Consider the following 57671-nt stretch of genomic DNA (forward strand, 5'->3'; position numbering starts at 1 on the left):
TAACTATGACACTAAAAAACAGATATTGAAGGCGTTTATTTTTACCAGTATCGCCATTTTGATCAGCCAATGTATTTCTCATGTGTATTATCACCCACGGCCTTTTGTCATGGAGGTCGGACGCACTCTCATTTACCATGCACCCAATGGCTCTTTTCCAAGTGACCATATGCTGATTTTTAGCAGTATCGCCTTTTCTTATCTATTCTCTGCGCAGCGTAAACTGGGAATTTTTCTCTTGGTCATGGCTTGGCTGGTTGCATGGTCACGTGTCTATCTTGGTGTACATTTTCCTTTAGATATGCTCGGCGCTTTTCTATTGGCTTTTGCCTTAAACTTCTTTGGATTAAAGCTTTGGAATCTCTATAAAGAGAAAATCATGCAATGGGCACTCACCCTTCACTTTTACTTATTTAAGCCCCTCATTCAAAAAGGCTATATCAAATAACTTTTGCTTTAAAACAAAAAATCCCGCTCGAAAGCGGGATTTTTTTTAATGCATTTAAATCAGTAGATCGCCATGTGGTTGCGATGAATCATCTCAAGTGAACGTGCTTCACCTAGAACTTGGTGAACTTTATCTGACGCCAAGCCCTTTACCAGCTCCGCAGAGCGCGAACTAAAGTTGACACGCCCGACCGCAACACGGCCACCTTGGATATCAACACATTCAACCACGTCACCGCGTTCAAAATGCCCTTCCACAGCTTTCACACCAACTGGAAGTAAACTACGATGATTATCTTTAATGGCTTTGACAGCACCATCATCCAACACTAAACGACCCGCAGTTTGTAAGTGAGCCGCCAACCACTGTTGATGAGCGGTAATGCGGTCATTATCTGTAATAAACAATGTCCCGAGCATTTCACCATCCATCAAACGCGCAAGCACATTGTCGCTTTCACCACTGGCAATCAGCGTTGGACAGCCAGACTTTGCAGCTAAGCGTGCAGCACGGACTTTGGTCAACATACCACCACGACCAAACTTGCCGCCACCGCCAGCCATATCAAACAAACTCTCATCTAGAGCACGCACAGTATGGAACAGTTTAGCGTCTGGATTTGAACGTGGATCTGAGTCGAACATACCTTGCTGATCAGTCAAAATAATTAACAAATCTGCATGGACTTGACCTGCAACCATCGCAGCAAGCGTGTCATTGTCACCAAAGCGAATTTCATCGGTCGAAACCGTGTCATTCTCGTTGATTACAGGAATGACATGCCATTCAATCAAGTTCTGTAAAGCGTCACACGAGTTCAAATAACGACGACGGTCTGCCAAATCATCATGGGTTAATAACACTTGCGCGGTCTGAATATGATGTTTTTCAAGCACACTTGACCACGTATGAATAAGGCCCATCTGACCAATGGCAGCACACGCCTGAAGACTGGGTAGATCGGTGGGTCGGCTGTCTAGCTTCATACGAACCATACCTTCAGCCACAGCTCCTGACGACACCAGAATAATCTCATGTCCTGCATTGTGTAGATCTGCAATTTGTTTCGCCCAATGCGAAATTGCATCTATATCTAGACCTTGCCCATTTGCTGTGAGTAAAGATGATCCGATTTTAACAACGATTCGTTTACAAGCTTCGAGCTTACGTTGCCCATCTACCACTTCTATCATCTTGTCCTCAGTTACTCATTACGAGCTTAACGTACGTAAAACACTTCCATTTCGCCGTCATCTTCATCATCGTCTTCATCATCATCAGCCAACAGGCCTGCAAGACGTTGTTGGCGACGCATTTCACGATATGCTTCTTTAGCGGCAATAGTTTGTTCGCGTGTTTCAGCTTCAAGCTGCTCACGGAATGCTTTCACTTCTGCTGCATAGTCAGGATCTTCAAGCTCACGTTCACGTTGTTGCTCAATTTGATCCATCAGGTAATAAACAACTGGTTTTGTCCCTTCAGACATCAAACCTGAAGTTTTAAATACAGGGCCATCCCACTGCATTTCATCTAAGATATGCTGACACCATTCATCACGCGTATCGTCTGCAAGTTGGTCAACTTTGTTTAACACTAGAACGATAGGTAACTTTGAAAGTGTCGGAGAGAATTTCTCTAACTCACCCAAGATCGCTTTTGCATTGTATGCAGGATCAGAACCATCAATCGGCTGAACATCTACAATGTGAAGCAAAATACGCGTACGCGCCAAGTGCTTTAAGAAACGAATACCAAGACCCGCACCTTCAGAAGCCCCTTCGATCAAGCCAGGAATATCCGCCATTACAAATGAACGGTGACTGTCTGCATCAACCACACCAAGGTTTGGAACCATCGTAGTAAATGGATAGTCTGCAACCTTAGGTTTTGCTGCTGATACGGCACGAATAAACGTCGATTTACCTGCGTTTGGCATACCCAGTAAGCCAACATCGGCCAGTACTTTTAGCTCTAAGCGAATTTCACGGAATTCACCTTTAAAACCATGGGTACACTTACGTGGCGAACGGTTCGTCGATGATTTGAAGTGAGTATTCCCCAAACCACCATCACCACCCGCTGCAACAAGCACACGTTGACCACTTTCAACCAAGTCGCCAATAATGTCACCTGAGTCAGTGTCAACAATGGTTGTACCTACAGGAACCTTTAATACTGTGTCTTCACCACCACGGCCTGCGCAGTTCGCGCCACGACCATTTTTAGCTCGCTCCGCACGGAAGCGGCGAGTATAACGGAAGTCTACAAGGGTACTGGTATTATCATCAGCTTCGATAAATACGCTACCACCACGACCACCATCACCACCGTCTGGACCACCAAAAGGTACGAATTTTTCACGGCGAAAACTGGCTACGCCATTGCCACCGTCGCCAGCCTCTACGGTAATGACTGCTTCATCAACAAAGCGCATGCTGCCAATCCTCTAAATACTTTAAAACCGCATATTCTGCCATATTTTACAAAATTTCTCGAATAGAATTATTCAGCGAAACATGAAATTTAGTCACAAAAATACCAAAATCTAATTTTTTGACACTTTTCACCTGATTTTCTTCATTTTTTAATTTAAATGTGCTGACCATTTAGTCGTTAGGCCACTCTTCGATTCACTTTATTCAATCCTACTCAACTTTTACTTTCAAAAAGGATTTTCACATCAAAATAGCGCACTAAAAGAATAGCTTGTTTGATAACAAGACTTTTCACAGCCTGAAATTTGAATCAGCTCTAATCCACTTCCGCACTCCTGAGGGATTCACTATTAAAGTGTAATTAAGAATTCACGCAACCAATCCACATTACTTGTCATCTTTTATTTTAAAGCTGCTACTCGCTCCTTGCTTTCTAGAATTTCAGGCAAACTTTTTTCAATCCAACCAATCAAATACATGGTTTTCTCAGCGGCTTGAGAACCCAAGATCGTCAATTGGTACTCTACTTTGGGCGGCACCACGGGATAGACCGTCCGTAGAATAAAGCCATCATGCTCAAGCGTTTTGAGCGTCTGAGAAAGCATTTTCTCACTCACTCCTTCTATACGCTGCTTGAGCTCACTAAAACGATGTACGCCATCACTTAAACAGCGCAACACCAGTACCGACCATTTACTCGTAAGATGCTCCAAAATTTCACGAGATGGACACTCCGTGGATAAAACTTGACCTAACAATTTGCTTGTCGCATAGGTGTGCATCATTTCTCTCCATTTGGTTTATTACTTACTTTTTGGTACGTACTTACATTTAGTAAGTTAACAGATTAAGATACAACCATCAAGTATAGAAAACAACCAACATAGGTGAATTATGAAAATTGCAATCACAGGCGCAACAGGACAACTTGGCAACCTCGTTATAGAGCAACTTTTGCAGCTGACCGCTGCCCAGAATATTGTTGCGCTGGTTCGTAACATTGATAGAGCTGAACATTTCAAAGTCCAAGGTATTGAGCTGCGTGAGTTTGATTATGACCGCCCTGAAACACTAGCTCCTGCTTTATTAGGAATAGATAAGTTATTACTCATTTCAGCCAATGAAATTGGTCGCCGTACACCTCAACACAAAGCAGTGATTGATGCTGCGAAAGTGGCCGGCGTACCTTATCTTGCTTATACTAGCTTACTTCGTGCAGATAAGTCCCCACTCGGCTTAGCCCAAGAACACCGTGAAACCGAAAAACTAATTCAAGACAGTGGAATCACTTATACCTTCTTAAGAAATAACTGGTATAGCGAAAACTACCTTGCAGGTGTTGCTCACACCATTGAAATTGGGACGCTTTTTGGCGCAGCTCAAGATGGCCAAATTAGCTCAGCATCGCGTATAGATTATGCTGAAGCTGCAGCCAAAGTTTTAACTTCAACAGGTCATGAGAATAAAACCTATGAATTGGCAGGTTCTGAAAGTTTTACTAAAGCTGATTTGGCTCAATTCATCAGTCAGGCAACTCATAAGCCAGTTATCTATCAAAATTTGTCTGCCGATGACCTGCGTCAAGGCTTAATTCAAGCCAACCTCCCATCACACTTGATTGATGTGATTGTGGATGCCGATGTGCAGACCGCCAAAGGCGCGATGTACAGCAACAGTAAAGACCTAGAACAATTGATTGGACATAAGACCACCAGTATTCAAGATTCGATTAAAGCCGCACTTTAAGCCAATCATTTAATCTTCACATTCAAACACCACCAGTGATTGGTGGTGTTTTTTATGGATGAATGTTCTTCACAGGTAGTGTCATATTCATCTCCAAATTCGCAGTCGTACTCCGTTCCGTGTTATACATGGTCGCATTGAAGCTTGCTATTTTTCGCATAGTCATTGGGTCATTCAAATTTAACTGTGGTGCAAACTGATGTAACACATGCAGACGCACTTGCTCATCAAACTCAAAATAGACCAAGCCATTAAACATAATTTTGATTGGGATCTGATAGTCTTGCTTTAAATGAAATGGTACAGCCAGCTTAATCGGAATATCTAAAGTGAGTGGGAACTTAGGCAATAGTTTATTTTGATAAATTAGGTCTGTAGTTGTCTCCAACGGCATATTTTGATCAATGAGCACCTCTGTTTGATAATCAATAGATACTGAAACGGGTACTTCTACTTCAAACTCTAAATTTGCCAAATATTTCCCTGTCAAAGGCAGGTTGATTTTCTGATCGATTTTCAGTTGCGTATCTAAAGTCCCAACGGATTGGGTTTCTAAATAATTACCCACTTGGATTTTGGTCGGTAAGGAGTCTGATAGTTGAATTTGGGCTTCACTCGCTGACACTTGCATATTAGCTTGAATATTCAGGTACAACCAAAACAGCACAGCCACCAAAATTACAATGCACACAAAACTCAGTATAAGCCGCTTTGCAGACTGGAATATCCGCATACTCCCCCCCTATGGCTTCACGTGTTCTTGAGGTTGAGGTTTTTCACGCAGTAATTGCAAGCTATTGAGTGGAATTTTCAACTCCCCCTGCTTAATTTCAATTGGCAATGTATTCTGTACATCCACCGACGCTTTCAATGCCGTTTTAATGGGAACCTTTAAATGCCCCTGTATTGGAATATTGGTCTTAACCACTGTATTTACTGGAATATGTAGATTTTCTTTCAGTACGGTTTTCACAGGTGCATCAAATTTGAGGTGTACTTGCTGTTCAAGTGGCACATCGATATGAATCGGCACATCCAACTGAATAGGAATATTGCCTTTTAAAGGCAAAGTCACATCTCGCCCCATGACTTTCACCTGTACCTTGGTATCTACAGGCATGTTCTGATTAATTTTCAAGGTTTCACGCACTGGAATGGTGGTTTTAATCGGAACCTGATTATCAAAATACACTCGTGGAGTCAGCGTTTGGGTCAGTGGAATATTCAGGTTTTCACGGATCGGAATTTCTGCATTGACGCGCCCTGTGATATCAACATCTAAGGCATCATGAATTTTAACCTCAGCTTGTAAAGGCTCTTGCAGATCAATACTGACTTTTTGATTTTCTAAGGGAATATAAATATTAAAGTGTTTAAACATCCAAATAGCGATAAGCACACCGCATACAGATGCCAACACAATGAATGCCAATCCACTTAGCACATGCTTCACTTGCAAATTCAAATTCCTTTTGTTTTATTTTCTTTTATCTGACAAATATCATCCGGTTGTCAGCTTAGAAAGTCATTGGGGGCGGTATACCAACCAGACTCTATAATTTTTATCACCCTATTCTACACAGTATTCTAATTATTCTAAGTAAATTAGTAGGGATTAAACATTGGCAACTCTTACCACTCAAGCCAATACTTATGTCACCCCAACGCACCTGATTGGCCTCATCCACAACAACAGCGCAAAAAAAAGAGCCTCAATTGAGGCTCTTTTTAGTCGCTATTACAAATTATGCATTTGTTTCAGCTGGAATTTTTGGATAGCTTACGCCGCCCATTTGCTCTGCAATACGTAAAACTTGGCAGCTATAACCAACTTCATTATCGTACCAAACATATGCAGTTAAACGGTTGCCCGAAGTGATTGTTGCTTGCGCATCAAATACACCTGCTGTACGCGAACCGATAAAGTCAGATGATACAACTTCAGTCGAGTTGGTATAACCGATCTGACCTTGAAGGCTAGAGCTGATTGAAATTTTACGAATGTATTCGTTCACTTCATCACGATCAACTTCTTTATCTAAAGTTAAGTTCAAAATCGCAAGTGAAACGTTTGGTGTTGGAACACGTACAGAGTTACCTGTTAATTTACCTTGAAGTGCTGGAAGTGCTTTAGCAACCGCTTTAGCCGCACCTGTTTCAGTAATCACCATGTTCAACGTTGCAGCACGACCACGACGGTCTGCTTTATGGTAGTTGTCGATTAAGTTTTGGTCGTTTGTGAACGAGTGAACTGTTTCAACGTGACCATTCAACACTGTGTATTTGTCATGTAAAACTTTAAGTGTTGGTGTAATTGCGTTGGTTGTACAGCTTGCAGCAGAGATAATGGTATCTTCATCAAGAATGTCTGCTTGGTTCACACCAAACACTACGTTCTTCATGTCGCCTTTACCTGGTGCAGTCAAGATCACACGTGCAGCGCCTGGGCACTTAAGGTGTTGAGCAAGACCTTCAGCATCACGCCATTTACCCGTGTTGTCGATCACTAACGCATTGCTAATACCATAATCGGTATAATCAACTTCAGTTGGGTTCGACGCATAAATCACTTTAATGAATTGACCGTTTGCAATGATTGCTTCGTTTTCTTCATCAACAGAAATCGTACCAGAGAATGGACCATGGATTGAGTCACGGCGTAATAAAGACGCACGTTTTTCCAAATCACCATCAGATGACTTACGAACCACAATCGCTTTTAGGTTCAAACCACGGCCAAGACCAGACTGACCAATCATTAAACGTGCAAGAATACGACCGATACGACCAAAACCGTAAAGAACAACGTCACGGCCTTCTACTGAAGTCGCACGACCTTCTACAGATTTAACAGCTGCTGCAACAAATGCATCAACATCGCCACCTTGCTCTTTAAACGCAACGGCTAATTTGCCTAGATCAATTTCAGCAGTACCGATATTTTCAATTTTAGCTAACGCTTCAAGAATTGGGAACGTGTGTACAACTGAAAGTTCAACGTCCATCATACGAGTGAAACGGTGCGCTTTTAAAATTTGGATAACTGAACGGTTAACTAAAGAACGTCCAAACACTGAAACCACAATATTTTTTTCACGGTAAAGCTGACCGATCAAAGCGATCATTTGTTCCGCGATTTCTTCACGGTTTTTCCAGCGACCTTGGTGTTCTGCGTGTAGGGCGATGATAGTCTCTTTGCTCACAGATACGTCCTCTAATTAATTTAATCTAAGCATAAATTTTAAAACCCAACAATTGTAAAGGATTTAGCGCCAAGTTTGAATCGAAAGCTGTAAATGCATGATGTTTTTTGTCGTATATTCATTATTAATTTAAGAAATGATTGCATTTAGTCTTATGATTTTGCAGTATAAAAATTAAAAAAATATTTTTTTAGATAAAAAATAAACAGTTACGCAAATGATGTTTTATCAAACAGTCAATTATTCTTAAAGGGCAAAAAACAAATCAGAAACATGCTTATCGCCCAAATTCTAGTGCAATGACAGCTCCAAACATCATCAAATTAGTCTGAATGTTGCTGTTTTTCAAAATGCTCAATATTTCGTTCGAGCTGTTTTTTATTTTGTTGCTGTTTATATAAATGCAACACGCCTTCAATAATAAGCAATAAGACTGCAAACCAAATTGGAATATAAGTAAACCACTCACCTGCCTCTATACGCTCTCCCATGGCAACTGATGCTCCTGCCAGTAAAACTGGCTCCAAATAACTCAGCAAACCAAAAATCACAAAAGGTAAATAACGACTCGCGAGTATATAACTTCCAAGCCCCATCGCACTTAAGAAACCCAGTCCAATGACCGCCAAAATCAGATGTGGAAACTGTTGTATCAAAGCCAAACTATCGCTATGCACAAAGCCCAAATAGAATGCGACAGGTAAAATCAAAAACAGATCCCACCAGAAGCCACCCAAATGATCCGTTTTACAAACACGGCGCAGGAAGAAATACAAAGGATAAGCCAAAGCGATATAAACCGTTTCCCATGCCATGCTACCAATACGCCAAATTTCATGTCCTACCCCAAGCATAGCAAGGGCTACCGCAGCCATTTGCCAGCGGGATAGTTTTTCCTTGTAAAGGATGCAACCAACCAACACCATGACCAAAGGCAGTAAAAAATAGCCGAGCGACACCTGTAGGCCGCGACCATTCATGGGCCCCCATAAAAATAGCCACAACTGCGTGGTACATAAAACCGAACTAAACAATAACCAAGCAAACATCCAAGGTTGTTTAAAGATACGCTTAAACAACTCCGAAATGAGTTTTAAATCACCACTCCACCACATGAATGCGGTTAAAAAGGGTAAGGTCGAAAGCATACGCCAAGCAAAAGTTTGTTCACTATCCAAAGGCTTTAAAAAAAAGGTATAAAAATACAAAACCCCAAAAGTGACGGATGCTAAAACCGATAGTGCAACACCTTTATACATCCTTCACTCCACATTGATTTACGCGATTTTTACCAGGCTCCGATTATAAAGCGTTCGACTGTATAAAGCTTTATTATTCAAGTTTTAAAATACGTATATGAAACTAAAAAAGCCATGCTTCAGCATGGCTTTCAAGGCTTAATAGATTTTATTTTTGCAATTGTTTGGTATGAATCAAATCATTCAAGTCATAACCCACTGACTTTGCATATTCTAAGTATTCATTAATGACTTTTTGGTCTGGTTGTGGCGAGCGAGAAAGCACCCACATATACTTACGGCGTGGCTCACCCACTAAAACCGTTTCATAGTCATCATCAATTTTTAAAATCCAATAATCCCCCCGTGCCATGGGTAACCAACGCACCACTTCAGGTAAAAAACTCACTTTCAACTTACTGTTAAAAGGTGGGTTTTGTACAAATGCTTCACCTATGGACTGCATCAACTTACCATCTTGGGCATAACATCGGTTATCTACCGTCACATTGCCATTTTCATTCAGGGTATAAGTAGCCGAGACATTACTTCCACATTTATTTTGGAAGTACATGGGCTTACGTGCAATTTCGTACCAAACACCCAAATAACGGTCTAATTCAACCTTATCCACCACAGCTAAGGGTTTGCTCTGGGCATAAGCCATGGTTGCCATGCCTAACCCGACTAAAACAGCACCACCTACAGCAATTTTGGCAAGCGTAAAACCCGCCTTTGGAAGATTTGCAGACATAAACTGTACCTTTAATATTTCAGAATTTATGATCTAAAAATAAACATCTCTTTAAAAAATAATGCTTTCTGCCCAAATTACTGTAGCGTTATGTAAATGCAACTTAGGTTAGAAGTTGTGCTTTTAAGCGCAAAATTTCATCTCGCAGACGTGCAGCTTGCTCAAACTGTAGCTCTTTAGAAGCTTTTAACATTTCTTTTTCCAACTTGCTTAAATGCTTGGCAAGAAGTTTCGGATCGGACAGCAAGTGCTGCTGATCTGCACTTAAGGTTTGGTGTTGATCTGTGATACCACTTTCAACTTGATCATCTGTCAGCACTTCGCCTGTATCAATATCCTTTTTATTTTGTCTGATAGTGCTACGCGGAATAATGCCATGCAGCTCATTAAAGGCCATTTGTTTTTCACGACGACGGGCTGTTTCATCAATGGCTTTTTGCATCGAATCGGTAATCCGATCACCATATAAAATCGCTTTGCCTTTTACATTACGCGCTGCACGACCAATGGTTTGAATCAAAGAACGCTCAGAACGCAAGAAACCCTCTTTGTCCGCATCTAAAATAGCCACTAAAGACACTTCAGGCATGTCCAAGCCTTCACGTAGTAAGTTGATCCCGACGAGGACATCGTAGACACCCGAACGTAAGTCATGAATAATTTTCACCCGTTCAACGGTATCAATATCTGAGTGCAGATAGGCAACCTTGACGCCATACTCTTTCAAATACGAGCTTAAATCTTCTGCCATACGTTTGGTTAAGGTGGTTACCAAAACACGCTCATCTAGATCTTTACGGATATTGATCTCAGACAACACATCATCAACTTGAGTCAATACCGGACGTACTTCAATTTCGGGGTCAATCAACCCTGTAGGACGAACCACCTGCTCAGCTATTTGCTCGGCTTTTTCAATCTCGTATTTGGCTGGTGTAGCACTGACATAAATCGTTGCTGGCGTAATCCGCTCCCATTCTTCAAACTGCATTGGGCGGTTATCTAGCGCACTAGGAAGACGGAAACCATAATTCACCAAGTTTTCTTTACGCGAACGGTCACCTTTATACATCGCGCCAATTTGCGGCACAGTCACGTGTGACTCATCAATAATTAGTAAGGCATCGTCAGGAACATAATCAAATAAGGTTGGCGGCGCTTCGCCCGCAGGACGACCGGATAAATGACGTGAATAGTTTTCAATACCGTTGGTATAGCCCAACTGCTGCATCATTTCTAAATCATAACGGGTACGTTGTTCAATTCGCTGTGCTTCAAGCAATTTGTCATGTGCACGAAAGAAACCTAAGCGTTCTTTTAACTCTTCACGAATCGTGCCGATGGCGCGCTCTAAATTATCTTTCGGTGTTACATAGTGACTTTTTGGGTAAATAGTTATGCGCGGAACTTTACGTACCAGTTTGCCTGTCAGTGGATCGAACCAACGAATCGAATCGACTTCATCATCAAACAACTCGATTCGAATCGCATGCTGGTCTGATTCCGCAGGGAAAATATCAATAATTTCCCCACGAATACGATAGGTACCGCGTAAAAACTCAAGCTCATTACGGCTATATTGCATTTCCACCAAACGACGAATGATATCATCACGTGCAATACGATCGCCCTGTACAATATGCAGCAGCATGCTCATATAGGCATTGGGGTCACCCAAACCATAAATAGCAGAAACTGAAGCAACAATAATTGCATCGCGACGTTCTAAGAGCGAACGTGTTGCAGATAAACGCATTTGGTCAATGTGGTCATTGATCGCTGAATCTTTTTCAATAAATGTGTCTGAAGATGGCACATAGGCTTCGGGTTGGTAATAGTCATAATAACTGACAAAATATTCGACGGCATTGTTCGGAAAGAAAGATTTGAACTCACCATAAAGCTGTGCGGCTAAGGTTTTATTATGTGCCATGACAATGGTCGGACGTTGCGTCCGCGCAATCACGTTGGCCATGGTATAGGTTTTACCTGAACCCGTAACCCCAAGTAACAACTGGTCGTGATAGCCCTTTTCTATTCCAGCAACAAGCTTTTCGATGGCTTGCGGCTGATCACCTGCGGGTTGGTAATTGGTGACTAAATCAAAAGGTTGTTTCTCACTCACAGACATATCCCAAGATTTGCTTCTTCAACCGACTATTTTAACAGATTCAATCCCGAGCAATTCTTGCTTTTAGATTTTTAATGTAATTTACTGAAAATATTACAAAGATTTTTCACTTGACCCCCCCGTATTTCAAGGGCAACATGAAGTGAAGAAGAGCGAAAAATCAGAGCCTATGACATACCAATATCATGACGAAAGCATCGTCAAAAACCTAGATGAACATACCGTATTTGTGTTTGGTAGTAACATGGCAGGTCAACATGCGGATGGTGCTGCCCGAACTGCACTTGAACACTTTGGCGCAATAAAAGGCGTCGGACGTGGTTGGTCAGGGCAAAGTTATGCCATTCCCACCATGAACGAACACTTACAGCAAATGCCGCTCTCGCAAATTCAACACTATATTGATGACTTTAAAATCTATACCAAAAATCACCCTAAAATGACTTACTTTCTAACCTCTATCGGCTGTGGTATTGCAGGTTATAAAGTTGAAGAAATTGCTCCTATGTTTAAAGGCATTTCTCATAATGTTATTTTCCCCGCATCATTTCGCCCATTTGTGGAAAGAACACTACCACGTCTAAATAAAAAGTTTTTGCATACCATTTTTAATGATGCCGTGATTTTCAGCACTCAAAATGATGACATGCTGATTCAGCATTTGGCCTTAACCGATAATGAAAAAAGTTTAGCCAAAATTATTCTCAACACACGCATGTATCCAACCGACAGTAATGGTCGCGATCGTGTTTTTGAAATTGAAGATATTTTACATGCGCTGTCAGGGAAAATATTTGATTTTGAGACCAACGCGGAGGGGCGCATGCTTTTTGGTGGTGCCATTTTAGCGCTGTTGGAACTTTATAATATCAATGAACTAGACTTCATTGAAGTTTGGCAAGGCAGCCGAGAAATCGCACCGCCAAAACCCGAACATCGTGCGCGGAAAGCCTCTCGTTGAAACCCATCTTTCAAACCCCAAAAGCCAACTCTATGAGTTGGCTTTTTAGTTAAAAATAATAGAGTTGTTGAAATCTTCCCTACCCCCCAATCGCCAACTACTACAAAAAATGTGACGGTATTGTTCCTGCTTTTCCCTTTTTAACTTTTAAAGGTTCACTTACACTCTGAATCATAATCATACTTTTCAAAAACTTAAATAAATCATGAAAACAAATAGACAACTTGAAGCCTTAAAATCCAAAAGAAACAAGCATGCACTTTTCAGTATGGCTATTGCCGTTGTCATGCTGATTGCATTTTATCAACTGCCTCAATTTCAGGATTTTAGTTTTATAAATCTATCCCCAGTCTACTTTATCTTCATTGTATGCTTATCCTTCCTCAAAAAGACAAAGAACGAACAACCGAAAAAGAACAACCTCCTCTTAAATATTTTATTCATGACGGCACCCTTCTTCATCATTAATGTTTTTGCACTTTCCAGTCTCAGCAAATTTACTGACTATTCGGCTGTACGTATTGCAAAACATATACCTAACCCACAACACATCGAGGGCCAAATTCGGTTAAATAGCTACACTGTGGGCTCTGGGCGTAATAAATCACACTATGAAGATATTGTATTAAATGAAGCTTCTCAGCAGCAACCACTAAGACTGGTTTGTAATTTCATGGATCGCTTTAAAAGCTGCCCGCTATTAGAAGACCTTCAACAACAAAAGGTTAGTATCCGTTATTACACAGACAACCGTCAGTTTATCTACCCAGAAGTTTTAGTGTTATCGGTCACAGCAGACAACACAACCATCAGCAGCCAAGACTTCATGCAGATCTATCAACAACAACGAAAGAATTTTTTGATTTATTTATTCTTCATGGTATTGATTCCAAACCTATTGGTAATCAATTTATTTTGGCGCGACCATCAATATCAACAATCACAAACTTTTCGCTATCGACCTCAAAGCATTTAGCGCTTATCGCTATCAGCATAAACGCTCTTTAAGCTCCAAAACCATTGGAGCTTATGCACTTTCTATGCGCAATCAATATGCATTTTTTGACTAAATCCCCCATAAACTCACATAAATTTTAAAAATAACTTTTTTTATCACATTATTTTAAAAAGTTTTTTTAGCGCTTATACTGCTTTAAATTCCAACATAAAAACGAGATATAAATGCAATTATTGGACTCTCCTATTTTTGAATTATCTCCCATTGCCATGTGGTTAGAAGACTTTAGTGAAGTACAAAAACAATTTGATCTTTGGCGGAGTGAAGGTGTTGAAGATATTGCGTCTTTTCTGTTGGAAGACAAATCACGTATTTTAAGTTGTGCGCATAAAATTAAAGTCCTGCATGTCAACCCGCAAACCTTAAAACAATTTGAAGCCGAAAGTTTTGAAGATTTAACTGCGAACCTTGCGCAAATTTTTAAAGCAGATATGTCAAGCACTCATTTAAATGAGCTGGTCGCGCTTTGGAATGGTGAGACCTTATTTGAAAACACTGCCGTAAACTATACGCTTACAGGTCATCGCCTTGACATTCGCCTGCGCGGGACAGTACTTCCTGGTCATGAACACGATCTTTCATTGGTTCTGATCAGCACGGAAGACATCACGCCTTATGCCAATGCACAACGCTTAGAAGAAAAAAGTCGTTTAATTGCTGAAGCACGTTTTCAATACTCGCCTACTTCGCTTTGGGTTGAGGACTTTAGCCGAGTCAAAGCACGTTTAGATCATTTACGTCGTTTGGGGATCAGTGACTTTAAAACTTTCCTTGATGTCCACAATGACTTTATTAATGAATGTCTCAGAGACATCATGGTTACCGATGTCAACCAAGCTACACTCGATTTGTTTGCTGCACGTGACAAAGACCATTTACTTAAAAATTTGCATAAAGTCTTTCAGAACGCAACCCAACAGACCTTTCGACATCAGCTGCTCGAACTGTGGGATGGCAATATTCAACATAACTGCGAAGCAGTCAATTATGCACTCGATGGAAGTATTCGCCATGTGTTGTTGCATTTTGCCGTGTTTCCAGGCTTCGAAGACGATTGGGGTATGGTACAACTGGCGCTCACTGATATTACTGCGCGCAAAAAAGCCGAAAATTATCTTGAGTATTTGGCCAAGCATGATGTCTTAACCAAACTTTATAACCGCTCTTTCTACAGCACCGAAATCAACAGACTTGAGCGCAACAACCTACGTCCTGTGTCTTGTATTTTCCTAGATATGAATGGCTTAAAAGCTATCAATGATAACCTTGGTCATGATCAAGGCGATAGCTTATTACGCCGTATGGGTAATACCCTGAATCAGTTAATTGAAAATACCCAATACTCTGCTTCAAGGATCGGTGGTGATGAATTCGTGGTGCTATTACCTGCCGCCGATGAAGCCGCATTGAACCATTGTATTGAAAGTTTGCATGAGCTTTTAATGGTAGATAACCAATTTAATAATCATCAACCGATTAGTGTGTCGATTGGCACTGCTACCAGCCAGCCAAATGAGCGGGTTGAAGATATACTTAAACGTGCCGACACTGCGATGTATGAACACAAAAAAACCTACTATGCACAAAATGATCGACGGGTTAGCAATTACAACCCAGCGAATGATCAATAAAAAAGCGCCCTAACCAGGGCGCTTTTTTATTTCAATGGCGAATTAACGTTTACCCATTGAACGACGGGTGCCACGTGGTGGCATCCAAGTACGATCTGCATATTGTTCAGGTTTTGGACGAACCTGATTATGTGCAACATCGTCAGCACTTTGTTCTGCATTTGGCATTGGGAATGGGAGATTCACCAAAGGTTTTTTTGAAGTAGGCTGTTGCTTACTCATGACCATCACTCTCATCAAATTGCGCTTATTTTAAAGTTTTTTTCATAAAGATGCGAGAAACTTCCTAATTCTGTACATTTTTGAAATCATTAGGGTGTGTTGACACTTTTAGCTTAAAAAAATAGCGAAGTAGTAAAATCAAATCGCCAAACCCAATTTTACTATTCGCTATGCCTCGTACCATGCTGACAGATCAACACTGGCAAAAGTTGAAAGTTATTCTGCGTAATTTATCCATTCACCACAACTCAAATTTACGCAATTTTATTGAAGCTATTCTCTATAGAATTAGAACAGGCTGTCCGTGGCGAGATATTCCTTGTTGTTTTGGTCATTCAAACTCTATTTTCAAACGTTTTAATCGTTGGTCAAGCAGCGGTAAGTTACTTAGATTATTCAAATTACTAGCCTCATGCCCCGATATGGAGTGGATTTTTATTGATGGCTCTCATGTACGTGCTCATCAACATTCTGCCGGTATAGCGAATCAATCTATTTCTAAAAGTGTAGGAGGAAACTCCTCAAAAATACATTTGATTGTTGATGCACATGGCAATCCTATTGATTTCATGATTACCGATGGAACCACACATGATGTTAAAGTTGCACCTGATTTAATATCAACATTAGATTTAAAAGAGACAAAAGTGGTATGTGCAGATAAAGGCTATGATTCAGAACCACTGCGTGAACAGATCAGGAAAACAAGGACTAAAGCGAATATACCAAAAAAAACAAATAGCCAATCGAACAATGACCATATGGACTGGTGTTTATATAAAATCAGGCATTTAGTTGAAAATATGTTTTGTAGATTAAAGCAATTTAGAGGAATAGCTACTCGATATGACAAGCTCAAAAGAAATTATCAAAGTTCTGTTGCTTTAGCCTGTATATTTTTATGGCTACCTTTATAGGGTTAATTATGAACAGTAAATGTCAACAGACCCTAATTCAAAATTGAATTTTTTTATGTTTTTTGCAGAAAATCTGTGTTTTTAAACGCCTTGCTTGAGTTTTTTAAGCTAATATAGTGTGCTTTTTATTTTTTAAACCCTATAAGAAGGAATACTGCCGTGGACGTACGTCTCTCTGATCGTGTGAATGCCATCAAACCGTCCCCAACTCTTGCTGTTACCAACAAAGCTGCTGAATTAAAAGCGGCTGGCAAGAACGTTATTGGCTTGGGCGCAGGTGAACCTGACTTCGACACCCCACAACACATCAAAGATGCAGCAATTGCAGCGATTAACAACGGTTTCACAAAGTACACCGCTGTAGATGGTACGCCTGGCCTTAAAAAAGCGATTATTGCAAAATTCAAGCGTGACAATAACCTTGATTATGCTGCAAACCAAATTTTGGTTTCTTGTGGCGGCAAGCAGTCATTCTTTAACTTAGCATTAGCTTTGTTAAACAAAGGTGATGAAGTAATCATCCCTGCACCATTTTGGGTAAGCTACCCAGACATGGTGATTATCGCTGAAGGTGTTCCTGTTATTGTAAAATGTGGTGAAGAACAACGTTTCAAAATCACACCTGCTCAACTTGAAGCAGCGATCACAGACAAAACTCGTTTAGTGGTTTTAAACAGTCCATCAAACCCAACAGGTATGATCTACACTAAAGCTGAATTAGAAGCTTTGGCTGATGTTCTTCGTAAATACCCAGAAGTTTATATCGCTTCTGACGATATGTACGAACCAATCCGTTGGGATGACGAATTCTACAATATCGCAACAGTTGCACCAGACCTTTATGACCGCACAATCGTGTTAAACGGTGTGTCTAAAGCATATGCAATGACTGGCTGGCGTATTGGCTATGCAGCGGGCCCTGCTAAGCTTATTGGCGCAATGAAAAAAATCCAATCTCAATCAACTTCAAACCCAACTTCTATTTCACAAGTTGCTGCTGAAGCTGCGTTGAATGGCCCTCAAGACGTTCTTGAGCCTATGATTGAAGCATTCAAACGCCGTCATGACTTAGTTGTTAGTGGTTTGAACGACATCAACGGTATTTCTTGCTTACCTGCTGATGGCGCATTCTATGCATATGCAAACATCCGTCCATTAATTCGTGCGAAAGGCTTAAAATCTTGCACAGAATTCTCTGAATGGTTATTGGAAGAAACTGGCGTTGCCGTAGTTCCTGGTGATGCATTCGGCTTAGGCGGTTTTATGCGTATTTCTTATGCAACTGCTGATGACGTACTTGTAGATGCGCTTGCACGTATCAAGAAAGCGGCTGACTCAATCGAAGGCGTAGACGCTGCGATTGCTTCAATTGCTGCTGAAAAATGATTTAACCTTTAAAGTTAGATTAGAGAAACCCGCGAACTTCGCGGGTTTTTTATTTTTAAACAAAATCTGAAAAATTTGCTCTTAAGCCCGTTTAAATAATTTTAGAGCCGTGTAGTACCAGCAGAATCTATTGTATCTACGTCTTTCTTGCGAGATGACGCCGAGATCACCAAGGCAATGCCTGCCAGAATAATCGTCGCAGAAATAATGATTCGGAAACTCAACGCTTCCCCAATAAACAATGCCCCACCCAGAATCGCCAAACATGGCACAGACAATTGCACGCTACTGGCCGTGACCCGATCAATTTTCTTCACTATTGCATACCAAAGTACATATGCTCCACTCGATGCCAAACCACCAGATAAGAGCGCCAACAGCATACCTTTTGGCTGGATAAAACTCTGTGTGTAAAAAAATAAATAGACCAAGACAACAAAAGGAATCGCCACTACAAAATTTGCCAAGCTACTGGCCAGTGGGTTATGCATCTTTTTACCTACAATGCTATACATCGCCCAACCTATGCCTGAAAGTACCATCAATGCAGCATAACCCAAAGGAGGTGCCGAAGACGCTGGTAGCAATAAAATCAAAAGACCTAAAATAGCGATCACCAGCCCCAACCCGCGTCGTAAATTGATTTTTTCACCATGACACAGGCCATAACCAACCATACTTAATTGAACTGTCCCAAACAGTAGTAATGCACCTACACCCGCGTCGATATGCAAATAGGCCAGTGAAAAAGCCACAATATATAAGGCAAGAAAAAAACCGTTTTTTACACTCCACTCTATTTTGGCCTTATGAGTAGAGAGCATATACAGTAGAAATAACACCATTGTACCGCTACAGACCCGAAGTAAGCTAAAACTCATCGGATCAATCTGCTGCTCAGCCAACGCTAAACGACATAGCACCGAATTGGCTGCAAAGGCCAACATTGCAATGGAAATTTTAAGCAGCATGTTTGAGCATCCTTATTCAACAGCCTGCTGATATATCGAATATATCTTATTAAATCTAGAGAGTTTTTCTCATACAATTTATCAATAATCTCGATGTGCAACTCAGATGATTCAGCCTGAATATCTTATTTTTTAGCATCATCTGGTGAAAATAAAGCAATCACATCCGCTTCAGTGAGCTGCTCTGTAGAATACTTGAATTGGTAAAAATCAGGCTTATTATCAATATAAATTTCTGTTGTAAGTTTTAAATCTTTTGGCTGTTCTTCCATCGCAAACACATTGATATTACAATAGCTGCCGTCCTGAGTTCGCCAAAAAAGTGACGTGCCACATTCGCTACAAAAACCACGCTCCCCCCAATCCGATGACTTGAATAATTTTAAATATTCTTGATTGTCAAACTTTAAACTATTGGGTTCGACATCAATACTCATGAGTACCCCGCTCGACTGCTGGCGGCACATCGAACAATGACAAGCATGCACATCATGATTTTTGAGTGCGGCTTGGAACTTAGTTTTACCGCATAAACAGGACACGTTCATTGTGAGTTCCTTCTTCATGTGAAGACTGTATAAAATTACTAAAACCTTGTTTATCTTATATATAAATAAAAAACAAAGAGTGTATAAATTTTGTGCACCACATTAAAACAATGCTCACGTTTAGGTTACTCAGTTCTATCAACACTCAAATCATCAAAATGAATACGCTTACACTTTTTACATGCAATCCGTTCGCAACATCATCTCAATCCGTGATTACGATTTCGTTGATTTTGTACTGATCAATCCAATGCTCAATATTGACGAAAAGACTGAATTTTGTTTAATTGGACAACAAGTTCCAAAAAGGAACTCATAGATAAATATAGGAATGAACAAGATGAATCCCAAAGAAATGACAGGACTACAACTCTTAGAAGCCATGTGTGCAGGAAAAATTCCACCAGCAAGTATCAGTGAAACTATTCCCATGCAGCCTTTTGAAGTTTCTGAAGGAAAAATTAGCTTTAAAGCAAAAGCGGATCACCGCCATTTAAATCCGCTTGGTGGCGTGCATGGTGGCTTTGCAGCAACAGTACTCGACTCAGTAACAGGTTGCGCTGTACATACTATGCTTGAAGCAGGTGTTGGCTATGGCACCATTGATCTGAATACTAAAATGTGCCGACCGATTCCAAGAGACAAAGAACTGCTTGCCATCGGCAGCGTGATCAACATCAGTAAGAACTTAGGTATTTCTGAAGGTAAAATTGTAGATGAAGACGGTAAACTCTACGCCCATGCCACAGCCACCTGTATGATTATTCGTTCCTAAAAACGAAAGGCACTGATAAATTTCAGTGCCTTTTTTACGCCAAATTAAACTTTACTTCAGCATGACAGATCAAATTGCGGTTTTAAACGTCTTCAGCGTCTGCAATTTTGAGGCATCAGGACGCTCAACTCCTTTATAAATACAATAGTATTTAAATGCGCTGTCTAAACTCACGTCTAAACTTTTACCTTCAGCAGCAGACCAGACTTTTGAACGATTATTACCTGATAAAGCACTGCCTGACAACTGATACAAATACAGATCATGTTCTCGCTGCACAGTCTTTTTAAGAGTACTTGTCGACTGTGCGGAAAGCAACTGACAAGGACTGTTGACCAGCCAACGCTCACTAAACCAAAGTTGTAATAAATCACCCAAATACAAGTCTGTACAACCGACTGGCCAAACATCAATATAGGCTGACTCTACAGAGATATAGTATTGTTCAGGGTTGGAAATAATAGAAAGATACTGATTTTGATAATCAGCTAGGTTTGCAAAAATATCGGAAATAGTAAGCGTATTCATTCGCTTTCTCCTGTTTAGCCATTTTAGTGCTGGCAAGTTGGTTATAAATCCACACTGTTTAAGTTTTCACTTAAACGCTCTGTTGTTAAAGTCAGACTATCAACGACTTTCCCACATTGCAAGCACTTCAATACGATTTTTTTTGAAAATGATTTTTTTGTTCAAATAAAAAGCATCCAATATAAAAATGACAGCAACATGACATTTTAGACTTGACCCACTATGAAATGTCCTTATAATCGCATGCAGATTCTCCAATAGCTCAGTCGGTAGAGCGACGGACTGTTAATCCGCAGGTCCCTGGTTCGAGCCCAGGTTGGAGAGCCAAATTCAAGAAAGCCCACACTATAAGTCGTGGGCTTTCTTCTTTTCTACACATTAAAAGTTTTACCGCTTAAGGTGTAAATCCTCCAGCTAAGTTCAACAGAAAGCCAGAACTAAACTATTCTCGAAAAATAACTTATCTTAAAAACACTAAAAAATGATTCACAAGAAAAATCATGAGCACATTTAAAACACATGTGGATGTTCGTCCAGATCACAGCAACTGAAATGAAAAAATGGAAAGGGCAAAAAAATTGGGAATACCAGCTTAGTTTTAGTGATCCTGCTTATAAAGATATTTCTACTGGATGTAATCATTATGAGTAAAATGACAGATTATTTTTAATTTTTATTCACCCACCACAGCCAATCATTAAAAATATTTTTTAAGAAAATAGATCTTTCCACCCAATTAAATCATGTCTCTGAGACTTTGCGAAATACTCTTTCTGATGTAACCATTTTTCATGATGTGCAATGGTGGAACGTGGAAGATATAAAAAAGTACAAGAAATCATCGTCAAAATTCTAAGCACACCTACTCAAATAACTCATTCCACTGACTCATATTTCGCGATTTTATGGAAAGGAATTACAGCTCTCAATACATCATATCTACCCATCTCTAATTAAAAAGCCCAATCGATAAAGATTGGGCTTTTTAATGAGTTAGAATTATCTACACTGAGAATTTGCAACTTTCGAACAGTCTACAAACTGTGGCATTCACCCACCTTATTTCTAAGTCGCTTGCATAGGCACGCCACTATGGAAACGAAACACATCATCAGGTGTAATAATTAGCTCTTTTTCGACGTTACGGATATGTTCAATACGGGCTTGAATATCTTCTTTCGGATTTTTCAATTTCCCCGTTTGCGCAACATCTAAAGCCAAAGCTAAATAGTCTTCAAAATGGCGTGATTCAGACTTCAGCAGGTAGCGATAGTAACGACCTAATTCATCATCGACCAAAGGTGCTAACGCGTAGAAACGCTCACATGAACGTGCTTCTACAAAGGCACCAATGATTAAAATATCAATTAAAGCCTCAGGCTCATAAGTCCGCACTTCTTTACGTAAACCACCCGCATAACGACCAGCGCTCAGATTGCTCCACTCTAGCCCGCGCTTTTTCATAAATTCAAGCACTTGCTCATAATGCAGCATTTCTTCACGAACCAGTTGTGCAAGCTTGACTTGTAAATCGGTAAAAAAACTATATCGAAACATCAGGTTCATCGCTGTACCTGCAGCTTTCTTCTCACAATTCGCGTGGTCTTGCATCAGCACATCAAGATTAGTTAGTGCTTCAGCCAACCAAGCTTTTGGTGTTTCACAGCCCAAGAAGTCCATGACGGGCTTCATGAGTTCATCATAATTGATATTCGACATATTCAAATCTTAAAAACTTTAAAATTAACGTGCAGCTTTAATCACTGCTTTCATTTCACGCACGGCTTGTTCCAAGCCCACAAAAATTGCATCGGCAATCAGTGAATGACCGATATTTAATTCGTGGATCTGTGGAATTTGCGCAATTGGGGTTACATTTTCAAGGTTGAGTCCATGCCCAGCATTGACTACTAAACCCTTAGATGCCGCATATTCAGCACCTTTGACAATACGTTCAAGCTCATGTTGCTGAGCTTCAGGTGTTTCTGCATCAGCATAAGCGCCTGTATGAATTTCAATGGTTGGTGCACCACAAGCAACCGCTGCATCAATTTGTGCAAAGTCAGCATCAATAAACAAGGACACATCACAACCAATCTCAGACAAGGCTTGAGTTGCCGCTTTAACATCGTCAAAATGTCCAACCACATCCAAACCACCTTCAGTCGTCACTTCTTGGCGTTTTTCAGGAACAAAACATACATGGTGCGGTTTAATTTCTTTGGCAAATGCAATCATTTCATCTGTGACTGCCAACTCCAAATTCATACGTGTTTTAAGCGCTGGACGCATACGACGCACGTCATCATCTTGAATATGACGACGGTCTTCACGTAAATGCAAGGTAATCCCTTCCGCCCCTGCTTGCTCACAGATCAGTGCTGCATTGACTGGATCAGGATAAGACGTTCCACGCGCTTGTCGTAAAGTTGCCACGTGGTCAATATTTACACCAAGTAATGCAGCCATATTCATTTCCTAATTACGATTGAGTTTGAGTGTTCTGAATCCACAACTGACGACTTTTTAAGGGGCGATCGCCCAACAATGAACTGATCATTTGTCGATACAACTTGGTCAGTAATTGTAACTGCTCCAAACCAAAATCCCTACCCTTTTCATATTGGCACATGCTTAAAATTTGCTGTCCATTTAAGGTCGATCGCGAGGCTTGTGCAGTAGGAATAAAGCCTTCATTCAGCTGGAATATATAGTTGAGTGATGCCTGAATTTCAAGTTGATTGGCATCGGTCGAAAAATCTAAGGCATAGCCTAAATCTTCCAGCAGTTCGTGCTCAAACTGTCTTAGAATTTGTTTTAAAAATTGATTAGGATCGGCTTGCTGTGCCAGTTGTTGTAATTGCGTTAGCGTATGCGCATATTGAGCAAAACTTTGCTCCATTTGTACTTCGAGCGGACACAGCCTGAGCAGGATCTCATTGAGATAAAAACCTGAAAAAAAAGCATCCCCGAAGAAAAAAATCGGCTGATTGACAATTTCAAGTTTTGTAAAATTTTTGAGTTCAGATTTACCCGAAGCTTGTAAACAAATCGGCTGATATTGTGGCGGCGGGGTTTGCCTTAGAATACCATCAACTCGCCCATGCTCTTGGGTAAATAAATGCACAATATGACTACGTTCACGGTATTTTCTATGGTGAATTAAATAACCATGCAGTACTTCATTGCGCATGAGAAATTAACTAATCTTTTTTATCTTTATCATTCTGTTCACTGTCTTCATCATCCCCATCTGGGATAACAGCACCAACCACAGCTGCGGTTCCTTTCACCACGCCTTTTGTGGTTTTATAAGCAATCTTTACAGGAACGGTGACGATCTTGTGTATACAACCTTGCAAAAACAACATACAAGCCATTACTGCGAACACTTTGACCATAACACCATCCCTATAAAAATTTGTTTTCTTAAAACTTAGATATCGCTATAACCTAAGCTTTTCAATGCACGTTCATCATCAGACCAACCGCCTTTCACTTTAACCCAAAGTGTCAACATGATCTTTTGTTCAAACATTTTTTCCATATCGATACGGGCATCCATACCGATTTTCTTAAGCTTAGCGCCTTTTTCACCAATCACAATTGCTTTCTGGCCTGGGCGGTCTACAAAAATCGTTGCATCAATATATGTACATGCTGGTTTAGGACGACCTGTTTTTTCATTCACCGTTGCTTCTTCAGTCTTAAACGACTCAATTTGCACGGTTAAATCATAAGGTAGCTCTTCACCCAACTGACGCATAATCTTTTCACGGATAATTTCTGATGCCAAGAAACGTTCAGAACGATCTGTCAATTGATCCAATGAATACATCGGTGGCTGGAAAGGTAAATATTTTTCAATGGTATCGCGCAGATGGTCTAAGTTTGCACCACGTAGTGCAGAAACAGGAACAATCTCAGCAAAATTCATTAATTTTGCACGCTCTTGAATCAAGGGTAATGCATGGTTTTTATTTTCAAGTATATCAATTTTATTGATCACTAGAATCACTGGCATCTCTGCATTTTTGAGTTTTTCCAAAACGAGCTCATCGTTTTGAGTCCACTTGTCTGCATCCAGAACAAACAATACCAAGTTGACATCACGCAATGCAGAAGACGCAGCACGGTTCATCATTTTGTTGATGGCGCGTACTTCTTTTTTATGCATCCCTGGCGTATCCACAAATACTGCTTGAGATTTTGCACGTGAATCAATTCCCACAATCTTATGCCGTGTGGTTTGTGGTTTACGTGAAGTAATCGATAATTTTTGACCCAATAAATGGTTCATCAACGTAGACTTGCCTACGTTTGGACGACCTACAATTGCCACAAAGCCGCTACGAAAATCCGTTGGGATTTCTGTGCCTTGTTCGCTAAAAAACTGGCTAATTAAATCATTACTGTCGCTTTGCGACTCGTGATCAGCATCGATGTGATCGGAAGAATTTGACATGGCAGATTACTGCTCCAAAAGTTTTAAAATATCCGCCGCAGCAGCTTGCTCAGCAAAACGACGACTGGTGCCCTCACCATTTACAACAGACAATCCATCCACTTTACATTCCACTTTGAAATGCTGATTGGGTGCATCACCTTGAATATCAACCACATCATAAACTGGGAGAGCTTTTTTTCGTGCCTGAAGATATTCTTGTAAACGAGATTTAGGATCTTTAAGTTGATCGGTTGGCTCGATATGGTCTAAATATGGCTCGTACCATTTTAACACAATCGGCTCCAACACCGTTAAATCACTACAATCCACATAGATTGCACCAATAATCGATTCAACCGTATCCGCAAGGATGGACTCGCGATGATGTCCACCTGATTTTAACTCGCCTGTACTTAAAATGAGTGACTGGCTCAGTTTTAAATCATTTGCAATTTTACCTAAAGCTTCCTGACGAACCAAGGTTGCACGCATACGCGTCAAACGGCCTTCGTTCTCAGTTGGATAAGCTTTATAGAGATAATTTGCAATAATCATCCCTAACAAAGAATCGCCTAGAAACTCTAGGCGCTCATAATTGTATTTGTGGCTCACCGATCGGTGGGTCAGTGCAAGCTGAAGTAATTCAGGTTGTTTAAACTGATAACCGATACGGCTCGCTAAGCGGGCTTCACTTAGCTTGGACTGAGCTTTGATCAAAACTTTTCTCGAACTTTAATACTAAATCTATATTCAGTAAGAAGGGTTTTCTTACCTCATACTCCTTTTTCACCTGCAACCCTTCGGTATTGGTGACTTGCATAATTTCTTTAATCTTCACATCGCGAATACCATTCATATCCAAACGCTTTGAAAGCTGACTCTCAAACTCCGCGGGCTGAATATTTTTCGGGCTGCTTTGAAATACTTCCTCAATTTGGCTATTGATCATCCGATCATCAAAATAAGGAGCCCAAACTGCAATTGCCACTTTCGCCATAAATGCAAACCCCATGATTGCAAATAAAATGGCGATATAAGATGCCCCTTGTTGATTCTTGCGCATTTTTTATTTTCCGAATCGATATTAGTCAATGCTACCGTTACGATTAAATGACGGCAACTTAAAGCCAGGTTCTTTATGCATCCAAATATAAAATGCACGACCCGTTAGGTTCTGTTCAGGAACCATTCCCCAGAAACGACTGTCAGCACTTTGGTCGCGATTATCCCCCATCGCAAAGTACTCACCTTCTTTTACTTTCACTTCCCAATATAAACCATTTTCAGCAGAGTATTTACCATTTTCTACAAAGTTAATATACGGTGCTTGGCGTGCAACATTGACACCCTCTAACTCACGCATGGTAAAGGTATGCTTGCCAATGGTTTCTTTATGATATATCGAAGTAGGCGTATCTAAACGGTCTTTTTCACGGCTAAATTCAACAGGAACTTTAGCAATTTTTTGACCATTAATGGTTAATTGGCCATGATCAAAAACAATGTGATCGCCAGGAATACCAACCACACGTTTGATATAGCTGATCGTCGGTTGCGGTGGATAACGGAAGACAATCACATCACCACGCTCAGGCTCACCCACATCAATCACTTTTTTATTCACAATCGGCAGGCGAACACCATAGTCAAACTTATTGACCAAGATGAAGTCACCAGTTTCTAAAGTCGGGACCATCGAGTCGGAAGGAATATTAAAAGGTTCATAAAAGAATGAACGTAAGCATAGAACAATCGCAAGGACTGGCCAAAAATCATAAGCCCAAGTAATGACAAAATTTTCATTCCCCTTGCCTTTTGTCGCTCGTTGTTTAAATACAAACTTATCGAGCAACCACACCAAAAAGAAAATCAGTGTGACAGGAACAAGTATCAAATTAAAATCAAAATCCATGGGCTTATATTCCTACCTTTTTATCTTTCTACTTTCAACACAGCCAAGAACGCTTCTTGTGGGATTTCTACACTTCCCACTTGCTTCATGCGTTTCTTACCTTCTTTTTGCTTCGATAGCAGTTTCTTCTTACGAGAAACGTCACCACCATAACATTTCGCCAATACGTTTTTACGCATTGCCTTTACGGTTGAACGAGCAATAATTTGTGCGCCAATGGCCGCTTGAATTGCCACATCAAACATTTGACGTGGAATCAAATCTTTCATTTTTTCAACTAATGCAATACCACGGTGACGTGCATCTTGACGGTGACAAATCATTGCCAAGGCATCGACTTTATCGCCATTGATTAGAACATCGACTTTTACCAATGATGAACTTTCAAAACGTACAAAGTTATAATCGAGCGACGCAAAACCGCGTGAACACGACTTCAATTTATCAAAGAAGTCCATCACCACTTCCGCCATTGGAATTTCAAAAGTGATCGAAACTTGGTTCGCCATAAACTTCATGTCTTTTTGAACACCACGGCGTTCCACACATAAAGTCATGACATTACCCAAATACTCTTGTGGTACAAGGATATGGCACTCAGCAATCGGCTCACGTAGGTCTTCGACCGTTGAACCATCTGGCATTTTAGATGGGCTATCGATATAAATCGTTTCACCATTCTTCATCACCGCTTCATAAATCACAGTCGGTGCAGATGAAATGAGGTCTAAATCATACTCGCGCTCTAAACGCTCTTGCACGATTTCCATGTGTAGCATGCCTAAGAAGCCACAACGGAAACCAAAACCTAAAGCATCTGAGCTTTCAGGTTCAAAGAATAACGCCGAGTCATTGATCTGAAGTTTATGCAAAGCTTCACGGAACGGTTCAAATTCACTTGAATCAATTGGGAACAAACCTGCATACACCTGCGGCTTCACTTTTTTAAAGCCTGGCAAGGTTTTGACTTCTGGTGTGTTGGCAAGGGTAATCGTATCACCGACTGGCGCACCAAAAATGTCTTTAATCCCTGCAATTACGAAACCAACTTCACCCGCTTCAAGGATGTCTGTCTCAGTATGTTTAGGATTGAAAATACCCACAGAAGTAATAATGTGCGTTTGGCCTGTTGATTTCATCAACATCTTGTCGCCCTTACGCACACGACCTTCTTTCACGCGCACCAAAGAAACCACACCTAAGTAGTTATCAAACCAAGAGTCGATAATTAAAGCTTGTAATGGCGCATTACGATCACCAGTAGGTGCAGGAATGACATTAACAAGGGTTTCTAAAACGCTATCAATCCCAAGACCTGTTTTTGCCGAACAGGTTGGCGCTTCAGTCGCTTCAATACCAATAATGTCTTCAATTTCTTGAATCACACGTTCAGGTTCAGCCTGTGGTAAATCAATTTTGTTGAGCACTGGTAGAACTTCGAGACCTTGCTCAATTGCGGTATAACAGTTCGCAACCGACTGAGCTTCCACGCCCTGCGCAGCATCTACAACCAACAATGCACCTTCACAGGCAGCCAATGACCGTGACACTTCATATGAAAAATCGACGTGCCCTGGTGTATCAATAAAGTTCAATTGATACTCTTGACCATTTGGATGAGTGTAATACAAAGTAACCGACGCAGCTTTAATGGTAATACCACGCTCACGTTCAAGTTCCATGGAGTCAAGTACTTGTGCTTGCATTTCACGATCTTGCAAACCACCACAGGTTTGAATAAAGCGGTCAGCGAGCGTTGACTTCCCGTGGTCAATGTGAGCAATAATGCTAAAGTTTCGTATATTATTGATATCTACAGACTTTTTTACAACTGCCATAAACTACTCTAAAAATATGTACACAATCATGTACTCAACTGTAAAAGTACAAACGACGTGCAAAAAGAATGTTGCTAAAAACTTCGCACAGTATAAGCAGATAAGTGTTAAAAATATATATTGTGATTGAGAAAAACTATCTTACAGAACAAACAGAATACAACTCATACATTAAAGCTATAGCGTTGCCCTGATTCATAAGGTTGTCAGCATTTTTTATTTTAATTGTACTTATTATAGTCACCCTCTTTAAGTCAAAAAACTATTTATTCTTTTTACGCATATTGTTATTCAATTAAATCCATTACCAAAAAAATTAAACATGTTATAAATTAAACAAAATATGTTGAGTTTATAACATGAAATTATCATTACTTGTATCATCACCTCCTAGTCAAAGTACTGCCGCCAGAATGCGAATTTGGCGTTCATTAAAATCGAATGGTGCAGCTGCACTAAGAGATGGCGTCTATCTCCTACCAGCAATACATGCTGAAAAATTTGATACTGTTATCGATGATCATTTCAATGAAAATGGACATGCTTATATCTTTCACGCTGAAGCTCCTGCACATCTAGATCTGGGACAACTTTTTGATCGGAGTGGAGAGTATGAGGAACTCAGAACTGAAATTTCTCAAATACAAAGTAAGCTTGAAGAAAGTAAGAAAAAAGAATATCTCAAACAAATCCGAAAATTAAGAAAGTCCATCAATTCACTGGTAGAAATAGACTTTTTCCCCAATATTCAACAAAGTAAAACACTGAATGAACTCACCCGATTAGAACATGCTATTGCTCGTTTAGGTGAAGATGATGAACCCAATAATTTTGAACAGCAAATAAAAGTCCTATTCAAGCAAGATTTTCAAAATAAAATCTGGGCAACTAGAAAGCGTCCTTGGGTTGACCGTTTGGCATCAGCATGGATCATTCAAAAATTTGTAGACCCTCAGGCAGAATTTATTTGGTTAGAGCACCCCGATGATTGCCCAAAGGATGCCTTAGGTTTCGATTTTGATCATGCCAAATTTACGCATATCAATAATCTAGTCACTTATGAAGTGTTAATGCATAGCTTTAAATTACAAAACCCTGCTTTAAATAAAATCGCTGAAATTGTTCATTTTTTAGATGTTGGAGGAAATGAGCCTGCTGAAGCATTAGGTATTGAAAAAATCTTACAAGGTCTCAGAAGCACGATCACAAATGATGATCAATTACTCCAGCTTTCAAACCATATTTTTGATGGCTTGTATGCAGACTTTCAAAGGAATTTAGCATGAACAATAAGCCATCTTTGTCAAATGAAATAGAAATTGAATCTATTAGCTTTTGGCAAGCTTTTAAATTTTGGTTAAAACTCGGATTCATCAGCTTTGGAGGCCCTGCTGGGCAAATTGCTGTTATGCATCAAGAGCTGGTTGAAGAAAAAAAATGGATTTCAGAAAAGCGGTTTATGCATGCTCTGAACTATTGCATGTTGTTACCTGGGCCTGAAGCTCAACAACTCGCAACTTATATTGGTTGGTTAATGCATAAAACCAAAGGAGGCATCGTTGCAGGTGTTTTCTTTGTTTTACCCTCTCTATTTATCCTGATCGGGTTGTCTTGGGTTTATGTTAAATATGCAGATGTCCCGATCATTGCGGGCTTGTTTTATGGCATTAAGCCAGCAGTTGCAGCCATTGTATTTCATGCCACTTATCGTATTGGTAGTCGATCATTAAAGAATAAATTTCTATGGGCAATTGCAGTTGTCGCTTTTATTGCAATATTTATTTTTAATGTCCCTTTCCCTTTAATTGTTCTATGTGCAGCTATATCAGGCTATTTTGCAGGTAAAAAGCTTCCAGAGTTATTTCAGGTAAATGCACATCATTCCAGTCAAAAATCTTATGGTCGTGCAATTATTGATGACGACACTCCCACACCTGAACACGCCATTTTTAAATGGTCGCATCTAATCAAAATAGCAGTAATCTCAGCACTTTTATGGATAATTCCGCTCATCTCTTTAACAGCAATTTTTGGATGGAGTCATTCTTATACTCAACTTGCTTGGTTTTTTACTAAAGCTGCTCTTATGACATTCGGGGGAGCTTATGCTGTTCTGCCTTACGTATATCAGGGGGCCGTCGGTTTTTATCACTGGCTGACACCAACTCAAATGATTGATGGACTAGCTCTAGGTGAAAGTACTCCTGGTCCGTTGATCATGGTGGTGGCTTTTGTCGGCTTCTTGGCGGCTTACAATCAATCTCTATTAGGTGTTGAGCATCAATTTATTGCGGGTGCATTAGGTGCAATCATTGTCACTTGGTTTACGTTTATTTTCTCATTTTTCTTCATTTTAGCGGGGGCGCCTGTCATAGAGTCCACGCATAATCAAATTAGATTCACAGCCCCTTTAACAGCCATTACCGCTGCCGTGGTGGGTGTAATTCTGAATTTAGCTCTCTTTTTATGTTACCACGTGCTTTGGCCAAAGGGCTTTGAAGGAAGTTTTGATTATATTTCTGCCATTATTGCTATTTTAGCTATAGTCGCATTATTTAAGTTTAATCAGAGTGTGCTCCGAGTCATCATCGGTTCGGCGTTACTAGGATTAGTAATTAAGCTCATAATCTGAAAATCAGCTGCGCAACTTATAAGTAGCGCAGCCAATTTTATCACTCATCCTATTACTTATCTTTATGCATTGTCCTTCTGAGAAATTTACGTATTCTGACAGGTGCCAAGCAATTATTTCTCGAAAGAGCTCCTGCAGCCTTTGATAAATGCATCATTGATATTCATTTCAGGATCATCCTTTTCATCATCGCATTGATCCGCACTCTTTAGGTTGTTATCACGTGCGTATTGATAACCGTAATACTCTTCTGTGCCTTCCTTAAAGCCACCAAGCGTGTCAGGTCTCATTTGATACTGGAAAAAGATGAAGGCAGCTATGCCGATGACTGCGAGTATTGCGTTGACGATCCTAAATTGTTTTGAAATCATTTTTTATTCTTGGTTGGGTTATTATTTGTGCGATGATCATAAAGAATAAAAAGGGATAAGTCTATGTGTGCAAACTTCTAAAAATTGGGAAGTGAAATATAATAACAAACATGTATATGAGTTATGAAGAGGCAACAAAAAACCATGACAGAGGGAGTGATATGTCATGGTTTCATTATTCTATTGATGCTTGAAAATAAGAGCTTTTTAAGGGCTACAAATTTCGAAGATGGACTTTATAATTTTTACATGCAGCACAAAAATAATTCTAAAAACAATAAAAAAGTTTAAAATAGTCAAAATAGTATCAACAACATCATTGTGTATGATACTAGTTAAAATAATAGATACACATAAAACAAAAACCCAAATATATGATTTTAAAATGTAAAAAACAGCTTTCATATATTTCAAATCAAATAAAAAATTCAAATTTTCTTTGTTCATAACCATTAAATTAACTTAAAAATCTTACTACTTTCAAGGCTCTGAAAAAACATTTCAAAACTAGGGCGAATATCCTCACCTTCAAAAGTAATATATTTTAAATTTGAGTGATCTTGTAGGTCTACAATAGACTTATCAACTGTTGCTTGAATATTATATTCAGTACCAAATTGATCTTTTACGGTGACTTCTTTTTTTAACATAGATGGGTCCTTAATTTAAATTATTTAGAAATTATATAACTTGATTAAATTACTTTATAATTTAACTTAAACATCTGATTTAAAGACGTATAAAAAGTTCTTCCATCTAGGTTCAAATCAACTTCTTTACCTGATTGAAGAAGTATTCGCTTACCCACTTCTATAGTTTTTAACCCATTACGAGTATTTTGTATTTTATTTAGAGGGATGAGCGACACTATAATTTCTGTACCATTTTTTGATTTTGCAATTAAATCGTTTATCTTTAACAACTTGTATCCTATTTCTGGAGGTTTTCTCGATTTGAAAAAACTTTAAAACTAACTTTCAATTTATAAAAAGCACTGTTTAGTGCTTTTTATTACTGTCAATTATTGCTTAGATAGCAACAATATTTACAGCATTTGGTCCTTTTTGACCTTGAGCTACACTAAACTCAACCATTTGGCCTTCAAACAGTGTTTTGAAACCTGAATTAGCAATTTCGCTAAAATGGGCAAAAACATCTGGACCTGATTCTTGCTGGATAAAACCGAAACCTTTAGTTTCGTTGAACCATTTTACAGTACCTTTAACAACATTCGAGTTTGACATAATAAATCCTACTGATTTTTTAATAATTGTGAGTCATTTGATTGACTATTTATAACTTTGAAAATAATAAATTTTGAGACTTAAAATCTGAAAAAACGAAGGATTATAACTAAAACTGCGATACTTAAAGAAGATTTACCGAAACAAGACTTTTTTCTAGTTAAGTTAACTATACACTAAAAATTAATTTAATCAAGTTTTCTTATATATATATTTATCCACCTTATGTATTTTTAATTTTTACAATAAAATTAGTCCTTTATTGTAAATACACTAGGATATTGTTACTCTGAACCTCAGCAATATTGATAAGTAATGAATGCGATTTTATAACTCTGTAATAACAATTCTAGTTTTTTTGGTTTCGGGAATGATGATTTTTTCCCATATACAAAGCTCCTACCACCCTGCAAACTTTATTACTGCATCTATTGATAAGTAATTAAATTCAAAATCAATCAGATGCTTAAACACTTTTAGTCGTATCAATATATTAATTAAGAACGCTTATCCCCTCACGATAAACCTTACACCAAAGCCCTCACTTAGAGGGCTTTTTCAATTCACACACTGAACACAAACAGTGACATGCACCTTTGTCGAAATCGAATGAGCTGTGCAGCCTGAAAGCAGGATGCACAGCATGAATGCTTTGATCATGATAGAAACAAAGCCTTTTCTTTAGCACGACGATTCACAAGCCCTTGCATACGCTTACCACCCGCATTCACCCACACATCAAACTGATCCGCAGCAGCACGATTATCATTGCCATTCAGCTTTTTCACCAAAGTTGATTTGCTAAATGCATTGGTCCCAATGTTGTAGGCAAGTGATACCAGCGCATCAAACTGATTTTGGCTAAGTGGTACCGTAACCGCGTTATTTACAGCAGTTTCAAATTTCTTTAAATCATGGGCCATATAAGCTTTTGCTTGTGCTTCAGTACAGGTATCACCTTTTTTGACCTTCATGCCGTTTGGATAAACCGTAGTACCGAAACCAATCGTCCACACTCCCACACCATCATCATAGGCAGTAAGCCGTTTCCCCTCAAAACCACAGATGAGATCCACACCAAAAAGACTGACCACCATCTGGTCGATCGCAATACCCAACATATCAGCCACTGATACATCTGTAGCTGTAGCAATCACTTGATTGGCAGCATCTACCTGTTTTTGAGTAAGTGTTCCACCACTGATCTTTCTTAAAAAATCAAAAATATGTTTCATTTTTCACTTACTCACTTAAACATTGCTTTAAAAGCTGATCGAATTTCAAAGATTAATTCACCAATGGTTTTACCACGTAACAGCTGAATCGCTTGATACCAGATGCCAATTAACAACATTCCGAAAATCGCAAAGATCAACATTACAAAGCCTTGCGTCATATGTGAATAGACATGCCAACCATAATATTCAATAAATGCTGAACCACCATACAGACTAATCGCCACACTAAACGTGAACTTCATAATCACCCCCATCGTGATTTTAATTCGTCCCTCGGTGTCGATATCCCCCGATAACGTCAGAGCAAAGATTGCCCCAACCACTGCAGCGATAATTTTAAAAAGCCATGGTAGGCCCTTGATGCTTAACGGGTCATTCATAGACCACTCCTAATTTTTTGGCAATAAAAAAGCGCTCAATGAGCGCCATGTACTTTTTAAAAACTTAAACTTCTATTTGAATCACTTCACCCAATGGTGCGAGTCGTTTAATCTCACCATCAGATACGAATACGGTTGCTCCTAAGTTGTAACGTGTTGAACTGGTGACCAGGTTTAAACCTGATCCACCTACTACCAACACTTTGTAATTGGGATGGTCCACGCTGGTAATGGTTCCTACAAATTCTGCAGCCGCAGGAAGTAAATCAATTAAACGCTGTAAGGCATTACTCACGATTGACACGCTCCACTTTCACAGTTTGATTGACCAGCGCATGACTGAATGAGACGCTGACGCTATCTACAATGCCCCACCATTCCGCATTAAATGCCAGTACTTCTCCTGGCACACATTCGCCCACTTCAGGCGAAATCGGCATGCTGTAGGTATGGGTTTCGACCATCCCTGCTTTGGCAAGCTGAGCCTTACCATATGCCCCCATACTGACATGGTTAAACAATGGATTGTTTTCAGGCTGAAGTAAGGTGTCAGCACTGGTTCCAGTGCGTTTCACTTGAGCCACCAACGCTTTACGATCATTGGTCAGCGTAATGCCGTTGTAATCTGGATAGATTTGGTAATCGGTCGACTGACTCACTACCGCGGACTCAGGCAACAAGCGATCATATTCAGCGATCGACAACACATCCCAAAAGGTCTTTTTATACAGCGGTTTAATTGTCAGCGTATTGCTACCCTTTTCGCTATAAATAAACCCACCACCGCTTTCAACCACCATCTTGATGGCATCTATCGGTGCTAAATTGGAATAGCTCAAGCATTCACGCTCAACGATCCAACCCAATGCATCGATCAACTGCCAATTGAGCACCGTATCGCTAAACACACGATCAAGCTCTGCTTGGCATAACTGGACGGAGGTTCGATCATTCTCTTGTAAGAATGAGCGTAATGGCGCTGTCGGTGCAGCAAGCAGCGCGGTTTGACTGCGACCAATTAAAGTATAGGTATCTTGGGCGAATTTACGAGAACGTCGTCGGTTCTCAAGCAACATTTGATGCTCGGTACCATTCACGATAATTTTTAAAATTACAGGTTGGCCATTGATAGGCTCAAGCTTCCCAATCTCAGATGCCGGTACGGTCAAACTATAGGACCAACACCAGCAGCTGCGATCGGTACTGTAATTCCCATCTAGCACATTTATTTCCTCGCCATTATCTAGGCGCGTCACAGATAAACTATTCAATATGTACCACCAATTACGATTCGGTATGCCGGGTATGCAGTCGTCTGCACCGAAGTTAAGTTCAACATTATGCGAATCCACCTCATGACATAGGCATACGAAATTAAGATCCCCCGTACCTTCATACTGAGGAATTTCAGGCTCTGGCCATGGTTCAATCGGATGCTTACGATAATGGATAGACTTCGCTTTATCCCATGGGATTTCATCTTGTGTGACCAGCTCTAGTCCTTTGTCCCAATCAAAGCTAAAGCGCTTTTCAAAGACATGTGCGACCTGATGTGAAAACGAGATATTGCGGCGTTTACGGATCATCTCCTGATGAGTTAATTCACGGTTCAATCGAAGCTTAATTGATTCCTCAAAATACAAATCACGCGCAATTGGAATCTTTAGATTTTCTTGCCAGCGCACCCCTTGGTTACGACTAAGCTTTAAGCCCTGGTCAAAAGCACTATAGATGGATTCAGATAAAGTCAGTCCACGCTCAAAACTCAGCTCTGTAGCATGATTAATGACTAAACTACGGTCGTAAAAAAAGGTGTCATTTGACACCCTTAAAATAGGCTTGGTCCATGGTATTTCTACATGGTCTAATCTTGTGAAGGCTTTCCGATATTTCAGCCTTGAGACAAGAGATACCCCCACAATATGATTGATATCATTCAAACCCAAAATATCAGACTGAATAGAGGGGTTAATCGTTGCCAAGATTGTGCCGTGATTATCTACATTGTCCTGATTGGTTCCAGCAATATCCGCATTAATCGAAGTGTTAATAGTACTGTGCAATGTACCACTATTTACTTCTAGCTCTGTATTCGAACCCCTCAGTTGTACTTGAATACGAGTATCAATTTCAGCATTTAGAAAACTTAACTGATCTAAGGAATCGTTAAAATTTAAAGCCAAATTGTGGCTGTCTGTTGCTGTAGAAGTCTGTTCAAAATTAAGTATGACGTCATGTGCGTCAGGTGGTGTGTAAGACATTAACCACCTCTAAATCAATATGGTTTTAAGATAATGCTATCAATCTTTTGACTTGAGCCAAGTGCAATATTGACACTATTCAGCACAATGTCAGTACCAGCAGTTCCTATACCAAAATCTGCATATGCTTCATCATCGCCATTATATAAGCGCGCCCATACTGCTGTACCTGATTTTGTGGCCAGTGCTGCTTCGGTTTCATGTAACTCTATACCATCAATTAAAACCTGTTTAATGCATGGCTCAGGTAATGGCAGTACGCAAAGTAAATTCGATGGGTTTGCAGCCACTTCTGTGCTGACAGGTTTGGCACCACTGTAATATGCAAAATATGCAGCCCCAGCCCCATGATCTAAAAATTCAGCATGAGCTTGAAGTGCAACAATTCCCGCTTTTTTTGAGATTTGTATCATTTTGGCACCACATTATCTTGAATGACTGCATTAAATTTAAGTTTAGGATGATGTGCCACAATAAAATATGAGCACTCATTACTTAAGTTTTCGAATTGATAATAGCCCTGATCATCTGTTAAGACATCAGCAAATAACAAACCCGACTTTCTTTCAAATAATCGAACACGACAAGGTATAGGCACTGATTTTTCGGTTACCTGCCCTTGAATCGTTTGAAAGTCGAAAGTTTTAAAAGCAATATTTTCTTTAAATCGAACTGTGGTCGTTTGATCAATCTTGATGCCCACTATTGCTCTCCTAGATCAAATAACACAATGCCTAGTGGATAGCTACTCGTCCCGCGGACGTGCTTTGCTAGAAGTACCAAGCCACCCTCTTCTATTAACTGCACGTTGCTGTAAAGGGCTTTATGGGGAATCGTCTTAATCAGGGGTAAAAAGCCTCGAGGATGCGCTTGGGATGATGCTGTGACTTCAAGTACCAAAGGGGTTTGAATAACGACGCCGCCAAACACTTCAGCGCTTACTGCGTATCCAGCCGAACTTCCACTCACCACATTGATTCCAGGTTCAAGTGTCGCCTTGCGACAAGTCGCTTGAGCATACGCGGATTTTTTATAACCTCTCTGCAAAAAAACACTACGTCCTAGTGCTGTGTTAGCGTATTCCTCAGAGCCGACCACCACATCTCGTGTGAAAGACTCCATTCGATTGAGAGTGCTTTGAGCAGTCTCCCAAACATTGCTTGCCAGCAAAAAGTGTGTGAATAAGTCATCATTTGCTATAGGGTTAAAAGCACCAAACCCATAACAAAACGCTAACTCCTTTTCCTCATCTGGAATATTTTTTTGATTATCAACACCATTGAGAATATAAAATGCAGACTCTGTTCCAATCACCATCCAAGATCTATTTTCTGTCTCGTAATCAACTAAGCTCATTGAGTCGTAGTTGTATTCACCCAGTGTGTAGTAATACCACTTAGCCCATCCATTCTTTATATTGACCCCACTCCCCGTTGGATTCCAGTTTCGTGTTGCGGCAGATGCAATATAAGGGGCTTGTACACCCTGCATCACATCAATACCGGTCATCTCCTCAACGATACCTACTTTGGCATATTTCGCATAGTTATTGCTATAACTAGAAATGCGTTCATCCACCACACGTAAAAATGGGCGATTTGACAAAGTTTCATCTTTTGAACGATATGCAGCACGCCCTCCTCCTAAAGCTGTTGAACTTGAGAAAGGCTTATCCCAATTTAAGGGTGCAAGCATGCAATTAATCGTGCCCGAGGCATTCGCAACACTCGCAACACTATTCAATTCAAACTTAATGGTCGTTGCATTGACCACTTGTTTAATTTTAAAGTCGCCATTGTATTCAGCCTGTGTTGCACCACTCACTCTGACGACCTGATATTTTTTAAGGTTATGAGGCAATCCAAATACAGCAGTTGCTTCAAGTCCAGTATTAGAGAGTGAGTTAATAACCCCCACCTGAATACCTGTCACTAGGCAAGCATCGAGCAAAGTTATCATTGAGCCTGAAGCATTTTGCAATTGAGGTGCATTACTGTTGTCTGATGTAAAAAACTTCACTGTCTTATTTGTTGCCATGGCCTTTTACTCATAAAAAAGACCGCCGAAGCGGTCATATTTGGATTAAAAATTAAGCAGCTATGCTTTGAATAATGCGGTCAATATCACCACGTAGCATGATTTGAAACGAATCAGACAATACGGTAGGTTCCGATTGCTTCACCGTACGAATCACCCAAATCGGATGATTGGCTGCAATGGTGTTAAAGCGAAGTGCATTACCACTTGCCCATCCACTGCCCCAACCTTCCTTCTTTATAGTGAAATATGGGGCATTCGTGGTGGGATTGATTGGAGAGCAGTGAGAATTTGTCTCTCCGTTTCCTATAAAACCTGAAATCTCACCAATGATTCGAAATGTCGTGTTGCTTATGAATACCAGTGACCAGCGCTCCTGAATACTGCCCTTGTTCGTGACATCAACGGGGTAAAAAGTATCGTTATAATTAGCTGATACAGGCTCACCCACGGGCTCATCACTCCACTCACTGCTCCATGTCCCTTGAACAAACAGTCGTGTATATCTGGCTTTCATATCACCAATCACCAACACTGAGCCCACGATCGTATTGGTTGGATCATAATTGTGCGTCAGTGGTTTAGTGAAAGTAATTTGCCCATTGATTTTAACATCACGCACTAAACCCATATCCTGATAGCGATACTTGGCTGTCAGTGGCCCAGTTAAATTACCTAATGCAAAATCCCCGTTTAAAGTCACTTTGCCGTAGTCATAATCAACCACATACATATCAAATGGAATTTTAATACCATCGGCATCCTCAAGTTCACACCAGGAGATCCTCACATCATTCAATGGATAAGTTTGCCCTGCCACATAGTCGGGGAATTCCTGCGACTTACTCGCGCTGACAATCCCAATCTCACCCGATCGGAAAATCGGTACCCGACCATCAATCGGTAAACGTACTGCAGATAAACCCAGCAATTCAGCATCAATCGGGATATAGCTATAACCCACTGCGCTATATTTGATGGTTTCAGGCAGTACCATAATGGGCTTGTGAATCCACTGCTTACCATCCTTGGTATATTCCAGCTCAGCCACATACCAATCCTGCGCCATAATTTCAGCACGGTTGGCACTGGTCACTTCAACCTTTTGACGAAAAACAAACTGGCCATAGCCTTGGTCAAAGTTAAAGAAGCCATCACAGTCCGCTGTATCAATCGCACCTGATCCATCAGGCGTGATATTCAGTACACCGCCTTCCACCTTGGTGGCGGACAAAGTTAAGGACTGCGCCCGGATCGGGATCATTGGTGCACGGTATGACACTTGATTGGTCTGAACCTTTTCAAGCTGAGTAACCAATGTTTCAAGCATAGGGTTATTTTCACCCTCCACATCCCATGCAGATAGCTCTATAGCACCATTACCATAATGAATTTGACCCGAAACAGTCCCCACACCCGTTGTCACCGACGGATTGCGATAAAGTGAGCCGAGTTTATCAACATAGGTTGAATCGGCCAGCGTGAATCGAACCGAACCTGCAAGAATTTGTTCAGCAAAGCCTTCTGTTAAATCCGTTTTTAAGACAGATCCAATCACTATGTCTGACCAAGAAGCAGCGGCTGAACTATCTCGATAGGACACACTCACAGTCACAGCCGTCGCTACTTCATTTAGGCTTAAGGTATAGGTCTCACTGGTATTTTCATACTTAATGGTCATTCCTAACATACCTGCCGCAATTGCCTCCTGAGAAGTATTATGCGTTCCATAGTAAGGGCGCATAATCTTCTCACGCTCGATCGCTTCAAGTGTGGTGCTTGGGGTAATATTCATCGTACGAGACGCATAGTTGATCGTGCCTTGTTGTTGCCCCTCACCATTGATTAAACGTCCTGTAGTTGCATCAATCGGCAAATCGCGCAGCTCAACTTCACCTGTATAGCTCATATACTTGACGGGTACACGTACTTTTACAGACTTAGGGATCAATGCTGCGGATCCGTTATCCAATTCAATAGCAATGGTTCCACTAGTCGGTACTGCAGTCACCTGAACTGAAGACTTAGACCCTTTCTGACCTGATACATTGAACGTGGTACCACCATTGGGTAACAAGATCGGCATCAGCTTGGCCATGCCATCCGCATAATCAATGGTTCCTGTGGCATCGCCTATAAATTGTCCTTGACCGTTATCGGTTGCAGACTTTGCCACACCATTCAGTAGCCAATTGACAGTTAAACTACCTGCCACAATCGAAGCATTTACAGGGATCTCAACATAGGCTTTATTAATCGTTAATCCTGAGCGCTCCTGAGCCGTGATCATATTGCTCCACGTTAGCAGGATTGCACTGCCAACGTCGGCGAGTTCACCTGTCGTTAATGACATGGTGCCTGTATCGTAATCGATGCTTCCTGAACCAAAGGACGAATCAGAACCGCGTAATTGCCCTGCGCCATTATCTCGAAGTGTATAGACTTGATTCTGGACCAAGAACGATACCTGCAGAGTACCAGGTGAAGGCAGCGGTACAAGATTGCGCAACCATGTAAAACCACTATTCTCTTGATTCACATAGATTGATTCCGACTCAACAGGTGCTGTTACAGCTGCTGCAGGCAAAAAACTAATCTCAAGATTCGTTGTTCCTTCGATTGCGTTTGAATTCCAGACGATGGAACCATTCTGATAGTTAATTGTTCCAATGGATGTACCTGATGTATTTTTAAGCTCCCCACCGACGTCGGTAATCGCAGATCCAAACAAGCTAAATTCGACTGATTTCGGCATGATCGATGAGCCAATATACAAACTTGAAACTGTACTAATGGTGACGTTGCTGAAAGTCTTGACCAGTAGTCCATCTTTAGCTTTAACCAAGGCTACAGAATCACCTGCAGCATTGATATTCACCATAGGAGTTTCTGTCTGTGCTGATGGCACCAATTGTGTATACACATCTTGTGCGACCACAGAATAATCCCCAACCTGAGCAGTTTCTTTGAGATTTGCACTCGCATAGTACTTACCAGTATCCGCGACAATGGTGTCACGGATGATGGTGGTGCTCTTTTCACCGCTATACCATTGCTTCGCAGATAAACCCACAAAATCGGCTTTCAATGCATCACTCAGGCCATAGGTCGCAATCTTATATTCAATTTGCTTGCCATCAACCATCACATAAGCAGTTCGTGTCGATACTTCAGTAATACGTAGGTATTGCTCTAATTCTAAAGGCTCACCTTCACTCGAGATCAATACAATTGATGCACCAATAGCACTTTCCGCTTCCTGAGGAAACATGGCCACTTGTAGAGACTTCATGCCTTTCCAATGCGTGTCCAAAGGTGTACCAGCAATCTGAGCACCTTTGGCATTATAGTTTTCAATGCGGTTCTGCGCTTCTTTACGCTCATCCGTCCAGCTATCGGTACTAAATAACACGGCGGAGACGTTTGGATCTTGCGCATTCTGAGAGATGAATACTGTCGCACCCATCAAAGCATCGGTATCAGCAGTATCCACTGCAGCATAAATCTTTTGGATAGAGGTACGGCCCGTAGTGCGATCCATCTCAGAAATATCATTGAACAGATTATTACTCTGACCATCGACAATTTCACGGCCTGAGTATTTCCCCCCACCATCTTCAGCATCTGTACGAATGCGTTCTGACTCAAGGAGCTTTAAATTATTGGTTTCAATTGTCATCGCTTACCTCTGTAAAACGCATGGTGACCACGTAATAGTCGTCCTCGGAAACGGTTGGAAATTCCTTAACAGGCTTAGCTTCAATCGCACCCGCCTCATGATTGAAAATCACATTAAAGCGGCGCTGATCATGAAGGTATTCAAATTCAATCGTGAATTGCTCACCCAATGCTGACCATTCCAAAATAGTCCGTAGATGCTTTCGTTTAATCCAGCCTTGACCCGACGAAGGTGGAACTAAAGTGATTGGTCGACCTGAAAGCTTTTTGCCTTCTTGGACAATCAAAGAACCACTAATTGAACGCTCTTGCTTTTGCTCAACAGGTTTCCAATCAAATTCATCCGACCATAAAAAACCGTCCTCAAGTGGGACGGTTTCTGATGTCAGTTTTCGTATAAGTTTCATTACATGCTCCGCTTAAGCGTCTCAAATTTTTGAAGCATCTCTTCAACGCTATCCACCGCTTCAGGTGTTCCCTCTAGTGATGCAGATTTTCCACCTGACACTAGCTCAAGGCGCTTAGTTTCTTTTGGTCCCATAGATTCATCCATCTGAATATCAAAGCCTGTGGCAACCATCGGAGGCATTTCGGTCATCGGCGCGGCAATAGCAGTCATTTCAGGACTATTGGTGATTGAAGTCATGCCGCCAGTGTTAGAGCTCACTCCTTTAGATCGAGTATTCAGTGCATCAACACTGGCTTGTTTTTTCGCTTTAAATGCTTCCCAATAGTCTTGACCAGCTAAACTGTCACTTGATTCAGAACCCGCTTGTCCATTCATTACGCTAATTTGCTTTGCAGAAGTCAGCGCAGATTGTCCAATTTGTTGTATGGCCTGATCCGTTTTCTGCAATGAAGCTGAAGCATTACCAAACTCATCAATCTGAGCGACCATACCTTGCAGTCCGAGCTGAGCCTCGTACCAAGCAATTTTTGCGGCATTGCCTGAGGCATAAATATCAGCAGACATTTTCTGTAAGGCCTGGCGCATTTGCCCTGCAGTCGCTTCGCCACTTTTTACCATTTCCTGATAGGCTTCTTGGTAAACGGTAGCTTGCTGACCTGCTTGCTCTTTAGACTGAATACCAAATACAGAAAACGCCTCATTAACTGAGTTAATTCCCGCCCTTGCTTGGTCAGCCTTGTTTTTAATCTCCAAAAGCTGTTGTTCAGCTTGCTGTAAAAGTCCATTAGCAACTTGTGCGCCTAGATCACTGCGGAGGCTCTCAATTTTCAACTTTAAAGCATCGAGTTCTTGCTGATTGGTTGCAGTGTTAATCGCAGTTGAAATACTCGCATTGAGTGCACGCCCAACATCAACACCTTGACCTTTCAGCTCATCCAAACCTTGAATAAGTACACGAACATCATTATTGGCTTTGGTAAAAGCTTCAGTAGACTCGCCTTTTAATTCCACATAGCTGAGCCCAGTGCGACGGATCGCTTCATCAAGCACGGCGCCCTGAACCATGGCTGCTGACTTTACTGAGTTAGCGTATTGAACATTCAGAGTACTTGCTTCGGCCTGTAGCTTGCTGATATCACCTTGAAACTTACCGACCTCCTTGAGCCAAGCCTGATACTCCATGTCCCGATTAGCTCTCTTCCATGCATCCAGTTCAAGCTGTTTAGCCTTAATCTTGGCATTGGTCGCTTCAAGTTGCTTTTCAATATTGACTGGAATTGCTGCCAATCGTCCTTCGAATGCAACCAGATCCTCATCAGAAAGTATACCCGTTAGGGCTTTTCTAATCTCTTCTGCGGTGGCTTTACCTTGAGTCTGGAGTGCCAGTAACGCAGTGAGTCCATCATTAATACCTGTAGTGGTGCTGAAATTGAAAGATTTTGCAATTTGCCCCAAAACATCTGAAACCTTAGCACCCTCCTTGACAAGTTTCTCAAACTCCACAACTGTTGCTTTAGATGCCTCGTTAAGACCAAGAGAGGCATTTTTAAGCATTTCAGTGCGTTCGGCATTTTTTGCTTTTACAGCCGCAACCTCCTCCTGCTTCTTACGTGAGGCCTCTTCAGCTGCAATAAATTCCTTTTCTTGATCCACTAAGGACTTCGTACCAGTGGCTCTAGATACAGCCCAATCAATGAAATCAGACCCTTGCTTTAATAGCCACTCATCCGTTTTCTTAAATCCATCAACAATTAAATCACTAGCTAAAATAACACCCGCTGCCGCTACTCCATATGCACCAAATCGAGATAGAACCCCTGCAATACTCCCCTTTAAGCCATTTGCAGCTGTCGATACTCTCCCAATAACCCCAGATGCTGCTACATTCGCTGTATTGCTTGCATTTGTAGCGACTGTGAGTTGATTTTTCGCAACAATTGCTGCCTGAGTTGCTCGGGTATTTACCAACTGTGCTTGTGTGTTTGTAACGATGGACGCTGTTTCTGTGGCAATAGCGGCTTGCGCAATTTTCACAGCATTCGCTTTTTCTAAAAAGCTTGCTGCAATACCAAGTGCTTTGTAGGCAACATACGCCTGAGCCACTGTTGTAAGAGTTGAAACTAAAACTTCAAGGTTTTCAGCTACAAATTTGATTGCTTCAGCTACTTTTGTGCTTGCCCCATTAGCAGCATCTGCCTCCCCTATATACAAGGTCCATGCTGTTTTGAGATTTTCAATCGACTGCCCAATGGTAATAGGCATTTTAGAAAATTCATCATTAAGTGCTTTAGATTGACTTTCTAACGCCTTAACAATAACACTTGATGTGAGCTGACCCGTGTTAGCCATTTCACGAAGCTTACCAATATTCACACCTAAGCCATCAGCAAGAGCTCTCGCCAATCGTGGCGCTTGCTCCATCACACTATTGAATTCTTCGCCACGGAGAACACCAGACTGTAACGCTTGGTTAAATTGATAAATTGCTGCTTCGTTTGAAGCCGCTAAACCACCACCTACAATTAATGACTTGTTTACTAAATCGGTTAAATTTAATGCCCGTTCTTGCGAATATCCAAGCTGATCAGTTGCAGTTTTTACTCGGGTAAATAATTCCGCTGTAGCCGTAAGATTGGATCTTGTTTCAATCGCAATCTTTTTAACACCCTCAAAAGCTTGAGTAAAATTACCGCTTTTAGATGTAACAAGCCCAATTCTTGCCTCCAAAACCTTAAACTCATCCGCAGTTCGAGCAATTTCAGTTGCAGATGCGCCAATACCTAATGCAGCCATCGCACTCGTTAGTGCTGTGTATCCAGTTTTTAAACCCTGAATTTCACCACTTGCTTGCTTAGCAAATGTCTCATTTTTCTGAAGTTCTACATTCGTTTTACCAAGCTCTGTATCTAGTTTGGCTACTTCTGGAGTAATTAGGCTTAGTTCGGATTTAAAAGCGCCAAAAGCTAAATCTGCCTGTTGAACCTCTTTCTCCAAAGCATCAATTTGTTGCTGAGCAATTCGAATATCTTCGGGCGTAGCTTTGGTCTTTGAGAATTCCTCAAGTTTAGTTTTTGCAGTAGCAAGGTTTGCTTTAAGAAGATTTAATGATCGTACGGAGTCGACACCAAACTTCTCAAAACTATCTGAAGTACCTACAACACTTGTACCAGTGCTCTTAATAATTTCGGTTATTTCATTAAGTGATTTGATTAAAGTTGCTGCACGTTCACTGGCATTTTTTGGAATGATATTTCCAATTTCTGCACCGGTGTTTTTGGCAGTATTTGCTACATCCTGTAGTTCTCCACCAAGTTCGCCCAACTCACCTTTTACTTGTTCTGCTTTTTTTGGCAAGTCTGTTGGTATGATTTTACCAATCTCTTTTGCGGTTTCAGCACTTGTTTGCTTTAATCGTTCAGCTTCACCTTCAATGGTTTCAAATAGCTTTTTACTAACATCTTTGGATTGTTTAGCAGCAGCCACAAGGCCTTTACTATCGCCATCCATAATTAATTTGAATGTTAAATTTTTACCAGACATGGCGACCTCAATTTTCAGGCATTAAAAAACCCACCAATTGGTGGGTTTGAAGTGCTTATTTAAATCATTTTTGAATTATTCGATTCACAACATAAAATCGCTTGCCATTTTTACAATCAACAAATGATGCTATTTGATCTGGGTAATTGCTTTTCGTGTTTGAGTGTCCGACATACTCAACTAAATCACACTCGGGGAGTTTTGAAACAAGCTCGGCTGAATCTCGATCATGTTTTTGTATTTCAACTAGGCCCTGTGCACCAACCTGCTTAAATAACTGAGGGTATGACTCAGATGTGTAGTTCTCGATAGCATTCACATCAATTTTAGAATTGCTCATTAATTTTACCTTGATAAAAAAGCACCACAAGGTGCTTTTAACTTACAGTTTATGATGGCTTACAGTAATCCAGGAGAAAAGTTGCATCACTCATAGATGAAGAGCTAAGCCTTGTGTTTACACCAGACTCAGTCTCATTTTGTTTCATAAACTCCAAAAAACCATCTATGGTGTAGTTATAGGAATTTAATAAGTTGCTTCTCATCATGTCCTCACAAACTGTTTTTGGTTGGCGCGCATCGAGATCCCTTTTCAATTTCTGCAGTTCCTGAACTGGGCTAGATAGATCAATCCTTGGTGTAGCTCCAGCAACTTTCAGAGCGTCATTCCATTTTGCGCTTAAACCAGTATAGAAGCTTACATCCTCGGGGCTCATCTTGGGTGATTCAATTAATTTAAGGGCATCTGACTCCCTTAAGTCGGGTAGACTTTTCTGTAGCTCAACAACCTTGACTGTTTTATTCTGTTGCTCTGTGTAGGCTTGACCGCTTGCTGCAACCCTTGCAGCATCTTCCTTGTTGCTTTTATGCATAAAATAAAAAAGACCAACAATAATAACAATAACCCCAATCAATCCGTATTTCATTTTTAATCCTCAACGACGTTCCCAAGTAATTTTAGATATGCGACCTTCACGAACGGTTACGGTATAAATCTCGTTTCCAACTTCATAAATGTAATCTGTCACAGAGATCGTAGTATTGTTGCCAGTATCAACTGTATAAGATTGTTGGTGAATAGGCTTACCAGCTTTAGAAATTAATGCTCCAATTGAATCACCAACTTGAACAATGTCACCACCTACACGGAAGCTACGTGTTTCTGCGGCCACAACTGAGAATGATGCGACCAATAACAACCCAGCAAGTAATTTTTTCATTATTTATCCAAATTTATAAAGCACTTGCCGAATAATAACGTGATCAATTTCACATCACAACTCAATCATCGACTGGCCTTAAATCATCAGTCAATTTCGCATAAGCTTTATCTTTTGCATGCTGAGCTGCACGCATTAGATTTGTGCTTGTTAAGAGGTTTTGTGATCGTTGCTTTTGAGCTGCTTTAAGGTAACCAATAAAAGATCCATAGCTCATTTGCATGATATCTTCATGATGATGACCAGCCTCAATTAAGTATTGGAAAGTTTCAAACCAACTCGGTTGATCCAGCTCTTTGACTTTTCTTGAGCGTTTTCGCCCTGATTCTTTCTCCGCAAAATAAGCGTCATTCACTTTGATAACTGCTTCAATCAAAGATAAGAATGTTGATTCTGAAGCCTCAGCCATCAAAATCAGCTCATTTTCAGTTTTCAGTGTGGATTTACCCAACAAAGTCATTACTTCAACTGTATGCGCTTTTAATAGTGATTTATAAATTTCATCTGAATGAGTTTTTAGAAAGGATTTAATTATTGAAGCATGTGGTGCCCACTCATCAATGTTATGCATTTTCAATTGATGAATGGTGGTATTTCCAATTACTACACTTCGATTATTTGCTAAGAAAAATTCATTCATGATGGAATCTCAAAAGAATAGGCACAAAAAAAGACGCTAATGCGTCTAAGGTTCTTTGTGCCTAATGGGTTTATGCTGCTACTGAGAAGCGCTCAATATGACCAAAGATACTTAATTCAGCATCGTTCGCCTTAGAGATATCTGCTAGACACTCACCTTCAAAGCTATAACTCGCAAAGTCTTCATGAATTAGGTCAAATTCCGTTTCAGGAGATAATTCTAGGCGCCATAGTGTCACTGCAACTTTATCGCCCTGGTATGTATCGACCCCCTTGAAGAAGAAGCGATATTCCTCGCCTAGATTGGTAGCGATGGTTGTGCGTGTAATAGCTCCAGATTTACCTGACCATTTCACATCAGTAATGGGTTCATTAAAGATGACCGTTCCAAACACGGCATCTAAAGTATATTTATCTGCAGTAATTGCCGCATCTGCTGGCCCCTTAAATGCAACATCGGATAAGTTGCGGGTCCCTAGATCAATCATTTCACCAGCTTTAACTGCACCTAATGTTGTTTCAGGAATTGTTGCTTCTGGGATTTCTAGTGTTTTACCACTGAGTACCATAGCTAGGTTTTCTTTGGTGACCTCTTCCAAAGTTCCGCTAACCGATACACCGGTTTGCTTACGCAGTACTGCATCCTTTGCACGCAGACCTGTTTTAGATTCATAGTGATCTGTTGATTCGGAAGTGATCTGAAGCTGGAGCTCTGGCGTGTTGCCAATCGATAATAGTGCAGCAGGCTGACTATTAATCATTTTTGCTAAAAACAACTCACCTTGGAGCGAGATTAAATCTGGTTTATTCGCCATCGGTTTTCACCTCTTCTTTTTTGGCTAGTACAGGCTTCTGTTTTGAGGCAGGCTCAGCCAACTCAATTACACCGCGCTGTAATAAATCTTGAATTTGAGATTCGCTTAAACCACCGACGATATCCCCTGAATGAAATCGCCCGACAGATTGCCGGGCTTTGTATTGCTTCTGCATATGATTTCCTAAACAAACATTTTTGATTCAAACACCAATGTGATGTACACACACGTTGGTGAATAGTCCTCTTCTACCGCCACCATTTCTAAGGGACGCTTACTGGATGCAGGTTGCCAACCGGATAAAAGTTTTAAAACTTTTATCGTCAGCAAACCCACTCGATCCAGCACCGCAGACCCATCACTGAGTTGTGATGCTGCATGACGTTCGCAAATCGTGACTTCCCACTGTTGAGTAAGCATATTTACTGACGATCGCACAGCTTCATCAGATTTGCGAATACGGCGGTAATAGACTTGGGCGTTTGGCGTAACCTGAGAAAGCTCCGTAATTTTGGCGGAATTGGCTGGTGTATAGATTTTTTTAAAATCTGCAATTTCAGTTAGCTTTTCAGCAATCTCACCACGTACAGCAAAGAAGTTATCTTCATTACTCATCGGTCAAATGCTCCACAATTAGATCCATTACCTCCTGCTCATCTGTTTCAGTCAATCCCAAGAATGGACGACGAGGCATGTTTACTTTGTACGCTTTCCCTTGGGTTTCCTGCATGAAGTTAGATCGAGCTTTACGAACAAACTTATTTCCTACCAAACCTGTGCGCTGATCCTGACGAAAGTAGGTGCGACGCATGTGTGCTTCATACTTAATTTCCCCACCGAAGTGATGAATAGCCGCGTATTCAACATCAGTACCGATTTCCACACCACTGGATAGAGCATTGTGAGTCATGGAATTCATAAGACGAGATGTATCACGCAAAGTCGTTCCACCTTTGCGCCTAACTCGGCCTGATAAGCGCCATTTACCTTCAAGTCCTTCGCCATTCATCCAACGACTGCGGATATTGCTTACAACCGTTTGGCCAATCGCATCGAATAGTTTTGGCTTGGTTTGATCAAAATTAGATAAGCGCTCCAGAGCCTGCATCACAGCAGATTCGCCATCCGCTTCAATCGTAATTGGTACGCCTGACATATCAGCCTCACTTGATGCTAGGCATCATATTTAAGATATCGTCACCAAAAACACCGCCACGATATGTAGTACCGATTGGCATTGTGGCTGGCGTTCTTGCGGGCTTCTCTTCTGTGACTTCATTTTGAGGGTTTAGGATATTCAATGTTGCTTTACCATCAGCAACCCGTTTCAAGAAGTCAATTTCCGCCTTATAGCGGTTTTCAACCTCCTCAATTGGCTGCTGAAAATAAAGCCGGTAGCGCGCAATGTTGCACGCAATCCGTTTCAACGTACTGGGCGTATTTGGCAAAGGCAGGACATATCGAACAGCGATATAACTGTCGATTTCCTCAGATGCATCCTGTAAGGCTTCTTCAATCGAATTGCCTACAGTTTGCATTGATTCCAATTGTTGAAGCTCACCTTCACCAAAACGCGCCTCTAAGTCATTTCGAGTCGCGTACATAGGTCACCTTACTTATCAGCTGGCGGTGCTTTCTTGGCTTCGGCAGTGGCTTTCTTTAAAGCGGCTTCTGATGTGGCTAGTGATTTTTCCAAGCCTTCAACTTTCTTTTGAAGCTCTGCCACTTCTGCATCGGCTTTATCCTTACCCTCAATAAGGATTGCCTCATTTGCTTTAAGTTCTGCCACTTCTGCAGTAAGGCTTGCAAGCTGGGCAGCGGCACCATCCGCCTTAGGTTGTTCTGGAGCTTTTTCTTCTTCAATAGCTCCAGATGCTAAAAGGGCCTGAAGTTGTTTATCTTCAAGCCCTTTGATTTCATCACCTGGCATAAAATGCCCGATGGATTGTTTTGCGATGTACTTCGGCATGTCTTACTCCTTATAGGGTGATAAAGCCGGTACCACCGACTACACCATTTTTATTAGAAGGCACGACCAATGGAGCAGATTCTGTCATCAACATGATGCCGCTTGGATCTTCACAGTACCATTGACGGTCAAAGTATTGCTGAGCAACACCGTTGGCCAACATATTTTTGATCTTACAATGTGCCACTGAGCCGTTAGTATCAGAAATCAAAGAGAAGTAATCTTTTGGAATAAAGCGCTTCACCTGACCTTTGTTACGGTAAGTTGCGTCATATACCCAGAACTCGATTCCATCAAATGTCCCTTTGAGAGTTGCTGACTCTTTGACACCAAAGCTTGGTGTAACAGGAACAGAAATACCAGCGTACGGCGTGATGAATTCTTTCTTGAATTCTTCGTTATTCCATAATGCAGCCCATACCAAGCCAGACATGATTGCTTTTTTGGCTTCACCGCCATCAGCTGCCAATTGACGCTCAAGCATAGTGCGGATATCTAAAACTGGTTTAGCACCCGCTTCGTTCCACTTAGTCAACGGCGTATATGTCAGAGAGGCATCACGGCGATAATCAACTAAGTTGTACTCATAGTCATCTGAATGAAGGACATATTTACCATTTTTCAGAAGATCAATCGCCATCATTAGGACTGAGTTATCAATGGCATCATGGTTGCGTTTCATCACCGCAATTTGGGAAATAACCATCTGCTCTTGTAGAGACAATTGCTGATTTCCAGTTGAGATAATGCCAGCGGTGCGTAAACGCTCAAGTAATGAGATTTCAAATGTATCGGCCGGACTAACCTGATTTTTTGGCTTGTAGTAGGCCGGTTTCACATGGCGTACTTCACCCGATTGAGTGGTATCAAATGGCTTACCGGGTTGTTGTGGTGAAACCAGTGGTGCTAGATCATGTTCAGCTGACAATTCAGCCAAAGGTACATCATCACGTGTGAATAATGGACGATTTGGAAATAGTTGGTCTAATAGCCAAGTATCCATCGGGCGATAGTTTGAGTGGATTAGTGCTAACTCACCCACATCAAGCAGTTCTAGTGGGGTACCTTCAATATTAAAAGCTTGTGGCATGTCATTTACACCTTAGAAAGTTCGATTTTGTTTTTGGTTGCTTTGGCGCGTGCTGCAGCGTATTGAACTGTGGTGAGTAAAGTGCCACCAAGTGATACTGCTTCAACGTTAAATACACCACCGTAATACACTGGAATTTCGATTCCATCAGCTGCTTTGATTGTTGCTTCTGCTGCAGTAACATCCTGACCACAAATCACATCCCATGTTTTTTCATCAGTGGCATGAGCCAGTACATTGGTATCTGATAGCGTTAACAGGTCGCCATATTTATATGCTGTGGCAGTCGTTACTTTTGCATTAGCACGACGTAACTTTTCATTATCCAGAATTAGTCGTTTTGATGTGACTGAGATAGGCGGTACATAGTGAGTAACCATGAATTATTTCCCCTTTTGTTCTGCGAATGCTTGTGCACCAGCTGTGAATTTATGTTTATCACCAGCACCTTGATTACCACCTTGACCTTGCCCACCCTGACCACCTGTAGCTTGGTGACTGAACAAGTGGGCAAGATGTGATGGAACTTGTTGCTGCTGTTGTTGACCAGCTGGTGGCTGATTACCTGCTGAGAATTGCGTTAATTGCTGAGACATGAATGCAAACGAAGTGTCATCCATATTGGTATAAGACGTCTTTTCTTCAGCGCTAAACTGCTTATTTAAAGCTGTCTCAAGTGCTTTGATGTCCCCTTCACGCTTATCAGCTTTGAACTTTTTAAGGTCAGCTAAAGCATCATCGCGCTCTTGTTCAGCCTGTTTCTGTGCGGCTTGCGCCTTTTCTAATTCGGTCACGTCTGTGTCCTCTGTAGGTTGATTTGTTGTACCGGGTTTTGCTGAGAATGCATTTACCGACGTTGTTCGATCCGCACCTGTAGAGCAGATCGTAAATTCACGGATACGGTTATTTCGGAATACTGCGACTGGTCCAGTGAATGTCTGTCCATTTACGACAACGCTCACCCCTTGCCCCACCTCCTCTACAGAACCAGGATCAATGAACATGGACATTTGAAACGGATAGCCATCATCTGCGTCATCCACAACTTCACGTGCTTTCGCATTGCGGAGAAAGTCGCCAGTCACTGTGATGTTTTGATTGATACCGACTTCTTTCACCACACCAACACGACTGGTGCTGAAGTGCTCTTCTAGTAAAGGTGTGGGGGTTGGAATCTCAATTCCTTCAAGATCAAAAACAACACCATTTCGACCCCAAAACCAGTGACCATCTACACGACCACCACCGTAAGCTGTGCCTTTAAAGGTTCGTTTCTTATCCCCTTCAACCTGAGGAACAATGTCCACGGCGGATAGTGAGAATAGGTACTTGCCTTGTTCTTCATTAAGTTCAGGCATTTTTCATGCTCCATAAAAAAACCACCTTAAAAGGTAGTCTTGAATGATTGTGATTACTTAAATACTTTGAATTAACAGATTGAGTTTTTCAGAAGCTGTATCTTTTACATCAGAGCATCCATTGATATTCAATACAGCGGCCAATGTGTCAATGATTTGTAGTGTATCTTCTAATGGATAGTTGAATTTTAGGCCGGCACCTTTAGATTCCTTATTACCTAACGCTCGACTTCCATTTGATACATCTGAACTTTGACTTAAAGCATTTGAGCCAAAGTCTTGACCTAATGCATGACAACCACGCTCATCTACTTTTAATGCACTCGTTAAAAGCATTCGAAGTTCTGCCCGATCTTCTTTAGATTCCGCGACAATTGAATCGATGTTCATTCCGGTTAATGACATGCCATTTTTATATAAGACACTCATTCCATTTTTTAAAATAAGCTTCATCTAATTCACCAATGCTTTAAGTGTGTAAATCATCTTGCCATTCAGCGCTTCAATCGAAACCACTTCAAATGACAAGCCCATTGGCATTAATACGCCATGACCGGCATTCAATTCGTTTAGATCAATGCCTAAGCCTTTCGCATTCTCAATTTGCAATACCACATCGGAAGCATTCTCAGCTAACAGTAATGGCGAATTAAATTGAATCGTTTGTCCAACCTCATAAGCGACTACATGCTGCAAGGTCACACCGCCTGTCACGATTGCAGCTGAATTACTCGCCACGGCGTTTAAGGCTTGCATGTCCTGTCTGAGCCAATGCTTTAAAACATCGTCCGCTTTCGAGCTCACAGACGCATTTAGGTAGTTCGTGATTGCTGCATCATTTCCCTGCACGTAATCCAAGAAAGTCTTAATCGCACTTGGTCTAATGGATGGATCTAAAGGAATAACTTTATTGGCCACCGTGTTGAATAGATCTCTCGACTTATCATTCATCGGGGCTAAAAGACTGGTCAGCTTTTTAGATGCAGTCCATTCAGCCTTAATTGCCTCTTTCTGCTCCAGTAGATATTCCTTATCAAGTAATGATTTAGAAATCTTCTGATCCACCAATGCCTCAAACTCTCCAAATTGCAAAGGATGTGAACTCCAGTCCAATGCTTCTGCAACTTCGGGCAACTTGTCATCTGGTGTAATGCCGTATTTAAGCGCCTGTTTCTCTGTGAGGGCGATGACGGTACAACGACAACGAAAACCTAACGGTGGGTAGTGCGTTAGCCAAAATGGATGATCAATCGGCAATACAATTCGATTCAATGCCAAATGTGCAGGACGTACACGTGAGTCATTGATAGCCGAATACATCAGATACTGACGTTTATCTTTATTTCGTTGCTGTTGCTGCCAACGTCCATGACCATATGCGCTTTGGATATTGGTCCGAAATACATTGTCTAGGTAATGCTTGGGTAAAATGATTTCAGACTCAGCTACAAGCTTCTGAAAATCGTTAAAGGTGCCACCCGATGCTAAGGTTTTGTTAAGTGACTTAATCACTGACTCAGCTTGTTCAAGACTCGACAAAAAACTAACCGTAGTTGCCATTTGCCGTGTCTTAAGATCCATTGAATAAAACTCATCAGGCAGCACTACTTTCTTACTATGCGCATACTGCAGCGCTTCAAGAAACGTGACTGGTTGCATCTATTTCCCCTTAGCTGCTGTCGCATACCCAAATACATCTGCAGCATATAAAGCTTGATCCAAATTCGCTGCAAATTGTGACTGTGTCGCACCAGGTATTAATCGAGACAAATTAAATAGCAGCGCCTCTGGTGTCTCAGATTCAGCTGCTAACTGTTTAATTTGCTCATTGGTCAATAGCTCAATTTGATCTTGGGCATCGGTCAGTTCATCCACCTCTTGCTGCTCAGGTGACTGCTTTTGAACTGATGCCTTAAAGCTGAATGCTTGACGAGGTAGTGCTGAGAATTGGGTACTTGGAACCACTTGCTCAGCTGGCTTTAAATCACCATCTTGCAAGTTGTACTCACGAATGAAATATGAATCTGAAAGGTTTGCACCGGCATTCTTTAAATGAGTATCCCGCTCGGCCTGTTCTTTATTCAATGGTTTCGTTTTTTCACCCAGTAGAACCTTATGCGGCTTCCAATCATTCAACACACATAACGCATCCACGACGGCTTGAAGTGTTGGAGTAACCAATCGAATATCAGACTTGAGCTTGTCGCCACGAACATTTTCGTGAACTTTACCCAATGCATAACCACTAGTCCCATCTGACTGGCTAGTGAGTGTCTGCCCCAATACAACCTTTTGGATCTGCTGTGCCAAGGTCTTGTTGAATGTCTCAAAAGCACCGTTAGCTGAACCAGAGCCTTGAGTTGATAGAACTTGAACATCATCCTCAATATCAATCGAAAGTACACTTTGTGCATGGGCATTGAGTAATGCTTGGCTCATATCATCCGTTTCAGTGTCTTTACACTTACCCAGTAAGATCGGAGTACCAAAACGCTCCAAGAACTTTGCCCAGAATTTAAATCCATTCTGTTTAAAGAAAAACAACCAATAGAGTGTCGCCAGTAATGCTTTGCCATAAGGTTGTTCAAATGTGGCCTTACGACGGGTGAGGAAAAACTTTAAAAATTGATCAACTTCCCGATCTGTACCACCACCGTCTTGACGATAGATCAAGCGCCCATCGTTTTTAGGCTCAAACCATTGCATTGGCTTTTCACCAATCCACTGCAATCCTAGATATCCCTCTTGTTTTACTTCGTATACAGCCTCTTGCACTGAATAGCCAAAGAACAAAGCATTTAGTGCAGCTGATGCAATTTCGAAGTACCACTCATCAAGCTCAGCTTTTAGATATACTGCCTCTGGTGTATCACTAGGCTCAATGCGGAACGGCGTAGCCAATAACGCATCAATACGTGTCTCTACTGCCTGCGCAATCTCATCATCATCCAGTAATACAGATAAGCAATGACGAGTAATACCCGCTTTACGCAATACCTCATCATTGTCAGGACGTCTTCCAAAATGTGTGAAAAAGTTAGAAATCGCTTCTTGAGTGTATAGACCACCTTTAGACAAAGCCTTCTTTGACGCTTTGTCCTTTTTAGACTTTGCCATGTGTTTTCCTATTGATATGTACGACTTCCAGCACCAGCTGGTTTTTTCCGCTTACGCTCTCTAGTGTCACTAAAACAGATCATGACGCTATCAGCCCGGTTAGGTGACAAAGCACCTTCAGGTTGCTTATTTACGAGGATTTTGCCAGCACCGTTTTTACTGTAGGTCGGCTGTGATAACTCACGCTTGAGTTGCTCTAGTTCGCGCTTATCCAAATCTTCAGTCGACAGTGAGATAAGTGCATCAGGATCGTATTGCATACCTTGTAGTGCTCTGTACGTATTCTGGAAGCGCATACGCAAACTCCACCACATTTGAGCTTTTAGGTTTGCGAAGAAATCGATATTCTTCCGAGCCTCTACCATCTCAAGCTCTGGGTTATGAACTGCGCCCGATCCCCTGAACGGATCCGCTTGGATCTCATCAATTCCTTTAGCACTGTTTTGCTCATTAATGACTCGGGCATCACCGCGCACACCAGCTCCCAAGCCATCTGCATCGTAAAAGAACAAATTCAGTTTTTGCTCTAAGCAAATATCGATTGCCTTTTGGGTTGTTCCAAAG

General features: G+C 41.0%; 63 protein-coding genes and 1 tRNA gene (2 of these 64 running past the window's edge). 11 read left to right on the top strand and 53 right to left on the bottom strand.

Annotation, left to right across the window (positions count from 1 at the left end; all coding sequences use genetic code 11):
- On the top strand, positions 1 to 448 hold the 3' portion of the coding sequence (locus tag ACFN7Z_RS10120; RefSeq protein ID WP_010326458.1) for a phosphatase PAP2 family protein. Its footprint begins 149 nt before the window's first position; 448 of the gene's 597 nt are visible here — the last part of the coding sequence; its start codon lies beyond the left edge, outside the window; the stop codon is at positions 446 to 448.
- A 59-nt stretch (positions 449 to 507) separates the two neighbouring features.
- Here the strand turns inward: ACFN7Z_RS10120 and proB are convergent, their stop codons facing one another.
- From proB to ACFN7Z_RS10135, 3 genes are all read right to left on the bottom strand, one after another.
- Entirely contained in the window at positions 508 to 1641 is a 1134-nt protein-coding gene (proB, locus tag ACFN7Z_RS10125; protein ID WP_005399671.1) for a glutamate 5-kinase, read from the bottom strand.
- 26 nt (positions 1642 to 1667) lie between these two features.
- Positions 1668 to 2882 carry an Obg family GTPase CgtA gene (cgtA, locus tag ACFN7Z_RS10130; RefSeq protein WP_004980365.1) on the bottom strand — a complete coding sequence of 405 codons (1215 nt, stop codon included), beginning with the start codon at positions 2880 to 2882 and terminating at the stop codon, positions 1668 to 1670.
- 402 nt (positions 2883 to 3284) lie between these two features.
- On the bottom strand, positions 3285 to 3665 hold the full coding sequence (locus ACFN7Z_RS10135; RefSeq protein WP_004980366.1) for a helix-turn-helix domain-containing protein: 381 nt from the start codon (positions 3663 to 3665) through the stop codon (positions 3285 to 3287).
- A gap of 112 nt (positions 3666 to 3777) precedes the next feature.
- Here ACFN7Z_RS10135 and ACFN7Z_RS10140 point away from each other — a divergent pair, with 112 nt between their 5' ends.
- A complete protein-coding gene (locus ACFN7Z_RS10140) occupies positions 3778 to 4629 on the top strand; it encodes an SDR family oxidoreductase (RefSeq protein WP_010326457.1) in 852 nt (283 codons plus the stop codon).
- 52 nt (positions 4630 to 4681) lie between these two features.
- On the opposite strand, the gene ACFN7Z_RS10145 is transcribed toward ACFN7Z_RS10140, so the two are convergent.
- The 6 genes from ACFN7Z_RS10145 to uvrB all read right to left on the bottom strand — a co-directional run bounded on the left by ACFN7Z_RS10145 (position 4682) and on the right by uvrB (position 11949).
- Positions 4682 to 5362 carry a hypothetical protein gene (locus ACFN7Z_RS10145; RefSeq protein ID WP_010326456.1) on the bottom strand — a complete coding sequence of 227 codons (681 nt, stop codon included), beginning with the start codon at positions 5360 to 5362 and terminating at the stop codon, positions 4682 to 4684.
- Between the two features lie 9 nt (positions 5363 to 5371).
- Positions 5372 to 6088, bottom strand: coding sequence for a hypothetical protein (locus tag ACFN7Z_RS10150; RefSeq protein ID WP_010326455.1), 717 nt, complete (start codon positions 6086 to 6088; stop codon positions 5372 to 5374).
- A 286-nt stretch (positions 6089 to 6374) separates the two neighbouring features.
- Positions 6375 to 7832, bottom strand: a complete 1458-nt coding sequence (locus ACFN7Z_RS10155) for a glyceraldehyde-3-phosphate dehydrogenase (protein ID WP_004980374.1) — start codon at positions 7830 to 7832, stop codon at positions 6375 to 6377.
- A 323-nt stretch (positions 7833 to 8155) separates the two neighbouring features.
- A complete protein-coding gene (rarD, locus tag ACFN7Z_RS10160) occupies positions 8156 to 9091 on the bottom strand; it encodes an EamA family transporter RarD (protein WP_010326454.1) in 936 nt (311 codons plus the stop codon).
- A 148-nt stretch (positions 9092 to 9239) separates the two neighbouring features.
- Positions 9240 to 9824, bottom strand: a complete 585-nt coding sequence (locus tag ACFN7Z_RS10165; protein ID WP_010326453.1) for a lipocalin family protein — start codon at positions 9822 to 9824, stop codon at positions 9240 to 9242.
- A 103-nt stretch (positions 9825 to 9927) separates the two neighbouring features.
- Entirely contained in the window at positions 9928 to 11949 is a 2022-nt protein-coding gene (gene uvrB, locus ACFN7Z_RS10170) for an excinuclease ABC subunit UvrB (protein ID WP_010326452.1), read from the bottom strand.
- 175 nt (positions 11950 to 12124) lie between these two features.
- Here uvrB and ACFN7Z_RS10175 point away from each other — a divergent pair, with 175 nt between their 5' ends.
- From ACFN7Z_RS10175 to ACFN7Z_RS10185, 3 genes are all read left to right on the top strand, one after another.
- A complete protein-coding gene (locus ACFN7Z_RS10175) occupies positions 12125 to 12916 on the top strand; it encodes a hypothetical protein (protein ID WP_395441712.1) in 792 nt (263 codons plus the stop codon).
- Positions 12917 to 13184: 268 nt separating this feature from the next.
- Positions 13185 to 13892, top strand: coding sequence for a hypothetical protein (locus ACFN7Z_RS10180; RefSeq protein ID WP_171056717.1), 708 nt, complete (start codon positions 13185 to 13187; stop codon positions 13890 to 13892).
- A 206-nt stretch (positions 13893 to 14098) separates the two neighbouring features.
- Entirely contained in the window at positions 14099 to 15565 is a 1467-nt protein-coding gene (locus ACFN7Z_RS10185) for a sensor domain-containing diguanylate cyclase (protein WP_010326449.1), read from the top strand.
- Between the two features lie 42 nt (positions 15566 to 15607).
- Here the strand turns inward: ACFN7Z_RS10185 and ACFN7Z_RS10190 are convergent, their stop codons facing one another.
- Positions 15608 to 15787, bottom strand: coding sequence for a hypothetical protein (locus ACFN7Z_RS10190; RefSeq protein ID WP_004693646.1), 180 nt, complete (start codon positions 15785 to 15787; stop codon positions 15608 to 15610).
- 170 nt (positions 15788 to 15957) lie between these two features.
- Here ACFN7Z_RS10190 and ACFN7Z_RS10195 point away from each other — a divergent pair, with 170 nt between their 5' ends.
- Entirely contained in the window at positions 15958 to 16704 is a 747-nt protein-coding gene (locus ACFN7Z_RS10195) for an IS5-like element ISAba31 family transposase (protein ID WP_029574991.1), read from the top strand.
- 159 nt (positions 16705 to 16863) lie between these two features.
- On the top strand, positions 16864 to 18090 hold the full coding sequence (locus ACFN7Z_RS10200; RefSeq protein WP_004693649.1) for a pyridoxal phosphate-dependent aminotransferase: 1227 nt from the start codon (positions 16864 to 16866) through the stop codon (positions 18088 to 18090).
- Between the two features lie 101 nt (positions 18091 to 18191).
- Here the strand turns inward: ACFN7Z_RS10200 and ACFN7Z_RS10205 are convergent, their stop codons facing one another.
- Positions 18192 to 19061 carry a DMT family transporter gene (locus tag ACFN7Z_RS10205; RefSeq protein ID WP_010326448.1) on the bottom strand — a complete coding sequence of 290 codons (870 nt, stop codon included), beginning with the start codon at positions 19059 to 19061 and terminating at the stop codon, positions 18192 to 18194.
- A 125-nt stretch (positions 19062 to 19186) separates the two neighbouring features.
- Positions 19187 to 19609 carry a GFA family protein gene (locus ACFN7Z_RS10210; protein WP_010326447.1) on the bottom strand — a complete coding sequence of 141 codons (423 nt, stop codon included), beginning with the start codon at positions 19607 to 19609 and terminating at the stop codon, positions 19187 to 19189.
- A gap of 340 nt (positions 19610 to 19949) precedes the next feature.
- Here ACFN7Z_RS10210 and ACFN7Z_RS10215 point away from each other — a divergent pair, with 340 nt between their 5' ends.
- A complete protein-coding gene (locus tag ACFN7Z_RS10215) occupies positions 19950 to 20384 on the top strand; it encodes a PaaI family thioesterase (RefSeq protein WP_010326446.1) in 435 nt (144 codons plus the stop codon).
- A gap of 69 nt (positions 20385 to 20453) precedes the next feature.
- On the opposite strand, the gene ACFN7Z_RS10220 is transcribed toward ACFN7Z_RS10215, so the two are convergent.
- Positions 20454 to 20912 carry a hypothetical protein gene (locus tag ACFN7Z_RS10220; protein ID WP_010326445.1) on the bottom strand — a complete coding sequence of 153 codons (459 nt, stop codon included), beginning with the start codon at positions 20910 to 20912 and terminating at the stop codon, positions 20454 to 20456.
- Between the two features lie 251 nt (positions 20913 to 21163).
- Here ACFN7Z_RS10220 and ACFN7Z_RS10225 point away from each other — a divergent pair.
- A tRNA-Asn gene (locus tag ACFN7Z_RS10225) sits at positions 21164 to 21239 on the top strand.
- A 738-nt stretch (positions 21240 to 21977) separates the two neighbouring features.
- On the opposite strand, the gene ACFN7Z_RS10230 is transcribed toward ACFN7Z_RS10225, so the two are convergent.
- From ACFN7Z_RS10230 to lepA, 9 genes are read right to left on the bottom strand one after another with little or no spacing between them, the layout of a single operon-like run.
- The gene (locus ACFN7Z_RS10230) at positions 21978 to 22631 is read right to left on the bottom strand and encodes a tRNA-(ms[2]io[6]A)-hydroxylase (protein WP_010326444.1); all 654 of its coding nucleotides are present in this window, start codon (positions 22629 to 22631) and stop codon (positions 21978 to 21980) included.
- 24 nt (positions 22632 to 22655) lie between these two features.
- Complete coding sequence (gene pdxJ / locus ACFN7Z_RS10235; protein ID WP_004980400.1) at positions 22656 to 23381, bottom strand: pyridoxine 5'-phosphate synthase; 726 nt, start codon at positions 23379 to 23381, stop codon at positions 22656 to 22658.
- A gap of 13 nt (positions 23382 to 23394) precedes the next feature.
- Positions 23395 to 24105, bottom strand: a complete 711-nt coding sequence (gene recO, locus ACFN7Z_RS10240; RefSeq protein WP_004693661.1) for a DNA repair protein RecO — start codon at positions 24103 to 24105, stop codon at positions 23395 to 23397.
- A 10-nt stretch (positions 24106 to 24115) separates the two neighbouring features.
- Entirely contained in the window at positions 24116 to 24313 is a 198-nt protein-coding gene (locus tag ACFN7Z_RS10245; RefSeq protein ID WP_004693662.1) for an NF038104 family lipoprotein, read from the bottom strand.
- A gap of 35 nt (positions 24314 to 24348) precedes the next feature.
- Positions 24349 to 25377, bottom strand: coding sequence for a GTPase Era (gene era / locus ACFN7Z_RS10250; RefSeq protein ID WP_010326443.1), 1029 nt, complete (start codon positions 25375 to 25377; stop codon positions 24349 to 24351).
- Between the two features lie 6 nt (positions 25378 to 25383).
- Positions 25384 to 26076 (bottom strand): ribonuclease III, encoded by a 693-nt coding sequence (gene rnc, locus ACFN7Z_RS10255; RefSeq protein ID WP_004693665.1) that lies wholly within the window; start codon positions 26074 to 26076, stop codon positions 25384 to 25386.
- Entirely contained in the window at positions 26048 to 26422 is a 375-nt protein-coding gene (locus ACFN7Z_RS10260) for a DUF4845 domain-containing protein (protein ID WP_004693667.1), read from the bottom strand. The genes rnc and ACFN7Z_RS10260 overlap by 29 nt, the downstream gene beginning before the upstream one ends.
- Before the next feature lie 21 nt (positions 26423 to 26443).
- Positions 26444 to 27271 (bottom strand): signal peptidase I, encoded by an 828-nt coding sequence (gene lepB, locus ACFN7Z_RS10265; RefSeq protein ID WP_010326441.1) that lies wholly within the window; start codon positions 27269 to 27271, stop codon positions 26444 to 26446.
- Between the two features lie 20 nt (positions 27272 to 27291).
- Positions 27292 to 29109, bottom strand: coding sequence for a translation elongation factor 4 (lepA, locus tag ACFN7Z_RS10270; protein WP_004693672.1), 1818 nt, complete (start codon positions 29107 to 29109; stop codon positions 27292 to 27294).
- 359 nt (positions 29110 to 29468) lie between these two features.
- Here lepA and ACFN7Z_RS10275 point away from each other — a divergent pair, with 359 nt between their 5' ends.
- Together ACFN7Z_RS10275 and chrA are read left to right on the top strand one after the other, a co-directional pair.
- Complete coding sequence (locus ACFN7Z_RS10275; RefSeq protein WP_159151717.1) at positions 29469 to 30395, top strand: chromate resistance protein ChrB domain-containing protein; 927 nt, start codon at positions 29469 to 29471, stop codon at positions 30393 to 30395.
- Positions 30392 to 31741: a chromate efflux transporter gene (gene chrA / locus ACFN7Z_RS10280; RefSeq protein WP_159151718.1), complete on the top strand. Its 1350-nt coding sequence runs from the start codon at positions 30392 to 30394 to the stop codon at positions 31739 to 31741. Before ACFN7Z_RS10275 ends, chrA begins: the two co-directional genes overlap by 4 nt.
- A 113-nt stretch (positions 31742 to 31854) precedes the next feature.
- On the opposite strand, the gene ACFN7Z_RS10285 is transcribed toward chrA, so the two are convergent.
- From ACFN7Z_RS10285 to ACFN7Z_RS10435, 31 genes are all read right to left on the bottom strand, one after another.
- A complete protein-coding gene (locus ACFN7Z_RS10285; protein WP_058869416.1) occupies positions 31855 to 32112 on the bottom strand; it encodes a hypothetical protein in 258 nt (85 codons plus the stop codon).
- Positions 32113 to 32564: 452 nt separating this feature from the next.
- The gene (locus ACFN7Z_RS10290) at positions 32565 to 32762 is read right to left on the bottom strand and encodes a hypothetical protein (protein ID WP_119062840.1); all 198 of its coding nucleotides are present in this window, start codon (positions 32760 to 32762) and stop codon (positions 32565 to 32567) included.
- 44 nt (positions 32763 to 32806) lie between these two features.
- Positions 32807 to 33034, bottom strand: coding sequence for a hypothetical protein (locus tag ACFN7Z_RS10295; RefSeq protein WP_004693379.1), 228 nt, complete (start codon positions 33032 to 33034; stop codon positions 32807 to 32809).
- Between the two features lie 106 nt (positions 33035 to 33140).
- Positions 33141 to 33356, bottom strand: a complete 216-nt coding sequence (locus ACFN7Z_RS10300; RefSeq protein ID WP_004693381.1) for a cold-shock protein — start codon at positions 33354 to 33356, stop codon at positions 33141 to 33143.
- A 656-nt stretch (positions 33357 to 34012) separates the two neighbouring features.
- A complete protein-coding gene (locus ACFN7Z_RS10305; RefSeq protein WP_159151719.1) occupies positions 34013 to 34591 on the bottom strand; it encodes a lysozyme in 579 nt (192 codons plus the stop codon).
- 11 nt (positions 34592 to 34602) lie between these two features.
- On the bottom strand, positions 34603 to 34974 hold the full coding sequence (locus ACFN7Z_RS10310) for a hypothetical protein (protein ID WP_087010935.1): 372 nt from the start codon (positions 34972 to 34974) through the stop codon (positions 34603 to 34605).
- Between the two features lie 64 nt (positions 34975 to 35038).
- A complete protein-coding gene (locus tag ACFN7Z_RS10315; protein WP_004693692.1) occupies positions 35039 to 35269 on the bottom strand; it encodes a hypothetical protein in 231 nt (76 codons plus the stop codon).
- Positions 35262 to 37235, bottom strand: a complete 1974-nt coding sequence (locus tag ACFN7Z_RS10320; RefSeq protein ID WP_159151720.1) for a hypothetical protein — start codon at positions 37233 to 37235, stop codon at positions 35262 to 35264. Before ACFN7Z_RS10320 ends, ACFN7Z_RS10315 begins: the two co-directional genes overlap by 8 nt.
- 14 nt (positions 37236 to 37249) lie before the next feature.
- Complete coding sequence (locus ACFN7Z_RS10325; protein ID WP_159151721.1) at positions 37250 to 37648, bottom strand: hypothetical protein; 399 nt, start codon at positions 37646 to 37648, stop codon at positions 37250 to 37252.
- Positions 37645 to 37938, bottom strand: a complete 294-nt coding sequence (locus tag ACFN7Z_RS10330) for a carboxypeptidase regulatory-like domain-containing protein (RefSeq protein ID WP_159151722.1) — start codon at positions 37936 to 37938, stop codon at positions 37645 to 37647. Before ACFN7Z_RS10330 ends, ACFN7Z_RS10325 begins: the two co-directional genes overlap by 4 nt.
- Positions 37938 to 39272, bottom strand: a complete 1335-nt coding sequence (locus ACFN7Z_RS10335) for a hypothetical protein (RefSeq protein ID WP_159151723.1) — start codon at positions 39270 to 39272, stop codon at positions 37938 to 37940. The genes ACFN7Z_RS10330 and ACFN7Z_RS10335 overlap by 1 nt, the downstream gene beginning before the upstream one ends.
- A gap of 52 nt (positions 39273 to 39324) precedes the next feature.
- On the bottom strand, positions 39325 to 42951 hold the full coding sequence (locus ACFN7Z_RS10340) for a hypothetical protein (RefSeq protein ID WP_159151724.1): 3627 nt from the start codon (positions 42949 to 42951) through the stop codon (positions 39325 to 39327).
- Positions 42941 to 43357, bottom strand: coding sequence for a hypothetical protein (locus tag ACFN7Z_RS10345; RefSeq protein ID WP_159151725.1), 417 nt, complete (start codon positions 43355 to 43357; stop codon positions 42941 to 42943). The genes ACFN7Z_RS10340 and ACFN7Z_RS10345 overlap by 11 nt, the downstream gene beginning before the upstream one ends.
- A complete protein-coding gene (locus tag ACFN7Z_RS10350) occupies positions 43357 to 46899 on the bottom strand; it encodes a tape measure protein (protein WP_159151726.1) in 3543 nt (1180 codons plus the stop codon). The genes ACFN7Z_RS10345 and ACFN7Z_RS10350 overlap by 1 nt, the downstream gene beginning before the upstream one ends.
- Before the next feature lie 64 nt (positions 46900 to 46963).
- A complete protein-coding gene (locus ACFN7Z_RS10355; protein WP_159151727.1) occupies positions 46964 to 47239 on the bottom strand; it encodes a hypothetical protein in 276 nt (91 codons plus the stop codon).
- Positions 47240 to 47288: 49 nt separating this feature from the next.
- Entirely contained in the window at positions 47289 to 47825 is a 537-nt protein-coding gene (locus tag ACFN7Z_RS10360) for a hypothetical protein (RefSeq protein ID WP_159151728.1), read from the bottom strand.
- Positions 47826 to 47834: 9 nt separating this feature from the next.
- The gene (locus ACFN7Z_RS10365) at positions 47835 to 48119 is read right to left on the bottom strand and encodes a DUF2845 domain-containing protein (protein WP_159151729.1); all 285 of its coding nucleotides are present in this window, start codon (positions 48117 to 48119) and stop codon (positions 47835 to 47837) included.
- 61 nt (positions 48120 to 48180) lie between these two features.
- A complete protein-coding gene (locus ACFN7Z_RS10370) occupies positions 48181 to 48759 on the bottom strand; it encodes a hypothetical protein (protein WP_159151730.1) in 579 nt (192 codons plus the stop codon).
- A gap of 70 nt (positions 48760 to 48829) precedes the next feature.
- A complete protein-coding gene (locus ACFN7Z_RS10375) occupies positions 48830 to 49573 on the bottom strand; it encodes a hypothetical protein (protein WP_159151731.1) in 744 nt (247 codons plus the stop codon).
- The gene (locus ACFN7Z_RS10380) at positions 49563 to 49748 is read right to left on the bottom strand and encodes a hypothetical protein (protein ID WP_159151732.1); all 186 of its coding nucleotides are present in this window, start codon (positions 49746 to 49748) and stop codon (positions 49563 to 49565) included. The genes ACFN7Z_RS10375 and ACFN7Z_RS10380 overlap by 11 nt, the downstream gene beginning before the upstream one ends.
- A gap of 8 nt (positions 49749 to 49756) precedes the next feature.
- A complete protein-coding gene (locus ACFN7Z_RS10385; RefSeq protein ID WP_159151733.1) occupies positions 49757 to 50188 on the bottom strand; it encodes a hypothetical protein in 432 nt (143 codons plus the stop codon).
- Positions 50181 to 50729, bottom strand: a complete 549-nt coding sequence (locus ACFN7Z_RS10390) for a phage virion morphogenesis protein (protein WP_159151734.1) — start codon at positions 50727 to 50729, stop codon at positions 50181 to 50183. The genes ACFN7Z_RS10385 and ACFN7Z_RS10390 overlap by 8 nt, the downstream gene beginning before the upstream one ends.
- A 7-nt stretch (positions 50730 to 50736) precedes the next feature.
- Positions 50737 to 51177, bottom strand: coding sequence for a gp436 family protein (locus ACFN7Z_RS10395; protein ID WP_159151735.1), 441 nt, complete (start codon positions 51175 to 51177; stop codon positions 50737 to 50739).
- A gap of 8 nt (positions 51178 to 51185) precedes the next feature.
- Entirely contained in the window at positions 51186 to 51542 is a 357-nt protein-coding gene (locus ACFN7Z_RS10400) for a hypothetical protein (protein WP_159151736.1), read from the bottom strand.
- A 10-nt stretch (positions 51543 to 51552) separates the two neighbouring features.
- Positions 51553 to 52632 carry a major capsid protein gene (locus ACFN7Z_RS10405; protein ID WP_159151737.1) on the bottom strand — a complete coding sequence of 360 codons (1080 nt, stop codon included), beginning with the start codon at positions 52630 to 52632 and terminating at the stop codon, positions 51553 to 51555.
- A gap of 5 nt (positions 52633 to 52637) precedes the next feature.
- A complete protein-coding gene (locus ACFN7Z_RS10410; protein ID WP_159151738.1) occupies positions 52638 to 53012 on the bottom strand; it encodes a hypothetical protein in 375 nt (124 codons plus the stop codon).
- Between the two features lie 3 nt (positions 53013 to 53015).
- Positions 53016 to 53990, bottom strand: a complete 975-nt coding sequence (locus ACFN7Z_RS10415; protein WP_159151739.1) for a hypothetical protein — start codon at positions 53988 to 53990, stop codon at positions 53016 to 53018.
- A gap of 57 nt (positions 53991 to 54047) precedes the next feature.
- Complete coding sequence (locus ACFN7Z_RS10420) at positions 54048 to 54443, bottom strand: hypothetical protein (RefSeq protein WP_159151740.1); 396 nt, start codon at positions 54441 to 54443, stop codon at positions 54048 to 54050.
- Positions 54444 to 55649, bottom strand: coding sequence for a phage minor head protein (locus ACFN7Z_RS10425; RefSeq protein WP_159151741.1), 1206 nt, complete (start codon positions 55647 to 55649; stop codon positions 54444 to 54446).
- Positions 55650 to 57107: a DUF935 family protein gene (locus ACFN7Z_RS10430; protein WP_159151742.1), complete on the bottom strand. Its 1458-nt coding sequence runs from the start codon at positions 57105 to 57107 to the stop codon at positions 55650 to 55652.
- Between the two features lie 8 nt (positions 57108 to 57115).
- Positions 57116 to 57671 carry the 3' portion of a terminase gene (locus tag ACFN7Z_RS10435; protein ID WP_159151743.1) on the bottom strand. It continues 1124 nt past the right edge of the window, so the window shows 556 of its 1680 coding nt (coding positions 1125–1680); its start codon lies off the right edge, out of view; the stop codon is at positions 57116 to 57118.

Origin of the sequence: Acinetobacter sp. P1332 (genome assembly GCF_044057475.1) — a bacterium.
Classification (GTDB): domain Bacteria; phylum Pseudomonadota; class Gammaproteobacteria; order Pseudomonadales; family Moraxellaceae; genus Acinetobacter; species Acinetobacter johnsonii.

What these genes read in the sequence shown, in the direction of transcription:
- proB (WP_005399671.1), bottom strand. Translation starts at nt 1,641, where the DNA reads ATGATAGAAGTGGTAGATGGGCAACGTAAGCTCGAAGCTTGTAAACGA.
- cgtA (WP_004980365.1), bottom strand. Translation starts at nt 2,882, where the DNA reads ATGCGCTTTGTTGATGAAGCAGTCATTACCGTAGAGGCTGGCGACGGT.
- ACFN7Z_RS10135 (WP_004980366.1), bottom strand. Translation starts at nt 3,665, where the DNA reads ATGCACACCTATGCGACAAGCAAATTGTTAGGTCAAGTTTTATCCACG.
- ACFN7Z_RS10140 (WP_010326457.1), top strand. Translation starts at nt 3,778, where the DNA reads ATGAAAATTGCAATCACAGGCGCAACAGGACAACTTGGCAACCTCGTT.
- ACFN7Z_RS10145 (WP_010326456.1), bottom strand. Translation starts at nt 5,362, where the DNA reads ATGCGGATATTCCAGTCTGCAAAGCGGCTTATACTGAGTTTTGTGTGC.
- rarD (WP_010326454.1), bottom strand. Translation starts at nt 9,091, where the DNA reads ATGTATAAAGGTGTTGCACTATCGGTTTTAGCATCCGTCACTTTTGGG.
- ACFN7Z_RS10165 (WP_010326453.1), bottom strand. Translation starts at nt 9,824, where the DNA reads ATGTCTGCAAATCTTCCAAAGGCGGGTTTTACGCTTGCCAAAATTGCT.
- ACFN7Z_RS10175 (WP_395441712.1), top strand. Translation starts at nt 12,125, where the DNA reads ATGACATACCAATATCATGACGAAAGCATCGTCAAAAACCTAGATGAA.
- ACFN7Z_RS10180 (WP_171056717.1), top strand. Translation starts at nt 13,185, where the DNA reads ATGGCTATTGCCGTTGTCATGCTGATTGCATTTTATCAACTGCCTCAA.
- ACFN7Z_RS10185 (WP_010326449.1), top strand. Translation starts at nt 14,099, where the DNA reads ATGCAATTATTGGACTCTCCTATTTTTGAATTATCTCCCATTGCCATG.
- ACFN7Z_RS10190 (WP_004693646.1), bottom strand. Translation starts at nt 15,787, where the DNA reads ATGAGTAAGCAACAGCCTACTTCAAAAAAACCTTTGGTGAATCTCCCA.
- ACFN7Z_RS10195 (WP_029574991.1), top strand. Translation starts at nt 15,958, where the DNA reads ATGCCTCGTACCATGCTGACAGATCAACACTGGCAAAAGTTGAAAGTT.
- ACFN7Z_RS10205 (WP_010326448.1), bottom strand. Translation starts at nt 19,061, where the DNA reads ATGCTGCTTAAAATTTCCATTGCAATGTTGGCCTTTGCAGCCAATTCG.
- ACFN7Z_RS10210 (WP_010326447.1), bottom strand. Translation starts at nt 19,609, where the DNA reads ATGAACGTGTCCTGTTTATGCGGTAAAACTAAGTTCCAAGCCGCACTC.
- ACFN7Z_RS10215 (WP_010326446.1), top strand. Translation starts at nt 19,950, where the DNA reads ATGAATCCCAAAGAAATGACAGGACTACAACTCTTAGAAGCCATGTGT.
- ACFN7Z_RS10220 (WP_010326445.1), bottom strand. Translation starts at nt 20,912, where the DNA reads ATGAATACGCTTACTATTTCCGATATTTTTGCAAACCTAGCTGATTAT.
- ACFN7Z_RS10230 (WP_010326444.1), bottom strand. Translation starts at nt 22,631, where the DNA reads ATGTCGAATATCAATTATGATGAACTCATGAAGCCCGTCATGGACTTC.
- pdxJ (WP_004980400.1), bottom strand. Translation starts at nt 23,381, where the DNA reads ATGGCTGCATTACTTGGTGTAAATATTGACCACGTGGCAACTTTACGA.
- recO (WP_004693661.1), bottom strand. Translation starts at nt 24,105, where the DNA reads ATGCGCAATGAAGTACTGCATGGTTATTTAATTCACCATAGAAAATAC.
- ACFN7Z_RS10245 (WP_004693662.1), bottom strand. Translation starts at nt 24,313, where the DNA reads ATGGTCAAAGTGTTCGCAGTAATGGCTTGTATGTTGTTTTTGCAAGGT.
- era (WP_010326443.1), bottom strand. Translation starts at nt 25,377, where the DNA reads ATGTCAAATTCTTCCGATCACATCGATGCTGATCACGAGTCGCAAAGC.
- ACFN7Z_RS10260 (WP_004693667.1), bottom strand. Translation starts at nt 26,422, where the DNA reads ATGCGCAAGAATCAACAAGGGGCATCTTATATCGCCATTTTATTTGCA.
- lepB (WP_010326441.1), bottom strand. Translation starts at nt 27,271, where the DNA reads ATGGATTTTGATTTTAATTTGATACTTGTTCCTGTCACACTGATTTTC.
- lepA (WP_004693672.1), bottom strand. Translation starts at nt 29,109, where the DNA reads ATGGCAGTTGTAAAAAAGTCTGTAGATATCAATAATATACGAAACTTT.
- ACFN7Z_RS10275 (WP_159151717.1), top strand. Translation starts at nt 29,469, where the DNA reads ATGAAATTATCATTACTTGTATCATCACCTCCTAGTCAAAGTACTGCC.
- chrA (WP_159151718.1), top strand. Translation starts at nt 30,392, where the DNA reads ATGAACAATAAGCCATCTTTGTCAAATGAAATAGAAATTGAATCTATT.
- ACFN7Z_RS10285 (WP_058869416.1), bottom strand. Translation starts at nt 32,112, where the DNA reads ATGATTTCAAAACAATTTAGGATCGTCAACGCAATACTCGCAGTCATC.
- ACFN7Z_RS10290 (WP_119062840.1), bottom strand. Translation starts at nt 32,762, where the DNA reads ATGTTAAAAAAAGAAGTCACCGTAAAAGATCAATTTGGTACTGAATAT.
- ACFN7Z_RS10300 (WP_004693381.1), bottom strand. Translation starts at nt 33,356, where the DNA reads ATGTCAAACTCGAATGTTGTTAAAGGTACTGTAAAATGGTTCAACGAA.
- ACFN7Z_RS10305 (WP_159151719.1), bottom strand. Translation starts at nt 34,591, where the DNA reads ATGAAACATATTTTTGATTTTTTAAGAAAGATCAGTGGTGGAACACTT.
- ACFN7Z_RS10310 (WP_087010935.1), bottom strand. Translation starts at nt 34,974, where the DNA reads ATGAATGACCCGTTAAGCATCAAGGGCCTACCATGGCTTTTTAAAATT.
- ACFN7Z_RS10320 (WP_159151720.1), bottom strand. Translation starts at nt 37,235, where the DNA reads ATGTCTTACACACCACCTGACGCACATGACGTCATACTTAATTTTGAA.
- ACFN7Z_RS10325 (WP_159151721.1), bottom strand. Translation starts at nt 37,648, where the DNA reads ATGATACAAATCTCAAAAAAAGCGGGAATTGTTGCACTTCAAGCTCAT.
- ACFN7Z_RS10335 (WP_159151723.1), bottom strand. Translation starts at nt 39,272, where the DNA reads ATGGCAACAAATAAGACAGTGAAGTTTTTTACATCAGACAACAGTAAT.
- ACFN7Z_RS10340 (WP_159151724.1), bottom strand. Translation starts at nt 42,951, where the DNA reads ATGACAATTGAAACCAATAATTTAAAGCTCCTTGAGTCAGAACGCATT.
- ACFN7Z_RS10345 (WP_159151725.1), bottom strand. Translation starts at nt 43,357, where the DNA reads ATGAAACTTATACGAAAACTGACATCAGAAACCGTCCCACTTGAGGAC.
- ACFN7Z_RS10350 (WP_159151726.1), bottom strand. Translation starts at nt 46,899, where the DNA reads ATGTCTGGTAAAAATTTAACATTCAAATTAATTATGGATGGCGATAGT.
- ACFN7Z_RS10355 (WP_159151727.1), bottom strand. Translation starts at nt 47,239, where the DNA reads ATGAGCAATTCTAAAATTGATGTGAATGCTATCGAGAACTACACATCT.
- ACFN7Z_RS10360 (WP_159151728.1), bottom strand. Translation starts at nt 47,825, where the DNA reads ATGAAATACGGATTGATTGGGGTTATTGTTATTATTGTTGGTCTTTTT.
- ACFN7Z_RS10365 (WP_159151729.1), bottom strand. Translation starts at nt 48,119, where the DNA reads ATGAAAAAATTACTTGCTGGGTTGTTATTGGTCGCATCATTCTCAGTT.
- ACFN7Z_RS10370 (WP_159151730.1), bottom strand. Translation starts at nt 48,759, where the DNA reads ATGAATGAATTTTTCTTAGCAAATAATCGAAGTGTAGTAATTGGAAAT.
- ACFN7Z_RS10375 (WP_159151731.1), bottom strand. Translation starts at nt 49,573, where the DNA reads ATGGCGAATAAACCAGATTTAATCTCGCTCCAAGGTGAGTTGTTTTTA.
- ACFN7Z_RS10380 (WP_159151732.1), bottom strand. Translation starts at nt 49,748, where the DNA reads ATGCAGAAGCAATACAAAGCCCGGCAATCTGTCGGGCGATTTCATTCA.
- ACFN7Z_RS10385 (WP_159151733.1), bottom strand. Translation starts at nt 50,188, where the DNA reads ATGAGTAATGAAGATAACTTCTTTGCTGTACGTGGTGAGATTGCTGAA.
- ACFN7Z_RS10390 (WP_159151734.1), bottom strand. Translation starts at nt 50,729, where the DNA reads ATGTCAGGCGTACCAATTACGATTGAAGCGGATGGCGAATCTGCTGTG.
- ACFN7Z_RS10395 (WP_159151735.1), bottom strand. Translation starts at nt 51,177, where the DNA reads ATGTACGCGACTCGAAATGACTTAGAGGCGCGTTTTGGTGAAGGTGAG.
- ACFN7Z_RS10400 (WP_159151736.1), bottom strand. Translation starts at nt 51,542, where the DNA reads ATGCCGAAGTACATCGCAAAACAATCCATCGGGCATTTTATGCCAGGT.
- ACFN7Z_RS10405 (WP_159151737.1), bottom strand. Translation starts at nt 52,632, where the DNA reads ATGCCACAAGCTTTTAATATTGAAGGTACCCCACTAGAACTGCTTGAT.
- ACFN7Z_RS10410 (WP_159151738.1), bottom strand. Translation starts at nt 53,012, where the DNA reads ATGGTTACTCACTATGTACCGCCTATCTCAGTCACATCAAAACGACTA.
- ACFN7Z_RS10415 (WP_159151739.1), bottom strand. Translation starts at nt 53,990, where the DNA reads ATGCCTGAACTTAATGAAGAACAAGGCAAGTACCTATTCTCACTATCC.
- ACFN7Z_RS10420 (WP_159151740.1), bottom strand. Translation starts at nt 54,443, where the DNA reads ATGAAGCTTATTTTAAAAAATGGAATGAGTGTCTTATATAAAAATGGC.
- ACFN7Z_RS10425 (WP_159151741.1), bottom strand. Translation starts at nt 55,649, where the DNA reads ATGCAACCAGTCACGTTTCTTGAAGCGCTGCAGTATGCGCATAGTAAG.
- ACFN7Z_RS10430 (WP_159151742.1), bottom strand. Translation starts at nt 57,107, where the DNA reads ATGGCAAAGTCTAAAAAGGACAAAGCGTCAAAGAAGGCTTTGTCTAAA.